Origin of the sequence: Micromonospora orduensis (assembly GCF_006228125.1) — a bacterium.
Taxonomy (GTDB): domain Bacteria; phylum Actinomycetota; class Actinomycetes; order Mycobacteriales; family Micromonosporaceae; genus Micromonospora; species Micromonospora orduensis.
Genome location: NZ_VDFY01000231.1, coordinates 1 through 55,314, shown reverse-complemented (window position 1 = coordinate 55,314; position 55,314 = coordinate 1). Strand labels below are relative to the sequence as shown.

Genomic DNA, 55,314 nt, shown 5'->3' with positions numbered 1-55,314 from the left:
GCCGGTGGCGATTGGCACCGGGAGCGGTTTGCGGGAGGCATCGGTGACGACCGGCGAGGTCCTTCGGACGTTGTGCGCCGAGTGTCCTCTTCCGGCCCGGCTCTCGCCGTACGCGGACCCGGTGCAGGAGTGGCTGCTCGGCCTGCTGCCCGAGTTGGGGCTGGCACGGGACGACGCCGCGCTGCGCCGGCTGGCCCGGGGAGGCTTCGCCCGGTACGCCGGCCGGCTCTACCCGGACGCGACCGAGGCCGACCTGCGGTCGTTGACCGCCCTGTTCACCTGGTTCTTCCTGGTCGACGACGCCTGCGACGGGCCGGGCCGGTTGGCGCCGGAGCAGATCCGGGCGCTGCGCAACGGCACCCTGGCCCTGCTGCACGACGGTCCCCGGCTGCGGCAGGCCGGGTTGACCGGTCCGCTGCGGCGGCTGCTGGTGCTGGCCTGGCGGGAGCCCCGCCGCCGGATGCCGGCCCGTTGGCGGCTGCGTTTCGCCGACGCGGTCGCCCGGCACCTGGACGGCACCTGGCAGGAGGCGGTCAACAAGGAGGCCAGCCGCCGTCCGAGCGTGACGGAGTACGTCGAGCTGCGGCGGGCGACCTCGGCGGCGGAGGTGTCGTACCCGCTTGTGGAGTTCGTCAGCGGTCGGCTGCTGCCCGACCCGGTCTACCACCACCCGCTGCTGCGCGAGGTCGCCCGCACCGGCAACGACCTGCTGTCCTGGTACAACGACCTGGCCTCACTGGACCGGGACGGTGCCACCGCCGATGGGCACAACCTGGTCCTCGCCATGCAGGCGGAGTGGGGCGTGTCGGCGGCGGTGGCGGTCGACCGGGCGGCCGAACGCTGGCGGGAGTCGATGCGCCGCTTCGTCGCGTTGCGGGCCGCGGTGCCGTCGTTCGGCCCTGCGCTGGACGAGGCGGTCGCCGACCATCTCGACGGGGTGGCGTACGCGGTCCGCGGCACCATCGACTGGACGTTGGAGAGCGCCCGCTACCCCGCCGCCGTGGGGCAGCCGGCCTCAGTGTCGTAGGCCGAGCCGGATCACCAGGTCGAGCAGGGCGAACACGAACAGCGCGATGCCCACGAAGCCGTTGGCGGTGAAGAACGCCCGGTTGACCTTGCTCAGGTCGGTCGGCGTGACCACGAGGTGCTGGTAGCCGAACGCGACGGCGGTCAACGCCAGCCCGATCCACCAGAGCCAGCCGAAGCCGACCAGCGCGCCGAACCAGATGAACAGCGCGAATGTCACCACGTGCGCGACGGTGGAGGCGTGCAGCGCGAAGCGCCGGCCGTACCGGGCGGGCACACTGTGCACGCCGATCTCCTGGTCGATCTCGGAGTCCTGGCAGGCGTAGATCAGGTCGAACCCGCCGATCCACAGTCCGACGGCCGCGCCGAGCAGCCAGGCCGGCCAGGATCCGTCCAGGGTGCCGGTGACCGCCAGCCAGGCGCCGACCGGGCCGACCGCCTGGGCGATCGCGAGGATGGCGTGCGGCCAGTTGGTGAACCGCTTGCCGTACGGGTAGACGACCAGCGGCACCACGGCGAGCGGCGCCAGCACCAGGCAGAGCGGGTTGAGCAGGGCGGCGGCGGCGAGGAACACCACAAGCGCGACGGCCGCGCCGGTCCAGGCCGTCCGCACGCTCACGGCCCCGGTGACCAGTTCCCGTCCGGCGGTACGCGGGTTCCGGGCGTCGATGCGCCGGTCGAGGATCCGGTTGGCGGCCATCGCGAACGTCCGCGCACCGACCATCGCCACGGTGATCAGCAGCAGGTCGAGCCACCGCACGTGCCCGCCGTCGACCTGCATGGCGGTCAGCGCCGAAAGGTACGCGAAGGGCAGCGCGAACACCGAGTGCTCGATGGCGACGAGCTTGAGGAAGGACTTGACCCGGCCCGGCTTCTCCACCGGTGCGTCGAGGACGGCCATCAGATCCCGTACTCCTTCCAGCGCTTGTCGACAAGGGCCGCGACTTCCGGGGCCATGGTCATCTCCTCCGGCCAACCGCGGGTGTAGCCCTCGGTGGGCAGCTTGCGGGTCGCGTCGACGCCGGCCTTGCCGCCCCAGAACTGCTGGTACGACGAGTGGTCGAGGTGGTCCACCGGCCCCTCGGTCAGCAGCAGGTCACGGGCGTAGTCGACGTTGCCGAACGCGCGGAAGGCGACCTCGTTGTAGTCGTGCACGTCGCAGTCCTCGTCGACGATCACGATCAGCTTGGTGAGCGACATGAGGTGCGCGCCCCAGATCGCGTTCATCACCTTCTGCGCGTGCTTGGGGTAGCGCTTGCGGATGGAGACGATCGCGCAGTTGTGGAAGACCCCGGCGGCCGGCAGGTCGTAGTCGACGATGTCCGGGATCAGCATCTTGAGCAGCGGTTGGAAGATCCGCTCGGTGGCCTTGCCGAGCCCGTGGTCCTCCTGCGGCGGCTTCGACGTGACGATCGAGTGGTAGACCGGGTCGCGCTGCGTGGTCATCGTCTCGATGTGCAGCACCGGGAACGGCTCGACCGGCGTGTAGTAGCCGGTGTGGTCGCCGAACGGCCCCTCGGGCAGTCGCTCGCCGGGCTCCAGGTAGCCCTCCAGGACGATCTGCGCGTGCGCCGGCACCTGCAACGGCACGGTGAGGCAGTCGACCATCTCCACCCGCTCGCCGCGCAGGAACCCGGCGAACAGGTACTCGTCGATGTCGCCGGGCAGCGGCGCGCTGGCCGCGTACGAGACGACGGGGTCGCAGCCGATCGCGATCGCGACCGGCAGGCGCTGGCCGAGCCGCTCGGCGACCGCGTGGTGCGCGGTGGAGTCCTTGTGGATCTGCCAGTGCATGCCGAGGGTGTTGCGGCCGTGCTGCTGGAGCCGGTAGAGGCCCAGGTTGCGCTTGCCGGTCTCCGGGTGCTTGGTGTGGGTCAGCCCGTAGTTGTGGAAGATCCCGCCGTCGCCGGGCCAGACCTGCAATCCCGGCAGCCGGCCCAGGTCGACGTCGTCGCCCCGGTAGACCACCTCCTGGCAGGGCGCGGTCTTGACCTTGCGTGGGGGCAGCGACTTGAGCTGCATGACCTTGCCCAGGCCCTCGCGGATGCCGGACCAGCCGACCGGCAGCTCCGGCTTGATCATCGCGCCGATCCGCTCGCCGATCTCGTCCAGCGAGTCGACGCCGAGGGCCATCGCCATCCGCTTCTCGGTGCCGAACAGGTTGATCGCCACCGGCATCTCGCCCCGGGTGGGGTGCTCGAAGAGCAGCGCCGGCCCACCGGCGCGCACCGTGCGGGTGACCACCTCGCTGATCTCCAGGGTCGGGTCGACGGGGACGTCGACCCGACGCAGCTCCCCCGCGCGCTCCAGCGCCGCGAGGAAGTCCTTCAGATCGGTGTACGGGAAGCCACGAGCCGCCATACCCGCCAGTCTCCCGCACCGGGTCCGAGGCGGCCCACCGCGGGTGCTGTGACACCCGCGACGGCCCGGGTCGACGGCCGTCCGCGGGGCCGCCGGGCGCGGCGCGGCCACCGGCCAGGTCGGCACGGGCCGTCGCCCAGCGACGGCCCGTGGACCGGCGGCGCGGTCAGCCGGCGCGGTCAGTCGGTGCGGGCCAGCTCGACGAAGGCGCGCCACGCGGCCGGGCTGAAGGTCAGCACGCCACCGTCGCGGTCCTTGGAATCGCGGACGTGCACCCGGCCGGGCAGGTTGTCGGCGACCTCGACGCAGGCGCCGGCGTCGTTGCCGCTCCGGGTGGACTTGTGCCAGCGGGCTCCGGTCAGATCCATGGCTTCACGATCTCCTCGAGCAGGTCGATGGACTGCTGCCGGGGCAGCGCGTCACTGCGCAGACTCTCCCACCTTCCGAGCAGGGTCGCCACCTCGTTGTTCTCGTCGACGGCGGTGCCGCCGGTCTGGTTGTCGAGGAAGCCGAGCCAACTACCGTCGGCGGTGCGACCGAGGATGAACGGCCCGAACAGGCCGGCGTGCAGCCCGACCGCCTGCGGCAGCACGTGCACCCGGATGTGCGGCCGACGGGCGCACGCCACCAGGTGCCGGAGCTGACCGGCCAACACCCCGGCGCAGCCCTCCGCGAAGCGCTGCAACGCGGCCTCGTCGATCACGGCGGTGAGCTGCGGCGGATGCTCCCGGTCGAGGATCACCTGCCGCTCCAGCCGGGCGGCCACCAACTCCTCCACCCGCTCGGCGGTGAGCCCCAGGTCGAGCCGGAACACCGCGCGGGCGTAGTCGGCGGTCTGCAACAGGCCGGGGATCATCGTCGCGCCGAAGCAGCGCAACTGGGTGGCGACCCGCTCGACCTCCAACCAGGGCCGGAACCAGACCGGCTCACCGTCCCGCCGGCCCAGCTCGCGCAGCGAGACCAGCAGCCCACCGGTGTCGAGCACCTCGTCGGCCCGGGTCAGGTACGCCAGGTTGGGCACGGTCTGGCCCAACTCGACCGCCGACACCATGGAGGGCGAGTAGTGCGCCCGCTTGCCGTACTCCTCCTGACTCATGCCGGCCGCGAGCCGCGACCGGCGGAGCTGGTCCCGGATCATCGCCACCGTCGACACCACTGGGGCCATTCGCCGCCTCCCGCCAATGAAGGACCACATCGATCCGCCTGCCGCAAGGTAGCGAACTCACGACCCTGAGTCAGCATCCAACGGCCATATCGGGGTATCGCGAGTCTCAAAGCGGGCGGACGGAGGCAGCGATGGGGGCGGAGCGGATGCCGGCGGGGTTCACCGAGCAACGGGCGCGGATCGGCGAGATAACCCTGAACTACGTCCGGGGCGGCAGCGGCCCGCCACTGGTGCTGCTGCACGGCTATCCGCAGTGTTGGCACATGTGGCGGCACCTGCTACCCGAGCTGGGACGCTCCTACGACGTGGTCGCGCCCGACCTGCGCGGCTTCGGGGACAGCGACGCCCCCGCTGGCGGGTACGACAAGAAGACGGTCGCCGCCGACCTGCACGCACTGCTCGACCAGCTCGGCCTGACCGCCGACCTGCGAGTGGTCGGGCACGACCTGGGGACGATGGTGGCGTACGCGTACGCCGCCGCCCATCCGCAGCGGGTGAGCCGGCTGGCGCTCACCGAGGCGCCGATTCCCGACGAGAGCATCTACACGTTCCCCGCGCTCACCGCGGCCGGGCCGGGGGTGTGGAACTTCGGCTTCTTCTCGATTGACAATGGGCTTGCGGAGGAGCTGGTCCGCGGGCGGGAGTCGCTCTGGGTGGACCGGTTCACCGACGCCCTGATGGTGCGCAAGGGCAGCATCGCCGCGCCCGACATCGAGGAGTTCGCCCGCCACCTGCGCGACCCGGCGCACCTGACGGCCAGCTTCGCCTACTTCCGCGCGTTCGATCAGGACATCGTCGACAACGCGGCGTACCGGGCTACGAAGCTGACGATGCCGGTGCTGGCCGTGGGCGCGTCGGCCAGCCTCGGTGGGCAGGTCGCCGAGCAGGTCCGCCGGTACGCCGACACGGTCCGTGGCGAAGTGATCGACGACTGCGGGCACTGGCTGTACGAGGAACGCCCGGACGAGATGCTCACCCTGCTGCGCGACTTCCTCGGCGCGGGCTGACCAGTCAGGCGGCGGGCGCCCAGGCGTGGGCGGCCAGCGGCGGGTCGAGCGGCGCGCGGGTGAGCCGATTGGCGAAGGTCGACATGGTGTACGCCCCGACGCCCAGCACCACGTCCAGCGCCTGCCGGGGTTGGTAGCCGGAGGCCAGGAAGGCTTCCAGCTCGTCGTCGGGCACCGCGCCCTGGTGCCTGAGCACGGCCAGCGTGAACTGGCGCAGCGCCTCCAGTCGCGGCTCGGGAAGCTCCGTGCCGGCGCGCAGCGCGGTGATCAGCGCGGCGCTCGCGCCCATCTCGGTGATCTTGCCGGTGTGCATGGCCACGCAGACGTGGCATTCGTGGGAGGTGGAGACGGTCAGGATGACCACCTCCCGCTCCACCGGCGCGAGGCTGGCCTGTTCGAAGCCCGCGCTGGCGGTGAGGAAGCCGCTGAGCAGCTGTGGCGACTCGGCCATCAGCGCCACCGGGGTGGGCAGCCAGCCGAACCGGCCGCGTACGCCCTCGACGGTCCGGCGGGCGGCGGTGGGTGCGGTCTCGGCGGTGTGGGCGGTGAAGACGGACATGGTTACCTGCTTCCACGGCGTGCGCCGTAAGATGGTCAACGTGGTTGACGAAATAGTAAACGTGGTTGTCGAACATGGCAACCGCTGATCCCGCCCGGCCCGGCTTCCAGCTCCCGCTGTTGCTGCTGGCCGGCTTCCGCACCCTGATCGACGACCTGCACGCCGAACTGGCCAGGCAGGGGCATCCCGAGCTGCGCCCGTTGCACGGCTTCGTGTTGCAGGCCGTCGGGGTGCACGGCACCACCGCCACCGAGCTGGGCCAACGGCTGGGCATCTCCAAGCAGGCGGCCGGCAAGACGGTCGACCGGCTGGTCGCCGTCGGCTACCTGGAACGGGTCGACGATCCGTCCGACGCCCGCCGCCGGCTGGTCCGGGTGACGGAACACGGCGCCGACGGGCTACGCCGCTCGGCGGAGACCTTCGACCGGCTGCGCGAGCAGTGGGCCGAGGCCCTGGGCGAGGAGCGCGTCGCCGCCCTGGAGGACGACCTGCGCACGATGGCCTCGGCCAACTGGTTCCGCCTCGACGTGCCGGGCTGGTTCGGCGGCTGACCCCACACCAGATCGCCGACGTGGTGCGCAGGACGCCACCACATCGGAGTGGGTCAAGCCCTGCGGACACATCTCACCGGTCCTGGCGCAACGGCCGTGCCTCGGCGCAGGCTGGGGGCATGTCGGACGCGTACGTCGTCGGCGACCCGGACGGGTTGTCGCCCCTGCTGGTCGAGCTGCGCGACACCATCGCCCGGGAGCTGCACGCGCAGGTGGCGCTGCGGGGCGAGCGGATCGAGCTGGCCGACCTGCCCGAGGTGTCCTATCAGGTCACCATCCAGGTCGAGCGGGCTCTACGCGCCTGGCGGCCGGCGCGGCGGCCGCCGGCCGAGGCCCGTTTCGCAGGGGATCGCGGCCCGGTCGACCGATCGAGAACTGTCACAGGCGATCTCTAAGATCATGGATGCCGGTCGGGTCGGGTGATGCGGTCCCGGCTTCTCCCGATCGGCTCATCCCTTCCCAAGGAGATCGATGAGATCTGTGCACGTTACGCGTGGCCGGCTCCTGCGCGGGCTCACCGCGCTGGTCGTGACCGCCGCGGGGGTCGGTGCGACGGCAGCGCCAGCCGTCGCGGTCGACGACCCCGGCTGGGTCAGCGGCTGGCTGGGGGACCTGACGGTCGGCGGCCCCGCTGCTCCCGCCCGGACGGTGCCGCTCACCCTGACCAGCACCGGGGCCACCCAGCCCCGGGTGAGCATCGACCTGGCCGGCCTGGCCGGCGTGGCCACCGCCAGCTTCCCCGACTGGTGCGTCACCGAGGCCACCTCGGTGACCTGCCCGATGCCGGCCGACGCCGTCGACGACTTCGGCACGCTCACCGGCACCGTGCCTGTGGTGTTCCGGGCCGCGCCGGGCGCGGTCGACGGCGCGACCGGCACGCTCGACTACACGGCGCTCGGCGAACAGACCGAGGCGTACGCCCAGCAGGCGACGGTCACCGTGCGGTCCGGGCCCGACCTGCTCGACATGGTCGACACGTACGTGACAGGCGTCGAGGTGGGCGACACGCTTGCCGTACCGGTGGCCGTGGTCAACGCCGGCGACCAGCCGGCCGTCGACCTGCGGCTCACCATGCGCTTCCCGGTCGGCCTCGTGCCAATCAGCTACCGCAACTGCCGTTACGGCACCGACCAGGTGCTCGCCACGGTGGCCGTCTGCACCGTGCGGGGCACCTTCGCGCCCGGCCAGCGGCACGAACTGCGGGGCGGGCTCGCCACCACGGTCGGCCCGGCCACCCTCGGCAGCAAGCGGATCACCCAGTTCGTGGAGCCGCTGGCCAGCGCCGGTCCGCTCCCGAGCGGTGTGAAGCTCAAGAGCCGTGACGCGGACCAGGCGCTGCGCCTGCGGGCGGTCGGGGCACCGCTCGGCGTGATCCCGGTCGAGGCGAGCGGCGCCGGCGGCCAGACCTACCTGCGCGAGGTGCAGGGGGCGTTCGACATCGCCGCCCAGGGCGCGACCGTGGCCGGAGCGGTCGGTGACACCGTGCGGGTCACGGTGGGCCTGCGCAACGAGGGTCCCGGCGTGCCGGACGCCACCAACTCCGGAGGCGGCGTCGGCGCTCTGCTCTTCACCCTGCCCGCCGGGGTCACCGTGCTGAGCAGCCCGTCGGGCTGCTGGCCGGCCGGCAGCGAGGATGAGGGCGGCGACGCCCCGGCGACCTGGTACTGCAACGGGCCGGGGCCGGTCTTCCCCGCCGGCACCAGCTACACGGCCGCGTTCGACCTGCGGATCGACAGCCTGCCGGGCACCCCCGGCGAGATCCAGCCAGCCGAGCGGTACCCGCGGGTGGACGACAACCCGGGCAACGACGTCGCCCCGGTCACGGTGAGCTGACCGAGCCCGGCAGAACGGCGCGGGCCGGTCACGGACGTATCCGTGGCCGGCCCGCGCGCCGTCGAAGGGTCAGTCCAGCCCGCCGTACGAGTGCAGGCCGGTGAAGAAGATGTTCACGCCGAACAGGTTCATCAGCATGGTGAGGAAGCCGAGCACCGCGATCCAGGTGGCCACGTTGCGCTTGACGCTGGGCGTGGCCCGTGCGTGCAGGTAACCGGCGTACACGACCCAGGAGATGAACGCCCAGGTCTCCTTCGGGTCCCAGCCCCACGGCCGACCCCAGGCCGCCTCGGCCCAGATCGCGCCGGCGATCACCGCGAACGTGAAGATCGGGAACGCGAAGGCGTGCAGCGTGAAGGTCAGCCGCTCCAGGCCGGCCGCGCCGGGCAGCCGCTTCGCGAGGGTGTACGGGAAGCTCCGCTTGCCCTGCTCGTACCCGCCGCGCATCAGGAAGCCGACCGCCGGCACCACGCCGAGCAGGAAGATGCCCGACGCGAAGACGATCGTCGACACGTGGATGACGAACCAGTACGAGTTCAGGGCCGGCACCAGCGGCACGATCGGCACGTACAGCACCAGCTCGGCGGTGGCCACCAGCAGCACCATCACCAGGGTGAGGAACAGCCCGAGCTTGCGCAGCGACGGCCGCTTCCAGAGCACCACCAGCCAGGCCGCGACCCCGATGAACGTCACCGTGAGCACGAACTCGTACATGTTGCCCCAGGGCATCCGGTCGGCGGCCAGACCCCGCGTGACAAGCGCCGCGAGGTGCAGCACGGCGGCCACCGCGGTGGCCCCCACCGCGACCAGGCCGGCGATCCGGGCCCGACGCGCCGCGCCGTCGACCGTCGGCGGGACCGGCGCGGGCGGCGCCGGGATGACGCCACCGCCACCGCCGACCCCCGCCCCCACCAGCTCGCGGGCGGGCGACGCCACGGCGACCCGGGTACGCGCGTTGCCCAGCGCGTACTCGACGGCGTGACTGATCATCGCGATCAGGTACGTCAGGATCGCGAAGGTCACCAGATTGTCGGAGAGCGCGGACATCACTCGGTCCCTTCTCGCACACCGGCCCGGTCGCTGGAGTCAGCGTCGGTGTCGGCCCGCTCGGCAGTCCCGTCGGCACCGTTCACGGCGGTGACGAGCTGGGCGAACTCGTCGGCGAACCCTGGATAGTCGGTGCGCGGCAACCCACCGGCCTCCATCAAGCTACTACCGCCCGTCGGAGATCCATCCGCCGGGTCGGCGGGCACCACCCGGAAGAAGACCCGGCGGCGCTTACCGAACAGCGAGCCCATCAACCCGACCAGCAGGGCGCCGCAGCTCACCAGCAGCGGCGTCGAGCCGGGATCGTGCCGGACGGAGAGCGTGACGTACCGCTCGGTGCCCACAAACTCGACAGTGGTGCCGTCGTCGAGCGTCCAGCTCTCCCCCTTGCGGAGCAGCCTGGTGCCGACCTCCTTGACCTTGCCGGCGCGTACCTGCCGCTGGTCGAGTTGGTAGACCGAGCCGGGGATGCCGGCGTCCAGGCCGAGGTTGCCCCGGTAGGCGACCAGGTTCAGCGTCGGGTTGCGCTCGGTCGGGTACTCGGAGCGGACGAAGGGTGCCTGCTGCGGCGCGGTCGGCAGGTAGATGCCGGTGAACGCCATCTGCTGGTCCGGTGCGCGCTGGCCGGTCTTCGGATCGACGTTCGCGTCCGGGAAGGCGGCCAGGCCCTCGCTGGTGAGGCCCATGTCGCCGGTGGTCAGGAAGGGCGTGGTGCTGGTCTGGCTGCGACCGAACCGGTCGGTGTAGCGGATCACCGGGGCGTACCCGTGGCCGAGCAGGTAGACGCTCGCGTCGTTCAGGCGCAGCGGCGAGTTCACCGAGAAGTCCGCCCGACGGGTCGGCTCGTCGGGGCCGTCCACGGTCACCGTGGCGTTGAAGAACTCGGGCTGACCGCTGTCCAGGAACCGGGCCTGGAAGTCGTCCAGCCGCAGGCAGAAGCGGGGCAGGTCGGCGCTGTCCACCCGGGGGCCGAGCTTCGCCTCGGCGTACTGCTGACGGGTGTTGCAGAACGCGTTGTCCGCGCCCGCCACCAGCAGGCGGTTGCCGCTCCAGCCGTACCAGGAGCCGAGCGCCACGCCGATCAGCACCGCGATGAGCGAGGTGTGGAACAGCAGGTTGCCTGTCTCCTTGAGGTAGCCCTTCTCGGCGGAGACCTCGTCGCCGCGGACCTCGACGCGCCAGCGCCGCTTGCGCAGCACCTCGGCGACGGCCGTCGCGCCGCCGGCCGGGGCGGGCAGCACGGTGTGCTGCGGCAGCCGCGCCAGCCGCTTCGGCGCGACCGGCGGCCGGGACCGCAGCGCCCGGACGTGATCGCGCAGCCGGGGCGTGATGCAGCCGATCAGCGAGGTGAACAGCAGCAGGTAGATGGCGGAGAACCAGACCGAGCCGAAGACCTCGAACGCGCCGATCCGGTCCAGTCGGGGCGCCCAGTCCGGATGGTCGACGAAGTACTCGTTGACCTTTTCCGGGCTGATCCCGCGCTGCGGCAGCACCGAGCCGGGGATGGCGGCGACCGCGAGCAGGAAGAGCAGGATCAGCGCCGTACGCATGCTGGTGAGCTGCCGCCACGAGTTGCGCAGCAGGGCCAGCAACCGGTTGGGCCGGCGCCGGGGCGCCGGGGCCTCGGCCTCCGGCCGGTCGTCGACGACCGTCATCAGATGCTCACCTCGCCCACCCCGACGGTGGTCTGCAACCAGATCACGAAGCTCTGCCATCCGCCGGTGACCAGCGCCAAGCCGATCAGGATGAGCAGGGCGCCGCCGACCCGGGTGACCCAGCGGCTGTTGCGCCGGATGGCGCGGAAGACGCCGAGCAGGCGCTGGAAGCCCAGCCCGAACACGACGAACGGTAGCCCCAGCCCGAGGCAGTACGCCACGGCGAGCACCACGGCACGGTCGCTCTGGCCGCTGGTGGCCGCCATTCCCATCACCGCGCCGAGCGTCGGGCCGGTGCAGGGCACCCAGCTCAGCGCGAAGACCGCGCCGAAGACCGGCGCGCCGAGCAGCCCGGCCGACGGCAGCCGGGAGATCCGGAACTCCCGTTGCAGGGCGGGGATCATCCCGAGGTAGCCCAGCCCGAGCACGATGATCAGCGCGCCGACGACGATCTCCAGCTGCCGCTCGTACTCGAAGAAGACCCGGCCGATGCCGGCGAACAGGATCGCGGTGGCGACGAAGACGACGGTGAACCCGGCGATGAAGAGCAACGTGCCCGCGAGCACCCGGCCCTTGACGGCCGCCGCCGCGGTCCGCTCCCGGACCGCGACGCCGCCGGCGCCGCCGGGCGCCGGATCCGCCGGAGGTCGGCGGCCATCGAGGTCCGCGCCGGCCAGACCCGTGACGTACGACAGGTAGCCGGGGACCAGCGGGAGCACGCACGGGGACAGGAAGCTGACCAGGCCGGCGAGCGCCGCCGCGCCGATGGCGAGCAGCAGCGGCCCGCTCAGGGCCAACTCCCGGAACGTCTCGCCCATCAGTTCGGGGCCGGCTTCTCGGCGGCGATCCGCTCGACGATCGGTTGCAGGCCCTCCTGCTTGACCGCTGCCCGGATCACGGCGGCGGTCCGACCCTCCCGGTCGAGCACCACCGTCGCCGGGACCGTGTTCGGTGGGATGTCCAGGTCGAGCGCCAACCGGCTGGACGGGTCGAAGAGGCTCGGATAGGTGACCCGGCCCTCCTCGAACGCCTTGGCCTTGTCCCGCTGGTCCTGGACGTTGATGCCGAGGAACATCACCCCGGAGGCCTTCGTGGCCTGGTAGGTGGCCTCCAGGTCGTCGGCCTCGGCCCGGCACGGCGCGCACCAGGAGCCCCAGAAGTTGACCACCACGACCTGTCCACGGGCCTGGTTGACGTCGTAGGTGCCGCCGGTGAGCAGCTCACCGGCGAGCTTCGGAGGGGCGGAGCGCTGGTCCGGGGCGCACTCGATGATGCCGTCGGTGGTGGTCGTGCAGGCCTTCTCCTGCCCCTTCGACGTGCAGCCGGCCAGCGCAACCGCCGCGACGGCGGCGAGCAGACCGGCGGTCCACCTCCGGGCGTTCATCAGGCCCCCTTGGCCGTCCGGGCTGTCGCGGAGAGAGCGATCAGGTGCGCGGCCGGCTCGCGGTAGCCGATGCCCACCACCTTCGCGCCGTCGAAGTGGAACGACGTGAGGCTGGCCAGCCCGCACTGCCGCTTACGCGGGTCGTGCCAGAGCCGCTTGCGCTCGACGTAACGGCGCAGCGTCCAGATCGGGAGCTGGTGCGACACCAGTACCGCCTCGCGCCCCTCGGCGGCCACCCGGGCGGCGTGCACGGCCGCGAACATCCGCTCGGCGATCACCCGGTACGCCTCACCCCAGGACGGCGTCACCGGGTCGCGCAGCACCCACCAGTTGCGCGGGTCGCGGAACGACCCGTCACCCGGGGAGACCTTCTTGCCCTCGAACCAGTTGGCGCTCTCGATCAGCCGCTCGTCCACCCCGACCGGCAGCCCGAACTGGGCGGCGATCGGCTCGGCGGTCTGCTGGGCGCGTTCCAGCGGGCTGGCCACCACGTGCACGATCTCCCGCTCGGCGAGGCCCTCCGCGGCGGCCTTGGCCATCTGCACGCCCAGCTCGGACAGGCGGAAACCGGGCAGCCGCCCGTACAGGATCTGGTTGGGATTGTGCACCTCACCGTGCCGGAGCACGTGGACCACCGTCTTGCTCACCGTTGACTACCCCCCGTGACCAGCCGCCGCCGCCGCGTTCGCCGCCGTCGGCAGCGCTGCCGCGATGTGCTCCAGAGCGGCGTCGTCGAGCGCCGCCGACACGAACCACGACTCGAACGCGCTCGGCGGCAGGTAGACGCCAGCGGCGAGCATCGCGTGGAAGAACGCCTTGAACGCCGGCACCTGCTGGGTGCGGGCGCTGTCGTAGTCCACGACGTCGGCGTCGGTGAAGAAGATCGAGAACATGCTGCCCGCGTACGACAGCCGGTGCGGGACCCCGGCGGCGGCCAGCGCGTCGGACGCGAGCTTGCCCACGACGGCGGCCGTGTCGTCGAGGCGTCGGTAGAGCGCGTCGTCGGCGAGCCGCAGCGTGGCCAGGCCGGCGGCGCAGGCGAGCGGGTTACCGGAGAGCGTGCCGGCCTGGTACACCGGGCCGGCCGGCGCGAGACGCGCCATGATCTCCGCGCGCCCCCCGAACGCGGCGGCGGGCAGGCCACCACCCATGACCTTGCCGTACGTCCACAGGTCGGCGTCGGAGGCGTCGAGGCCGTGCCACCCGGCGCGGGAGACCCGGAACCCGGTCATCACCTCGTCCACCACGAGCAGCGCGCCGTGCGCGTGGGCGATCCGGGCGAGCTGCTGGTTGAAGCCGTCGCGGGGGGCCACCACGCCCATGTTGCCGGCGGCCGCCTCGGTGATCACCGCGGCGATGTGCGGGCCCTCGGCGGCGAACGCCTCCTCGACGGCGCGGATGTCGTTGTACGGCAGGACGATCGTCTCGCTGGCCGCCGCGCCGGTCACGCCGGGCGAGTCGGGCAGGCCGAGGGTGGCCACGCCGGACCCGGCGGACGCGAGCAGCGCGTCCACGTGCCCGTGGTAGCAGCCCGCGAACTTGACGATCTTGGAGCGGCCGGTGAAGCCGCGAGCCAGCCGGATCGCCGACATGGTCGCCTCGGTGCCGGAGTTGACCAGGCGTACCTGCTCCATCGGCGTCCGGTCGACGAGCTCGGCGGCCAACTCCACCTCGCCGGGGGTGGGGGTGCCGAAGCTGGTGCCCCGGGCGGCGGCGGCCTGCACGGCGTCCACCACCTCCGGGTGGGCGTGCCCGAGGATCAGCGGACCCCACGAACAGACCAGGTCGACGTAGCGGCGGTCGTCGGCGTCGTACAGCCACGCGCCCTCGCCGCGGACCATGAAGCGTGGGGTGCCGCCGACCGCCTGGAAGGCACGCACGGGAGAGTTCACCCCGCCCGGCACGATGGCGCGGGCGCGGTCGAACAGGGCCTCGGAGGCCGGCGCGTCGGCCGGGTAACGGCCAGATCCGGCGGAAACGATGTCGGTCACGATGCCGCCATTGTGTCAGCGCCGAACGGCCAACCAGCAGCCACCCCGGGCCGGGGTTACCGGGCTCACCCACCATCGGCGCTCGTCGGAGCCCGTCCACACGAGGGTCGGGCGCGGCTAGCGGCCTCGACAGGCCGGGTCGCGTGGATCGCGCTAGGCTGACCGGGTGGATCGTGCCGAACTGTCCATCACGCTACACCGGACGGGCGACGAAGCAGTGCTGCGCCTGGCCGGTGAGATCGACATGCTCACGGCCGCCCAGCTCTCCACAGTCGTCAACGAGGTGCTGGCCGACCCACCGCCGCGCATCGTGCTCGACCTCGGTGGCGTCACGTTCTGCGACTCGCAGGGTCTGGGCACACTCGTCGTCCTCAGCCGCAAGGCCAGCCACGCGCAGAGCCTGCTGATGCTCACCCACGTGGGCGACTTCCTGATCCGCGTCCTGGACATCACCGGCCTGCGCAGCGCCCTGATGATCCGCAACGACCAACCCACCGGCTGACCCCGCCCCCGGCCTGTGTCCCGGCTGAGGGCGGGGCCGTTACAGGGTGGGGATGTCTCGGGTCTGGAAGGTTTTCAGGGCCAGGGTCAAGAGGGCTGCCGCGATCACCGTCAGCGCTGCCAGCGGGGTTGCCGTCCAGGTGCCGCCCAGGACCTGCGGGGTGTGCGTGAACGGGGAGACGTCCAGCGCCCACTGGTCCAGTTTCAGCACCGCGCCCAGCTGACCGAGCAGCAGGCAACCCGCGAGCACCGCCCAGGCGGCCCCGGAGAACCGGGGCAGCCAGCCCACCAGCAACGCCGCCAACCCGGACAGCACCCAGACCGCCGGCACCTGGGCCAGCCCGGCACCGAGCATCCGGGGCAACTCACGGCCGACGTCACCCACACTGAGGCCGTACGCCAGCCCGGTGGCGAGCCCCGCCACGGCCAGCACCACCGCCGGGCCGAGCAGGGCGAAGAGCAGATGCGACCCCAGCCAGCGGGTCCGGCTCACAGCGGTGGCGAGCAGCGGCTCGGCCCGCCCGACGGTCTCCTCGGCCCGCGCCCGCAGCGCGGCCTGGATGCCGTACCCGGCGGCGGCCAGCGCGGTCAGGCTCAACGTCCCACCGAGGTACGCCTCGGCGAGCGCCGACGTGCCGCCGAGGCGGGCCAGGATCTCAGCGATCTGCCGGTTGCCCTGCACAGCGTCGCCCGCCGCGTCAGCCGCGCCGCCCAGCACGAGGCCGAGCAGCCCGAAGCCGACGGTCCAGCCGAGCAACTGACCCCGGTGCAGTCGCCAGGCCAGGCCGAACGGGCCGGCCAGCCCTCGACCCGCGCTCGCCGGGCCGAGCCGGGGCGGGAACACTCCGGCGCCGAGGTCACGACGCACCGAGACGGGGTACGCGACGAGCGCCACAGCCGCGCTGAACAGCAGCGGCAGCAGCAGCACCCACCACCGCTCGTCGGCGAAGGCCCGCCCCCGAGCCGCCCAACCCAGCGGTGAGAGCCAGCTCAGCCACTCCGCGCTCCCGCCGGTGCCGCCCGAACCGCCGGCGTCGCCGGCCAGCCGCAGCACGAACGCCAACCCGAGCACCCCCAGGCCGATCCCGCGCGCGCCCCCGGCGCTCTCGGTGAGCTGCGCGGCCAGGCCGCCGACGCTGGCGAAGGCGATCCCGGTGAGCGCCACCCCGGCGCCGAAGAGCAGCGAACCGGCGCCGGGCAGGCCCGCCGCGGCCAGGCCGGCGGCGGTGAGCAGACCCAGCAGCACATTCGCGGCGTACGTGACAAGCAGCGCGGCGGTCAGCCCGGCGTACCGGCCCAGCACCGTCGCGCCGAGCAGCTCCCGGCGGCCCGCCTCCTCCTCGGTACGGGTGTGCCGCACCACGGTGAGCACGCTGACCAGGGCGACGATCAGGGCGAGCAGACCGGCCCGCTGGACGGTGAGCGCGCCGACGCTGTCGCCGTACACCGGGCCGAGCAGGGCGACGATCGACGGGTTGCTCGCCGTGCCGGCCAGGTACGCGGCCCGCTCGGCGGCGGTCGGGTACAGCTCGGCGTACGTGCCTGCGTAGCTGGCGGGCAGCACCGCCAGCAGCAGGATCCAGATGGGCAGCAGTACCCGGTCCCGGCGCAGGATCAGTCGCACCAGCTGCCGGGTGCCGGTCAGCGCGGTCACGACCGCACCTGCTCGGCCTGGTAGTGCCGCAGGAACAGCTCCTCCAACGTCGGTGGCTGGCTGACCAGGCTCCGTACGCCGATGTCGGTGAGCCGGCGCAGCGCGGCGTCCAGCGCGGCGTTCTCCACGTCGAACCGCACCCGGTGCCCGTCCACCCGCAGGTCGTGTACGCCGGTGAGGTGGCCCAGCCCGTCCACCGGGCCGGTCAGCTCGGCCTCGATCGAGGTGCGTCGCAGGTGGCGCAGCTCGGTCAGGGTGCCGGTCTCCACGTCCCGCCCATTGCGGATGATCGTCACCCGGTCGCAGAGCGCCTCCACCTCGGCCAGGATGTGGCTGGAGAGCAGCACCGTGCGGCCGTCGACCTTCGCCCGGCGGACCCAGTGCTGGAAGACCTCCTCCATGAGGGGGTCCAGGCCGGAGGTGGGCTCGTCCAGGATGAGCAGTTCGGCGTCGGAGGCGAGGGCCGCCACCAGGCCGACCTTCTGCCGGTTGCCCTTGGAGTAGGCCCGGCCCTTCTTGCGGGGGTCCAGTTCGAAGGTGTCGAGCAGCTCGGCCCGGCGGGCCGGGTCGAGACCGCCGCGCATCCGGCCGAGCAGGTCGATGACCTCGCCGCCGGAGAGGTTGGGCCAGAGCGTGACGTCGCCCGGCACGTACGCCAGCCGGCGGTGCAGGGCCACCGCGTCGCGCCACGGGTCGCCACCGAGGAGGCGGAGGGTCCCGGCGTCGGTTCGCAGCAGGCCGAGCAGCGCCCGGATGGCTGTCGACTTGCCGGCGCCGTTGGGGCCGAGGAAGCCGTGCACCTCGCCGGCGCGGACGGTCAGGTTCAGACCGTCGAGCGCCCGGGTCCGGCCGAAGGTCTTGACCAGGCCGGACACCGAAATGGGAGTTTCCATGTATCGGAAGCTACACTCGTTTCACAAAGTTGTGAAGACTGTGAGACCTCGGCACCATCGAGGGCCACACCACACGCGGAAGGGGACCACCATGGCAGCCGGCGACAGTCACGACCCGGTGCACCTCTTCGTCGAGCGGATGGCGTTGACCTTCGCCGAGGTCGGCTTCCCACGGATGGCCGCCCGGGTGCTGTTCACAGTGATGAGCGCCGACGATCCGCTGACCGCCGCCGAGATCGGCGAGCGGCTCGGGGTGAGCGCGGCGGCGGTCAGCGGTGCCGTCCGCTACCTCACCCAGTTCGGCATGCTGATCCGCGAGCCGGTCCCCCGCTCCCGCCGGGACCGCTACCGGATGCCCGACAACCCCTGGTACGAGGCCACCATCACCAAGACCGGGCTCTACAAGACCTTCATCGACGTCGCCGAGGGCGGAGTGGCGGCCCTCAACGGCCCCGACACGCCAGCCGGCGAACGAGTGGCCGAGATGCGCGACTTCTTCGTCTTCGTCCAGGAAGAGATCGACTCGCTCGGTGAACGCTGGCGGGTCCGTCGGGCCGCCACCGGCCACGTCCGGCCCGGCGAGGCCTGACCGGCTCCGGTCAGTCGGTGTTGCCCCAGCGGGCCTGCTCCAACAGGCGTACGGCCCGGTCGCGGACCTCCACGTCGTCCGAGCGGAGCAGCGTCGTCGCCTCGTCGACCGCGTCGGTGAGCCGCCGCCACTGCGTGTCGCGCTCCCGGACCAGGTCCGACTGCGCGGCCAACTGCCGGGTCTTCACCCACAACTCGACGAAGACCGACACCTTGGCCCGCAGCACCCACGGGTCGAACGGCTTGGTCAGGTAGTCCACCGCGCCCACCTGGTAGCCCCGGAGCGCGAGCTGCGCGTCCCGGTCGGCGGCGGTGAGGAAGATGATCGGCACGTGCCGGGTCCGCTCCCGACGCTTGATGTGGCTGGCCGTCTCGAAGCCGTCCATGTCCGGCATCTGCGCGTCCAGCAGGATCACCGCGAAGTCGTCCACCAGCAACTGCTTGAGAGCCGCCTCGCCGCTCTCCACCGCCACCGACTGGACCGGCAGGCCCTGGAGGATCGCCTCCAGAGCCATCAGGTTCTCCCGCCGGTCGTCCACCAGCAGTGCCTTGGCCATCTGGGTCACGAGGTCTCCTCAGTCCGGCTGCCGCTGATCCAGGACGACATCAACTCGATCAGGTCGTCCAGGTCGACCGGCTTGGTGATGTAGTCGCTGCCACCGGCCGCGAGCGCCGACTCGCGGTCACCAGGCATCGCCTTCGCGGTCAGGAAGACGACCGGTAGATCCGCGAACCGGTGGTTGCGGCGGATCTGGCGGGTGGTCTCGTACCCGTCCTGGTCCGGCATCATGGCGTCCATCAGCACGATGTCCACCTCCGGATGCTCGGCAAGCAGGCGGACGCCGTCCGCCCCGTTGTCCGAGTACAGCACGGTCATCCCGTGCAGCTCCAATGCGCTGGTCAGGGCGAAGACATTCCGCACGTCGTCGTCCACGATCAGCACCGTGGCGCCGTCCAACTGCCGGGTGGCCGGCGCCTCCGGCCGATCCGGCAACAGATCCAGCGGCGGCATCAGCAACGACGACGGCAGACCGGCGCGCTGCGGCGACGGCGGCGACGGCGCGACCACCGCGTCCGGGGCCAGCACCTGGGGTACGAACAGCGTGAACGTCGAACCCTGACCGGGCGCCGACGACACCGTGATGGTGCCGCCGATCAGCCGGGCCAGGTCGCGGCTGATCGACAGACCGAGGCCGGTGCCACCGTAACGGCGGCTGGTGGTGCCGTCCGCCTGCTGGAACGCCTCGAAGATGATCGACAGCTTGTCGTCGGAGATCCCGATCCCGGTGTCGATCACCGTGAACGCGATCACCTGCTGGGCGTTCGTCAGCGCCGGCACGTCGAAGACCGCGTTCTCCGCCGCCGGGGCGATCCGCAGCGTCACCGCGCCGTTGTCGGTGAACTTCACGGCGTTGGACAGCAGGTTGCGCAGGATCTGCTGCAACCGCTGCGCGTCGGTGACCAGCGCGGGCGGCAGATCCTTGCTCACGCGTACCTGGAAGTCGAGGTTCTTCTCCTCGGCCTGCGGCGCGAACGCCTGCTCGACGTAGCCGCGGATCTCCGCGAAGCGGATCTCGGTCGGCTCGACGTCCATCCGACCCGCCTCGATCTTGGACAGGTCGAGGATGTCGTCGATGAGGCGCAGCAGGTCCGAGCCGGAACCGTGGATGGTCCTGGCGAACTCGATCTGCTTCGGGCTGAGGTTCTGCTCCGAGTTCTCCGCCAGCAGACGGGCCAGCAGCAGCAACGAGTTCAGCGGCGTACGCAGCTCGTGGCTCATGTTCGCCAGGAACTCCGACTTGTACGCCGACGCCCGGGTGAGCTGCTGCGCCTTCTCCTCCAGGCCGAGCCGGGCCAGCTCGATCTCCCGGTTCTTCGTCTCGATGTTGCCCTTCTGCTCAGACAGCAGAGTGGCCTTCTCCTCCAGCTCGGCGTTGGTGCGCTGCAACTCCGCCGACTGCTCCTGGAGCTCGTGGGCGAGCCGCTGCGACTGGGCCAGCAGCTCCTCCGTACGCCTGTTGGCCTGGATGGTGTTGACCGCGATGCCGATGGTCAGCACCAGCCGCTCCAGGAACGACAGGTGCAGCTCGGAGAAGGCGGCCACGCTTGCGAACTCGATCACCCCGAGCAACTCCCCCTCGAACAGCACGGGGAGCACCACCAGGTCGGACGGGGGTGTCTCGGCCAGGCCGGAGCGCAGGGTGAGCCGGCTGTTCGGCGAGGCGCTGACCCGGATCGTCCGGCGGGACAGGGCGGTCTGCCCGACCAGCCCTTCGCCCGGGCCGAAGGTGACGTCGTGCCCCCGCGCCACGTACCCGTACGACGAGGTCAGCCGCAGCCGCATGCTGCCGTCGGTGTCGTCGGCGAGGAAGAAGGCGCCGAGCTGGGCGTCGACAAGCGGGGTCACCTCCGTCATGATCATGCGGCAGACCTCGCCCAGGTCCCGCTGACCCTGCAACAGGCCGCCGATGCGGGCCAGGTTGGAGTCCAGCCAGCCCTGCTCGGCGTTCTTCTTTGTCGTCTCCCGGAGGGTGACGATCATCTGGTTGATGTTGTCCTTCAGCTCGGCGACCTCGCCCTGCGCCTTGACCGCGATCCGCTGGGTCAGGTCGCCCCGGGTCACCGACGTGGACACCTGGGCGATGGCGCGCAGCTGGGTGGTAAGCGTGGAGGCGAGCTGGTTGACGTTCTCGGTGAGGTCCCGCCAGGTGCCGGAGACGCCCTTGACCTGGGCCTGACCGCCGAGCTTGCCCTCGATGCCCACCTCGCGGGCCACCCGGGTCACCTCGTCGGCGAACGACGACAACTGGTCGACCATCGTGTTGACTGTCGACTTCAACTCCAGGATCTCGCCCTGCGCGTCCACCGTGATCTTCTGGCTCAGGTCGCCCTTGGCCACGGCCGTGGTCACCGAGGCGATGTTGCGGACCTGGCTGGTCAGGTTCGACGCCATCGAGTTCACGTTGTCGGTCAGGTCCCGCCACGTACCGCTGACGCCCTTGACCTGGGCCTGCCCCCCGAGCTTGCCCTCGGTGCCCACCTCGCGGGCCACCCGGGTCACCTCGTCCGCGAACGACGACAACTGGTCCACCATCGTGTTGACAGTCGACTTCAACTCCAGGATCTCGCCCCGGGCGTCCACCGTGATCTTCTGCGACAGGTCACCCTTCGCCACCGCCGTGGAGACCTGGGCGATGTTCCGCACCTGGGCGGTCAGGTTGGACGCCATCGAGTTCACGTTGTCCGTCAGGTCGCGCCAGGTGCCGGCGACCCCGCGTACCTGGGCCTGACCGCCGAGCTTGCCCTCGGTGCCCACCTCACGCGCGACCCGGGTCACCTCATCGGCGAACGACGACAACTGGTCGACCATCGTGTTGACTGTCGACTTCAACTCCAGGATCTCGCCCCGGGCATCCACCGTGATCTTCTGCGACAGGTCGCCCTTCGCCACCGCCGTTGTCACCGAGGCGATGTTGCGGACCTGGCTGGTCAGGTTCGACGCCATCGAGTTCACGTTGTCCGTCAGGTCCCGCCAGGTGCCGGAGACGCCCTTGACCTGCGCCTGACCGCCCAGGTTGCCCTCGGTGCCCACCTCACGGGCCACCCGGGTCACCTCATCGGCGAACGACGACAGCTGGTCCACCATCGTGTTGACGGTGTTCTTCAGCTCCAGGATCTCGCCCTGCGCGTCCACCGTGATCTTCTGCGACAGGTCGCCCTTCGCCACCGCCGTGGAGACCTGGGAGATGTTGCGGACCTGGCTCGTCAGGTTGCCGGCGAGCTGGTTGACGTTCTCGGTGAGGTCCCGCCAGGTGCCGGAGACGCCCCGCACCTGCGCCTGACCGCCCAGCTTGCCCTCGATGCCCACCTCACGCGCGACCCGGGTCACCTCGTCCGCGAACGACGACAACTGGTCCACCATCGTGTTGACGGTGTCCTTCAGCTCCAGAATCTCGCCCTGCGCCGCAACGGTGATCTTCTGCGACAGGTCACCGCGCGCCACCGCCGTGGAGACCTGCGCGATGTTGCGGACCTGGGCGGTCAGGTTCGACGCCATCGAGTTGACGCTGTCGGTCAGGTCCTTCCAGGTGCCGGCCACGTTCGGCACCTCGGCCTGGCCGCCCAGCTTGCCCTCGGTGCCCACCTCGCGGGCCACCCGGGTCACCTGCTCGGCGAAGAGCCGCAGCGTGTCGGTGAGGTAGTTGATTGTGTGCGCCAGCTCGGCGACCTCACCCTTGGCCGACACGGTGATCTTCTGGGACAGGTCGCCCTTGGCCACCGCCGTCGACACCTGGGAGATCGACCGCACCTGGTAGGTGAGGTTCGACGCCATGGTGTTGACCGAGTCGGTGAGGTCCTTCCACGTGCCGGCGACACCGCGAACGTCGGCCTGACCGCCCAGCTTGCCCTCGGTGCCCACCTCACGGGCGACCCGGGTCACCTCGTTGGAGAACGACGACAACTGGTCGACCATCGTGTTGACCGTGCGACCGATGCGCAGGTACTCACCGCGCAGCGGCCGGCCGTCGATCTCCAGCGCCATGTGCTGCGACAGGTCGCCGTCCGCGACCGCCACGATGACCCGGGCGATCTCCGTGGTCGGCCGGCCCAGGTCGTCGATAAGAGAGTTGATCGCCCGCTGCCCCTCCGCCCAGGACCCGTCCAACCCCTCGTCGTCCAGACGCTCGGTGAGCCGACCGTCCCGGCCGACGATCCGGCTGATCCGCCGCAGGTCCAGGTACTGGCGCTCCTGGAGCGACACCACCTCGTTGAAGGCGTCAGCCACCTCACCGGCCTTGCCAGCACGGCGGGGAAGCCGGACCTTCAGGTCGCCGCGGCCGATCCGTCGCAGCGCCTCGGTCAACTCACCGAGGAGCGCCTCGTGGTCGGACGCGGACGGATCCGCCACCGACTGCTTCGCCGTGGTCATCATTCCTCGCTCAACTCGGGGGCGCCGGTCCGTGCGGACACACCGACACCCCATATTGTGCCCGCGCGCGCCGCGGTGCCAGGGTGCACGACCCGCCGGACCGCCCTGAGCACCGCGCCGATCCACCCATGGGCAACCGATCCGGTACGGTGCGTCGCAGACCTCGTCCGGGTGACGGAACAGCCGCGACAGCCCGGGGGCCACGAACCTCCGCCGCGACGGTGATCGGCTTGGCAGCCGGCGGGAGGACGATGGAGGATACGAAGGTGTCAGCCGAGGCGGGGCCCGCGGCGGCCGGGGCCCGGAACGGGGCGGTCCGGCATGTCAGACTGCCCGCCGACAGGCGTACCCCCGCCGCCGCCCGCGCGGTCGTCCGCTCGGTGCTGACCGAGGCTCACCTCGACGAGCTGGCCAACGAGGCTCTGCTGCTCACCACGGAGCTGACCACAAACGCCGTCGAACACGCCCGCACCGAGTTGGACATCGACGTCGTCGCCGACGAGGTGGGGCTCACCGTGACCGTCTCCGACTTCGCAGCCGGGCCCGGTGACGAGCTGACCGTCGGCGCCCGGAACGACGCCACCGAGATCAACGAGGTGTCCGAGCGGGGCCGTGGCCTGCTGCTTGTCGACCACTTCGCCAGCCGGTGGGGCACCACGTACCTGCCCACCGGCAAGGGCGTCTGGTTCCGGCTGGACCGTCCCGACGCCGACCCGCCCGACGCCGCCGGCAACGCGACACCGACCGGGACGGCCGCGGACAGCTCCGGCCCGAGCGCCAGCGCCATGAGCGAACTCATGCAGACCGCCCCCGACATGTACGCGGACGACCCGCTGCCCGACTTCGCCGCCGGCCTGCTCAGCCGGCTCGCCGAAATGGTGGGAGCGGCCGGCGGCGCGATCCGCCTGGACCGGGGCGACGGGCAGGGCCGGCAGGTGCTGGCCCGCATCGGCCGTCAGCCCCGCCTCGACAGCGAACTGCTCCAGGTGCCGCTGACCGTGCACCGCCCGTACGGCGGGGAGCTGGAGTTGGACGCCGCACCGTCCGCGTACGCCCGGCCCCTGGCGGTGCTGACCGCCGAGCGGCTGTCGCTGCACCTGGAGAACGACCGGCTGCGCCGGGCCGACGTCCGCCGGCAGGCGTGGCTGACGTTCCTGGCCGAGGCGAGCGAACTGCTGGCCCAGTCGTTGGACGTCGAGCTGACCATGGCGTTGATCCCGCAGCTGGTGGTGCCGCGGCTCGGCCAGTGGTGCGCGGTGCACACCACCGACGAGTGGGGTCGGCTGCGGTTGGCGGCGGCGACCCACGCCGACGAGTCGGTGCTGCCGCAGCTGCACAAGGTGCTGGCGGAGACCGGACCGGACTCGATCCAGGCACGGCTGCGCGAGGCGTCGCGCAGCGCGGCGCAGATCCCGCTCGGCGGGCCGATGGAGGGGTTCGCGGTTCCGCTGATCGCGCGCGGGCAGCGGCTCGGCACCCTCGCCGTGGGGCGGCACCAGCGGCACCGGCACGACCCGGACGAGGTGGCAGTCCTGGAGGACGTGGCCCGCCGGGCCGCGCTGGCAATCGAGAACGCCCGCATCCACGCCGAGCGCCGGCGGGTGGCGCAGACCCTCCAACAATCCCTGCTGCCCCCGGTGCTGCCGGTGGTGGACGGGATCGGCTTCGCCGCCGAGTACGTCCCGACCGGCGACGACGCGGAGGTCGGCGGCGACTTCTACGACGTGGTGCCGCTGCCCGACGGGCGTTCGCTTGTGGTGATCGGCGACGTCTCGGGCAAGGGCGTGCAGGCCGCCGCGGTGACCGGGCTGGTCCGGGACGTGATCCGGGTGCTGGTCGGCGACGGCAAGCCGCTGTCGGAGGTGCTGTCCCGACTCAACGAGACGCTTGTCGAGCGGGGCGGCGGCAGGTACTGCACGTTGGCCCTGGCTGCGGTCGGCCCGGGCGGTGGCAACCAGCTGGACGTCGCGCTGCACCTGGCGGGGCACGACCGACCGGTGCTGCTGGCCGGGAAGGGCGGCGCCGGGTTCGTGGGCACCGGCGGCACGGCGCTCGGCCTGCTCGACACGATCACGTCGCCGACGGCGCAGATCAGGCTCGGGCCCGGCGACTCGCTCATCTTCTACACCGACGGCGTCACCGAGCGGCGACGCGGCCGGGAGCTGTTCGGTACCGACCGGCTGCGGGACGCGGCCGCGCCGCTGGCCGGCTACTCGGCCGACGTGGTGGCCGCCCGACTGCGCGCCGCCGCGATCAACTTCTCGGTCGAACCGCCCCGCGACGACATCGCCATCCTGGTGCTGCGCAACGACGCCGCCTGACCGGACGGGTCACAGGCCACCGGGCAGTCGACCGGGGGCGAGCCGGTGATCCGGGTCGAGGTGCTCCTTCGCGGCCCGCAACTGGGCCAGACCGGCGATCTCACCCCAGAGGTCGACGGCCCGCCGGACCGGCGCTGGAGCGGAGACCACGACGCAGCGGCCCTCCCGGGCCATCAACACCCCGCGGACGGCGGCCAGGATGGACGCCACCCGGTCGGGCGCCAGCGCACCGGGCAACGCCGCGTGCACCACGCCCAGCCCGGCCGAACCCCGCACCGGCACCGGGGCGCCGGCCGCGTCGCGCAGCGCGTACACGGCCGCGTGCAGGTCACTGATCGGCACCTCCAGCCGCAGCGCCGTGTCGCCCGGCGCGAACGGGTAACGCCGCCACCACGTCGGGGCGGAGTGCGCGACTGTCGCCTCCCCGTGCAGCAGGCCCACCAGGCGTTCGGCGCGTTCGGTGGCGTCGGCCGGGCCGCCCTCCAACAGCACCACCAGGCTGCCCGCGCGGGACGGCGCACCGGGTCGACCCGACATCGACGGGTGGCGTTCCCGGGCGGTGGCGGACGGATGACCGGGCGGGTACGGCGTACGCGGCCGGGGCGTACCGGCGGGTAGGTCCAGCTCGACGGCCGCCGGGTCCAGTCGGGCGGCGAGGATCATGCGGACCAGGTCGTGCACCTCCAGCGGCGTCCACACCGGACGGGACACCCACAGCCGGCTCGCCGGCGCCGGCTGCACCCGCAGGCTCGCCGAGACCAGCACGCCTAGCGCGCCCTGCGAGCCGCAGAGCAGCCGGGCCAGGTCGAGACCGGGCGCGCCGCCACCGGCGCTGACCAGCTCACCGTCGGCGCCCAGATAGCGGACGCCGAGGAGCTGGTCGCAGGGGCTGCCGTGGCGGTGCCGCAGCGGACCGGCCTCACCGGCGGCGAGCACCCCGCCCAGGGTCGCCCCGGGCGACGGGGCGTCCAAGGCCAGCCGTTGCCCGGTGCGCTCCAGCGTCGCCTGCACCGCCCGCAACGGTGTGCCGGCGCCCACCTCGGCGACCGGCGCACCGACCGGCTCGTGACCGATGCCGGCCAACCGGCCCGTGTCGAGCATGATGTCGACCTGCACCGGCGCGGCACCCCAGTCGATCTTCGTGCCGGCGCCCCGGGGCACCACCGTCAGATCATGTGCGGCGGCCAGCCGCAGCACCTCGGCGGCGGCGTGCGGCCCACCCGGCACCGCCACCCAGCGCGCCCGTCGCCCCGCCACCTCGTCGGCCGCCCCACCCAGCCGGGAGAACGGCGGACCGCAGATCGCCGCCAACCGCCGGGTGATCTCAAGGGCTCCGGACCGGCCGAGGGAACTCGCTGCTGCCGCCATGCCGGCCATCGTACATGTGTTCGAAAGACGTGGTGAGGGATATCGGGATGCCGCTGGTCCGGCGCGTGGCACGGGCCGGCCGGTAACGTGGCCGCCGTGACCACCGAGACTGCCCCGCCCGCGGCGAAGCGGGTGCCCACCGAGCGCACCCACCACGGCGACACCGTCGTCGACGAGTACGCCTGGCTCGCCGTCAAGGACGACCCCGAGACGATCGCCTACCTGACCGCCGAGAACGAGTACACCGACGCGCGCACGGCGCACCTGGCCGAGCTGCGCACCGCCCTGTTCGAGGAGACCCGGCGGCGCACCCTCGAGACCGACCTGTCGGTGCCGACCCGCAAGGGCGGGCACTGGTACTACACCCGGACGATCGAGGGTCAGCAGTACGGGGTGCACTGCCGCCGCGCCGTCCGGGACGGCGAGACCGATCCGCCGGTCAGCGCGGACGGCGCCCCGCTCGACGGCGAGGAGGTGCTGCTCGACGGCAACCTGCTGGCCGAGGGGCACGACTTCTTCTCCCTGGGTGCGTTCGACGTCAGCCCGGACGGTCGCTGGCTGGCCTACTCCACCGACTTCTCCGGCGACGAGCGGTTCACCCTGCGCGTCAAGGACCTGACCACCGGCGAGCTGCTGCCCGACGAGGTGCCGGACACGTTCTACGGCACCGCCTGGTCGGCCGACGCGTCGGTGCTGTTCTACGTCACGGTCGACGACGCCTGGCGGCCGAACCGGGTCTGGCGGCACACCGTCGGCTCGGCCTCCGCCGACGACGTGGTGGTCCACCAGGAGGACGACGAGCGGTTCTGGGTCGGCGTGGAGCTGACCCGCTCGGAGAAGTTCATCCTCGTCGACATCCACAGCAAGGTCACCAGCGAGGTGCTGGTGATCCCCGCCGGCAACCCGACCGGCGCCCCGGCCGTGATCGCGCCACGCCGGCAGGGCATCGAGTACGCGGTGGAGCACCACGGCCACCGCTTCCTCATCCTGCACAACGACGGCGCGGAGGACTTCGCGCTGGCGTTCACCTCGGCGGACGCGCCGGGCGACTGGGTGCCGCTGATCGAGCACACCCCCGGCACCCGGCTGGAGGCGGTAGACGCGTTCGCGAACCACCTGGTGGTGTCACTGCGCACCGACGGGCTCACCGGCCTGCGGGTGCTGCCGGTGGGCAGCGACGACTCGTACGACATCGACTTCCCCGAGCCGCTCTACAGCGTCGGGCTGGACGCCAACCCGGAGTACCGCACCGGGCAGATCCGCCTGCGCTACGCGTCGCTGGTCACCCCGGACTCCGTGTACGACTACGACCTGGTCACCCGGCAGATGGTGCTGCGCAAGCAGAAGCCGGTGCTGCCCGGGCCGGACGGACGGCCGTACGACCCGGCGGAGTACGAGCAGCACCGCGACTGGGCGCTCGCCGACGACGGCACCCGGGTGCCGATCTCGCTGGTCTGCCGGGTCGGCACCCCCCGGGACGGCTCGGCGCCCTGCGAGCTGTACGGCTACGGCTCGTACGAGGCCAGCATGGACCCGTGGTTCTCGGTGGCCCGACTGTCCCTGCTGGACCGGGGCGTGGTCTTCGCGGTGGCGCACACCCGGGGCGGCGGTGAGCTGGGCCGCCGCTGGTACGACCAGGGCAAGATGCTTGCCAAGAAGAACACGTTCACCGACTTCGTCGCCTGCGCCCGACACCTGGTCAAGGCCGGCTGGACGGCAAGCGACCGGCTGGTCGCCCGGGGCGCCTCGGCCGGTGGCCTGCTGATGGGCGCGGTGGCCAACCTCGCCCCGGACGCGTTCGCGGGGATCGTCGCGCAGGTGCCGTTCGTGGACGCGCTCACCTCGATCCTCGACCCGTCGCTGCCGCTGACCGTCACCGAGTGGGAGGAGTGGGGCAACCCGCTCGAGGACCCCGAGGTGTACGCGTACATGAAGTCGTACACGCCGTACGAGAACGTGGCCGCCGTGGACTATCCGGCGATCCTCGCGGTGACCAGCCTCAACGACACGCGGGTGCTCTACTCGGAGCCGGCGAAGTGGATCGCCCGGCTGCGGGCGACCGCACCGCAGGGCGACTACCTGCTCAAGACCGAGATGGGCGCCGGGCACGGCGGGCCGAGCGGCCGTTACGACGCCTGGCGTGAGGAGGCGTTCATCAACGCCTGGATCCTGGACCGCCTGGGCCGGGCCTGACGACGGGCGGCGGCGGCGATGACCGATGAGGACGAGCCGGGGTCGGCGCCCCGGCGCGCGTCCGCCTGGATGATCCTCGCGGTGGTCGCCGCCGCCCTGCTCGTGTGCTGCTGCTCCGCCGCCGTCGGCCTGCTGATCTCCTGGTCGGCCGGCCTCTTCCACGCCCCGACCTGACCGGCCGACGGCTGGCGCCGGGCCGAGGGAGCGTCAGCCGCGGCCGGCGCCGACCAACACCGCCGCCTCGCCGGTCCGCACCATCCGCTGCCAGCGCAGCCGGTTGCCGACCAACGCGGTGACCACCGACTGCACCACCACCAGGTACATGAGCTGCCGGTAGACCAGTTGCTGGAACGGCAGCGACCAGAGCGGGCCGTACCGCTCCCGGTCCAGTCGCAGCGCGTACGCGGCGGTGGCCGCCTGCAGCAGCAGCAGCCCCGCCCAGGCCAGGGCGAGGGTCGACCAGGGCAGGAAGAGCAGGCCGTACACGGCGAACACGTCGACCGCGGGCGCGGTGAGCGGCAACACGATCTGGAACACCGTGAGGTACGGCAGGCCGCGTCGGCCCAACTTGCCTCCGGCGCCCGACTCGCGCAGCGCGTGCCGGTGCTTCCACATCGCCTGCATCGTGCCGTAGCACCAGCGGTAGCGCTGCCGCCAGAGCTGGCGCAACGACGACGGGGCTTCGGTCCAGGCGATGGCCGACTCCTCGTAGACGACCCGCCAGCCGGCCCGCAGCACCTTCATGGTCAGGTCGGTGTCCTCGGCCAGCGTGTCCGACGGCACCCCTCCCACCCGCAGCAGCACCTCGCGGCGGAACGCGCCGATCGCGCCGGGGATGGTCGGCATGCACTCCAGCACGTCGTACATCCGTCGGTCGAGGTTGAAGCCGATCACGTACTCCAGGTGCTGCCACCGGCCGAGCAGCCGACGCCGGTTGGCGACCTTGGTGTTGCCGCTGATCGCGCCCACCGACGGATCCGCGAAGCCCTGGACCAGCCGGTGCACGGTGTCCGGCTGGAAGACGGTGTCCCCGTCGACAAGCACCAGCAGGTTCGCCCGGGCCGCCCGGATACCGGTGTTCAGCGCCGCCGGCTTGCCCGCGTTGGCCTGCCGGATCACCCGTACCCCGCGCAGTCGCATCCGCTCGACGATGTCGGCGGTGCCGTCGTCCGACCCGTCGTCCACCACGATCACCTCCAACGCCGGGTACGCGCTGGCCAGCAGGGAACGAACCGTGGCGGCGATGTTCGCGGCCTCGTTGTACGCGGGCACGATCACCGACACCGGTTCCCGCACCTCGGGACGGTCCCGGCGGGGCCGGCGGACCCGGCGCACGTGCCGCTGGGCGCAGAACACCTGCACCGCCAGACGCGCGACCCCGAGCACCAGTGCGGTGGCGAGCAGGACGTTCATCACCCCGGCGGACCAGCGGGCAGCGGTCTGGGTCCAGCGCAGCGCGGTGCCGCTCAGCCGGGTACCGACGCCCGCCGGAACCATCGACGGCGAGGCGTCGATGCCGGCGGAGACGGTGGTGAACCGGTAGCCCTGTTCGGTCAGCGCGGGCAGCAACCGGTCCAGCGCGGCGATGGTCTGCGCCCGGTCGCCGCCGCCGTCGTGCATCAGCACCACCGCTCCCCGTCCCCGCTTCGGGGTGGCCGCCCGGACGATCTGGTCGGCGCCGGGACGCTGCCAGTCCCTGGTGTCCAGGTCGGCGAGCACCGCGACGTGCCCGGCACCGGCGGCGGCGCGCAGCGCGGCGTACTCGGACCCGGTCAGCGCCGCCGGCACCGAGGAGAACGGCGGCCGGAGCAGGGTCAGTTCCCGGCCGGTGGCCGACGCGACCGCCTTGCGGGTCAGCGACAGTTCGATGTCACGCCGCCACGACGGCACGTCGGCGAGGTCGGCGTGGGTGAACGTGTGCGACCCGATCTCGTGCCCCTCGGCGAGGATCCGCCGGACCAGTTCGGGGTGCTCGTTGACCCGGCCACCCACCACGAAGAAGGTGGCGTGCGCGCCGTGCCGGCGCAGCACGTCGAGGATCTGTGGCGTCCAGCGCGGGTCCGGCCCGTCGTCGAAGGTCAGCGCGATGGTGCGGTCCGGCAGCGCCCGGCTGACCGGTTCAGCGCGGTCCAGCCGGAGCACCGGGCCACCCGAGCTGACGGCGGCCGGCACGTCCGGCGAGGGCCGGGCGGTGGCGTTTCCCGAGCCGCCCGCGAGACCGCTCACCAGGCCGTTGACGGTGAGCGCCGCCAGCAGCAGGAGCAGCCCGAGCAGGAGCAGCAGCCAGTGCGCCCGAGGGTCACGCCGGGCCACGTGTTTCGCCATCGTCACTGCGGCTTACCGGGCGATTTGCTCGGCTTGGCGGTGGGGCGGTGCTCGTCGCCACGACCCGGTTGGTCGGTGGCGGATGGCGCCCCGGTGGGCGTGGCGGCCGTGGTCCGGGACCGGTCGCCGGTGGTCGGGGTGGCGCGCGGCAGCGGCGCCGACGTGCGGGCCACCGGCGACGGCGACGGCGACTCGGCCACCCGGGGCGGCGTGATCCCGTCCACGCCGGCCTCCACCGGGCGCGTCCCCCGGGAGTCGTCCGACCAGCCGGGCAGCGGCACCGAGGTGTCCAGGAAGAGCCCCGCGGCGATCAGGGCGAGGCTGGTGAGCAGGCCAAGGCCCATGGCGGTGCCCGCGATGACGGTCAGTCGGCGGCGACGCCCGGTGCCGTCGACGAACACCGGCGGGGCTGAGCCCGGTTGGTTGTGCATCTGGCGAACTCCCACCGTCACCACGCCGGGACCGTCCGGCCCGACGCCGGAGACCCGATCGTCCGGGCCTCCGCTGCACACAGCGGCACCGCCACCAGCGGTGTTACATCGACTCAGGCCGTCCGCAGCTCGTCGAGGGCGATGCTGACGCGCAGGAAGAGCAGGCCGACGCCGACCGTCACCAGCACCGCGACCGTCGCGCCGGCCCCGAGCCAGGCCAGGTGTTCCAGGGGTACGTCCGGCACCCGCTCGGCCCCGGGGGTCTCGACGATCCGCGTGTACCGCTCGCGGGTGGCCGGGTCGTCGCAGAGCGCGGCCGTGGCGTTGCAGACCTGCGCCGACGACCCTCCCGTCGCCGCTCTCGGGAAGAGCCCTCGGCCGAGCAGTTCGCCCACGGCGAGCGCGAGCAGGATCGCCGGCACCGCCGGGGTCAGCGCCTGCCAGGCCACCGAACGGCTCAGCGTGCCGCGCGGCACTCCCGTGGCGACCAGGGCGGCGTAGGCGCGTCGACGGGCGACGATCCCCTCGACGAGCGCGACCATCAGTCCACCCGCCGCGATCAGGATGGCCACCGCGACGGCGGCGTCGACCAGGTCCATGGTGGACAGGTAGAACGGGTCGGCGCCCCCGTCCGCCCCGGCGAGCTGGCTCTGGGCCCGTTGGAGCTGGTCCTGGGTGACGAAGTAGGCGCGCAGGGCGGCCGCCCCGGCACCGAAGATCACCGCGGCCAGCAGCGCGGCAAAGGTCCGGCTGCCCGCCCACGGGTCGGCCATCAGCCGGCCCGCCGCGAGCAGGGCCGGCGGCCGGCGGGCGTACCGCCGCAACAACCGACCGCAGGTGTACGAGATCCAGCCGGTGCCGATCACCACCCCGATCATCGCGGCGAGCGCACCGGCCACGAACAACAGTGGCACCAGCCAGCCCAGCACCTCGTCGTTGCCGTCGAACCGGTACGCAACCGGGCGGACCGCCGCGAACGAGGCCACGCCGACCCCGATCAGGATGCCGGCCCACGGCCGCGGGCCACGCTCGCGAGGGGCCCTACGGCTCACCCCGAGCGGACTCGCGGTGACCGTCCGCAGCATCAGGGCGGTGGCCAACGCGGCGAGCACCGGCAGGCCCAGCACCACCGCCGCGATCGCACCTGTCGACGGCAGCACGTCGGTGGGCAGCGCCAGCCGACCCTGCGCGTCCGGCCGGTGCAGGATCTCCCGACCGCCCAGGTGGAGGCCCAGCCCGGCGAGCGTGCCCAGCAGGGCGGCCACCCCGGTCTCCAGCACCGCCAGCCGGGTGACCTGACCGGGGGTGGCACCGGCCAGCCGCAGCGCCGCCAGCCGGCGGTCCCGGGCCGGAGCGCCGAGCCGGGCGCACTGACCGGCCAACGCCAGCACCGGGATGGTCAGCATCAGCAACGCGAACGCCGTCCCGCCGCGCAACCCGGGCTCGCGCAGCAGCGCGTTGCGGTACTGCTCCGACTCCGTCCAGGCGTCGCCGGGCGGCTTGTCGATGGCCAGCACGGTGAGGGCCGCCAGCCCGGCCAGGGTCGCCAGCAGGGCGCTGAGCGCCGTGAGCACCACCCGGGCGGTGTCGGTGCGGGTGCCGGCGAGAGCGAGCCGGACCAGCGTCCCCGGTCTCACCGCGCGCCGCCGGCCAGCGGCACGTCGAGCCCCAGGCCGGTGTGGTCCACCAGGCCGTCGCGCAGCATGATCTCCCGATCGGCGTACGCGGCGATCCGCGGCTCGTGGGTGATAAGCACGACGGAGGTGTGCTGCTCACGGGCGAGCCGGACCAGTTGGGTGAGGACCTGCTCGCCGGTGAGCGTGTCCAGCGCGCCGGTCGGCTCGTCGGCGAAGAGCACCCGCGGCTCGGTGACCAGCGCCCGTGCCGTGGCGCAGCGCTGCTGCTGACCGCCGGACAACTCACCCGGCCGGACGTCGGCCAGCTCGGCCACCCCGAACCGTTCCAGCCAGGTGAGCGCCGCCGTCCGCGCCTCTCGCCGCCCCGTGCCGGCGAGAAGCAGCGGCAGGGAGACGTTCTCCGCCGCGGTCAGCTCGGCCACCAGCTGGCCGAACTGGAACAGCACCCCGAACTCGGTGCGCCGCAACCGGGACCGGGCCGCCTCCGACCAGGTGTCGATCCGGTGACCGCGCCAGGTGACCTCACCGGCGTCCGGGCGGAGGATCCCCGCCAGGCAGTGCAGCAGGGTCGACTTGCCGCAGCCACTGGGACCGGTGACGGCGACGATCTCGCCCTCGGCCACGTCGAGCGTCACGCCACGCAGGGCGGGCGTCGGGCCGTACGCCCGAACCACGCCGCGAGCCTGGAGTTGCGTCACGGATGCACCTCCCGGTGCCAGTCGGCGACCCGGTCCAGGGTGGCGCGCAGCCACCGCAGGTCGGCGTCGAGGTGGTCGATCGCGAAGTCGGCCGCGATCACATCGCTGAGGGTGGCGGCCGGGTCGGCCTTGGCCGCGGTCAACTCGCGCAGCCGTGCGCTGTGCGCGCCGCGCTGGGCGATCAGGTAGGACCGGGCCCGGTCGACGTCGGCGACAAGCAGCGCCACCACGACCTTGGTGAAGAGCGTGCTGGCCACGTACGGCATGGGTGGCTCGACGGTGGACAACCACTCGTCGAGCGCGGCCCGGCCCGGGTCGGTCAGCGCGTACGTCGTGCGGTCCGGGCCGGCCGCCCGGTCCTGACCGGCGGCGGCCACCAGGCCGTCGCGTTGCAGGCGACCGAGGGTGGCGTAGACCTGCCCGAAGGCCAACGGCCGGGCCCGGGGCAGCCGCTCGTCGTGCGCGCGCTTGAGGTCGTACCCGTGCCGGCTGCCAGCAGCGAGCAACCCGAGCAGGACGTGCGACGTGGACACCCCACCCACTATTCACCAAGCGAATACCCCGAGTCAACGACTCCAGGTGGGGGCGCGGCCGGTCCGCGACAGGAGGTGGGCCAGGTCGGGCGCTCCGGGGGCACCGGCTGCTGGTGGGTCTTCAGGAACGAGCGCTTCCATGACGAGGCACCGAAGACGGCACCACCCGCTCAGCGGCGGCGCAGCACGACCACTGCCACGTCGTCCTGGATCTCCGGTGGGGCCAGCTCCATCAGCAGCCGCTCGCAGAACCGGTCCAGGTCCTCGTCGACGGTGCCGGTCAGCGCGGCGAGCGCGGCCAACCCCTCGTCGATGGTGGCGTCCCGCCGCTCGATCAGGCCGTCGGTGTAGAACACCAGCGTCGCCCCGGCCGGCAGCACGAACTCCAGATCGGCCGGGCGGGGGGCGCGGACGCCGAGCAGCGGTGCCGAGTGCTGCACGAACTCGACCTTGCCGTCCAGGCTGAGCACCGGTGGCAGGTGACCGGCGCTGGCCAACCGGACCCGCCCGGTCGGCGGGTGCAGCAGCAGCACGCAGAGCGTGGCCAGCTCGTTCGGCAGGAGCGTGCGCATCAGCTCGTTGACCCGGTGCAGGATCTCGCCGGGCTGGTGCCCCTCGACCGCGTACGCCCGCACGGCGTGCCGCAGCTCGGCCATCACGGTCGCCGCGTGCAGCGAGTGACCGGCCACGTCGCCGATCGCCAGGAGCAGGTGCCCGTCGAGCATCACCAGCTCGTAGAAGTCGCCACCCACCTCGGTCTGCGCGCTGGCCGGCTCGTAGCGCACCGCGAGATCCAGTCCGGCCACCTGGGGCAGCCCGCGCGGCAGGAGGCTGCGCTGGAGGGTGACGGCGATCCGGTGCTCCTCGTCGAACGAGCGCTGCGCCTCAACGGCCGCCGCGACCGCCTGCGCGAGCTGCACGAGCACCGGCGTCCGCGCGGTCTGGGTGGCGGTGGGGACCACCACGTACAGCGGGGCCCGGTCCTCGCGGAGCCGGGCGGCGGCCACCGTCACCGAATCGCCCGCCGGCCAGCTGAGCAGCCCCCACTGCGCCGGCTCCTGGACCCGCACGGTCGCCCCGGTCGGCACCCCCGTGTCGTCGACGACCCACGGCACCACGTCCGCCTTCAGGCCCGGGCCGGCGCAGATCCCCGCGAGACAGTCACCGTCGAACGTCTCGGCGACCACCGCCGCCGGGCTCTTGAAGATCTGCGCGGCGCCCTCGGCGGCGGCCTCCAGCAGCCGGGCGAAGTTCAGCGCGGCGTGCACCGCCACCGTCGTGTCGGCCAGCACGAGCAGCCGCTCGGCGAGCAGTTCCGCGCGCTTGCGGGCCTGGTAGTAGCGCAGCACCGCCCGCGTGGTGGCGATCAGCTCCTCCGGCTCGATGGGCTCGGTCAGGTAGGCGTCCGCACCTCGGGTGAGGCCCTGGGCCCGGTCGGCCACGTCGACGGCGTGCGCCGACACGTGGATCACCGGCGTCGCCGGGTGCCGCTCCTTGATCCGTTCGCAGACCTCGTACCCGCTGAGGTCGGGCAGCCGGACGTCGAGCACGACCAGGTCGATCCGCTCCACCTCGACCCGGGCCAGCGCCTCGGCGCCGTTCTCGGCCTCCAGCACGGTGAACCCGGCCCGAGTCAGCCAACTGACCAGCAGGTAACGCTTTGTGCGACTGTCATCGACCACCAGGACGGTCGCCGGCATGGCGTCCACCGTCACGCTCCGCCGGTGGGCAGGGAGACGGTGAACGTGCTGCCCCGGCCCGGTTCGCTGGCCAGCTCCAGTGTCCCGCCGAGCAGCGTCACCAACCGCCGGGCGTACGGCAGGCCCAGGCCGGTGCCGCCGACACGGGTGGCGCCCGGCACCTGGTAGAACTCCTCGAAGATCCGATCGTGCAGTTCCGGGGCGATGCCCGGGCCGGTGTCGCTGACCTCGAAGCTCCACCGGTCGCCGTGCCGCTGGGCACGCAGCCGCACCTGGCCGCGTTCGGTGAACTTCAGGCCGTTGTGCAGGAGGTTGCGCAGCACCTGACCGAGCAGCACCTCGTCGGTGCGCAGCAGGGCGGGCGCCGGCGGCTCATCCACCACCAGCTCGACCCCGGGGCGGGTGGCGAGCGCGCGCAACGTGCCGCGCAGCTGGCCGAAGAGCGGACGCAGGTCGACGTCCGCCCAGTCCGGCTCGATCCGGCCGGACTCGGCCTTGGCCAGGTCCAGAAGTTCGTTGACCAGCCCGAGCAGATCCTCCGCCGAGGAGCGGATCAGACCGACCTGGCGGGCCTGCTCGGCGGTGAGCGGGTCGGAGGACGAGTCGGAGAGCAGCCGACCCAACCCGATGATCGCGGTGACCGGGGCGCGCAGCTCGTGGCTCACGTTGGCCAGGAACCGGCTCTTCGACTCGCTGGCCGCGCGCAACTGGGCCGATTTCTCGTCCAGCTCGGCGTAGAGGGCGACCACACCCCGGTTGGTCTCCTCCAGCTCCTCGGTGAGCTGGTTGTAGAGCGCCAGCACACCGCGGTTGGTCTCGGCCAGCTCGTCGTTCAGCACGGCAAGCTCGTCGCGCTGGCTGCGTACCTCGTCGAGTGCCGCGATGAGCTGCCCGTTCTGGACGGTCAACTCGTCCAGCGCGCTGGCCGGCGCGGTGCGGCCGAGTTCGGTACGGAACTCGGCGAGCCGCTCCGGGGTCGGCATCGGCGCGCTGGCCGGGACTCGTCGGGACATCCTCACGACCGTAACCCCCTCGACGGTCGACACGCTCAGTGTGTCGACCAGTCGGGACACCGCGCCGGACTGCGGCTCGTACCGGCCGTCGGGCAGTGGGGTCACCGGTGCCAGGTCGGCGCGGAGGTAAAACCGCCCGTCGACCCCCGCGTCGATGTGGAACGAGACGTCCGCGCCGCCGGTCGTCCACAGCAGGTCCCGGGCGACCTCACTGAGCGCGGTCGCGATCCGTACCTGGTCCTGATGTTCGAGCCCGACCACGGCGGCCACCTCGCGACCCCGCTGGCGGATCACGAAGATGTCCTGCTCTACCCGCAGCGCCATCTGCAACAGCGGTGGCGCGGCCGGCTCCGCGGTCATGTCCAGGACCTCGCGACCAGTACGCAGGCGTCGTCGCGTCGTACCCCGGCGTCGCGCAGCAGGGTGGCCGCCATGACGAGCGGTGACTGCTCGACGAGACCCGGGTAGTCGGTCAACCGCCACCGGTCGACCACCCCGTCGCTGTGCATCACCAGCCGGGCGCCCGGGCCGAACGGGTAGTCGTACTCCCGGACCGTCGGCCGCTGGTGCCCGGCGATGCCGGGCAGCGACACCAGTCCCCGCCGCTGCCCGTCGCCATCGACGATCACACCCGAGATGTTGCCCAGCCCGGCGTAGCGCAGCATGCCGGCCTCCGGCGCCAGCTCGGCGACCGCGAGCGCGGCGCCCCGGGTGTGCGACATGCTCCGGTGCAGGTGCCCGACGACGGTCGCCGGCGGGCCGGCCGGGGCGTTGCGGAACGCGGCCAGGGCCGCCTCGGTGGCGCCGGCGGCCAGTGGGCCGTGCCCCAGGCCGTCGCTGACCAGCACCTGATGGCGCCCGTCGGTGACCCGGACGGCGTACCCGTCACCGCTTACCGTCTCACCGGTGATCGGCCGGGTGAGGGCACCGGCCCAGGACGGTCGGGGTGGCGCGGCGGGCCAGATCTGTACGGCGAGGACGGTGCCCCGGCCGGGCAGCGAGTACCCGTCGAACCAGCTGGCCTGTCGGACGATCGCGCCGAGGCCGATGCCGAGGGTGCCGCTGGTGGAGTGCCCGTCCCGGGACGAGACGGTCAGGTCGGCCATGCCGGGTCCGGAGTCGATGGCTACCAGTTCCACGCCGGCCTCCCCGGCGCGGCGGACCGGCCGGAGCAGCAGGACGCCTTCGTCGGCGTGCTTGACCAGGTTGCTGGTCAGTTCGGCAGCGACGATGGCGAGGTCGGCGATGCGCGTCGCGTCCATCTCCACCTGTGAGCCGAGGCGTTCGGCGGCGCGTCGGACGGCGCTGGCGGCGCTGCCGGCCTCCACCCGGAACCAGATGCCGCTGTCGGTGACCGCGTCCCCGTTCACCGTGACCACTTGGTCACCGTGATGCGCGTGCCGGTCTCCGCCGACGTCTCGATCTCGAACTCGTCGACCAGCCGACGGGCGCCGCTGAGGCCGAGGCCGAGGCCACCGCCTGTGGTGTAGCCGTCGGTGAGGGCCAGATCCAGGTCGGGGATGCCCGGCCCGGAGTCGGCGAAGACGATCTGTACGCCCTTGCGTCGGCCGTTGTCGACGATCACCACCTCGACCGATCCGCCGCCGCCGTACACCAGGGTGTTGCGGGCCAGCTCGCTCGCCGCCGTGACCACCTTGGTCTGGTCGACAAGTGACAGCTTGACGGCCACCGCCACGGAACGGACCAACTGCCGGACGCGGACCACGTCCTCGTCGCTCCGGATCGCCTGCGCCTGTGGCTGGCCCAGGTCGACGCCCGTGGTCACGGCGTGGCCGTCTCGGCGTCCGGATCGTCGTCGAGCTGGTAGTCGAGCTCGTCGGCGCGGGCCGCCGCGATCAGCTCCATGCCGCGCTCGACGTTCAGCGCGGTACGGATGCCGTTCAGGGACAGCCCCAGTTCGACAAGGGTGATGGCGACGGCGGGACGCATTCCGACCACCACCGTCTCCGCGTCGAGCACCTTGGAGATCGACGCGATGGTGGAGAGCATCCGCCCGACGAAGGAGTCGACGATGTCCAGGGCGGTGATGTCGATGATCACGCCGTGGCAGCCGGTGTCGACGATCCGCTCGGCGAGGTCCTCCTGGAGCTGGACCGCGGTCTGGTCGGACATGTCGAGCTGGATGGAGACCAGCAGGATGTCGCCGATCTTGAGGATCGGCACGCGTTCCATCAGACGTCCCGGCGTGGCTGGCGGCGGGCGGTCTCCACCCCGGTGAGCCGCAGCACGTGACGCAGCGCGTCGGCGAGGCTCGCCTTGGTGGCGATGTCGCCGAACTCGATGCCGAGCGCGACGATGGTCTGGGCGATCTGCGGCCGGATGCCGGAGATGATGCAGTCCGCGCCCATCAGCCGGGCGGCCACCACGGTCTTCAGGATGTGCTGGGCGACCTGGGTGTCGACCGCCGGTACGCCGGTGATGTCGATGATCGCGTACGGCGAGCCGGTGTCGACCAGGGTCTGCAGCAGCCGCTCCATGACCACCTGGGCGCGTGCCGAGTCCAGGGTGCCGACCAGCGGGACGGCGACCACGCCCTCCCAGAGCTTGACCACCGGCGTGGAGAGTTCGAGCAGCTGCTCGGCCTGGTCGGCGATCAGGCTCTCGCGGGTGCGGACGAAGCTCTCGAAGGTGAACAGGCCCAGCTCGTCGACCAGCTTGGAGAAGGCGATGTAGTCGTGCAGCGCGTTGGTGCCGCCGTCCTTCTGCACCAGCTCGGCGAGCACGTCCTTGAGCGCGAAGATGCTGATCGTGGTCTCGCTGGCGGAGAAGCCCTGCCGGGCCCGACCGCGGGACAGTTCGGTGAGCGCGGCGCGCAGCTCGCCGGAGCTTTCGGCGGACAGGTCGACGACGCCCTGCCCGGCGGTGGTGGCGATGGCGCTGTGCAGGTCCTGGACCTGCCGGCGCAACTCGGCCTGGCTGAGCCGGCCACGCAACGAACCGGTGACGATCTCGGTCCACCGAGCCGTGACCTGTTCGGCGTGCCCGCCGAGCAGTGCGGCTAGCCGACCACTTTCCTCGGCGTTCAACGCCATTGCGAAACCCCCCTCGACCTGGACCGGCCGGACTCTATCACCGGGAACTGGCGAACTACTTGCCCCGTGGCAACGGAAATGACGAGGGCCACCGATGGCGGCTCCCGTTCTGCGTACGACCCCGGTCGTGGGATACCGTTCCCCCGATAACAGGAGGTCTGCCAAATGTCCCTGACGGTGCACACGGAACAGCGCGGCGACGTGGTCGTCGTGTCGGTCGCGGGCGAGCTGGACATGGCGACCGCACCGCAGTTGCAGGACCAGATCACCGACCTGCTCGACAAGGGCCGTAACCGGCTGGTGTTCGACCTGGCGGACGTGTCGTTCTGTGACTCGACCGGTCTGTCGGTCTTCGTCCGCTCCAAGAACAGCTGCGACGAGGCCGGCGGTGTGGTGCGGCTGGCCGCCCCGCAGCGCGGTGTGCTGCGCATCCTCGAGGTCAGCGGGCTGGTCGAGGTGCTGCACACCTACCCGACTGTGGATGAGGCCGTCGCCGGCGAACCGTCGCCGGCGTCCTCCTGACCGCTGTCGTTGATCACTCGTCCTCGACGTAGCGGGGACGGGCGATCGCCATGCCCGCCGCCGTCTGCACGGCGAGCGCGGCCAGCAGGAATCCGATGGGCGCGGTCCAGCCGCCGGTGATCTCGTAGAGGATGCCGACCATCAGCGGGCCGAGGGCCGCGATCACGTACCCGGTGCTCTGCGCGAACGCGGAGAGCGCGACGGTCCCCTCGGCGGTACGCGCGCGCAGGCCGATGGCGGTCAGGATCATCGGGAACGCGCCCTGGCCGATCGCCAGCAGGGCCACCCAGAGCAGCGCCGCTCCGCGCGGGGCGAGCGCCAGCCCCAGGTAGGCCAGCGTCGACGCGGTGGTCAGCCCGAGCACCAGCGGCCGCAGGCTGGTCATCCGGCCGGCCACGGTGGGCATCAGCAGCGCGATCGGCACGCCGAGCGCGGTCACCCCGGCGAGCAGCAGCCCGGCGGCCTCCGGCTGGTAACCGGCGTCGCGGAACAGCTGGGCCAGCCAACCCATGATCGCGTACCCGCTGAGTGACTGCGCCCCGAAGTAGAGGGCCATGGCCCAGCCCAGGCGGGTCCGCGCCGGCCGGACCCGGGTGGGCGCGGTGCCGGCCGCCGTCGGGGTCGCGCGCCGTGCGCGCGCCCGGGCGCGCAGCGCCAGCGGCACCCACGGGAGTACGGCCACCGCAGCCATCGCGGCCCAGACGCCCAGCCCGGCCCGCCAGGAGCCGAAGGCGTGTGCGATCGGCACGGCGGAGGCCGCGGCCACCGTGGTCCCCAGGGTCAACGCCATCGTGTACGCCCCGGTGACCAGCCCGGTGCGGTGCGGAAAGTGCTGCTTGACGAGCATCGGCAGCAGGATGTTGGCGACCGCGATGCCGGCCAGCGCCAGCGCGCTGGTGAACACGAAGATCCAGGCCGAGTCGGTGGTGGCCCGCAGCACCTGCCCCGCGGTGAGGGCGAGCATGGCGACCACCAGCACCCGGGCCGGCGCCACCCGGCGGACCAGCCACGGGGTGAGCGCACCGAGGCCGGCGAACGCGATGGTGGGCAGGGTGGTGACCAGACCAGCCATGGCGCCGGAGAGCCCCAGCCCGTCGCGGACCTCGTCGAGCAGGGCGCCGAGGCTCGTCACCACGGCGCGCAGGTTGAGCGCGACCAGCAGCATCCCGACCAGCACGAGCGCCCCACCGGTCGCCGGGTGCGTCCGACGCCCCGCCGGGTCGCGCGCCGGGCGGGTGTCGACGGCGACGGGAGCGGGAGGGGCCGGAGCGGCGATGGGTGGCGGAGTCATGACCTCTAACCTACAATCATGGGATGAATTTGGGACCGGTGATGTAACCAGTGCCACCGTCGGTCGATTCCCCCTCCGCGCCACCGGTGCCGCCTCGCGGCCACCGCGTCCGGCAGACCATCGAGCAGCTCCGGGCCCGGATCCTCGGCGGTGAGTGGCCGGTCGGTGGGCGCATCCCCACCGAGCCGCAGCTCGTCGCCGCGCTGGGCGTGGGGCGCAACACGGTCCGCGAGGCCGTCCGCGCCCTGGTGCACGCCGGGGTGCTGGAGTGCCGGCAGGGCTCCGGCACGTACGTGGTGTCCACCGACGAGCTGGCCCCCGTGGTGGCCCGCCGGCTCGGCGACGACCGGATGACCGAGGTCATCGAGGTGCGGCGCGCCTTCGAGGTGGAGGCCGCCCGGCTCGCCGCGCTGCGTCGTACACCCCAGGACCTGGCGGCGCTCGACGGCGCGCTCGCCGACCGCGAGGCCGCCTGGCACGCGGGCCGGGTCGACGCCTTCGTCGAGGCCGACGCGGCACTGCACACGGCGGTGGTCGCCGCCGCGCACAACGCGATGCTCGCCGAGCTGTACGCCTCGGTCGGCGCCGCCCTGCGCAGCACCGTCGCCCAGGCGATGGGTGACGCGCTCACCCCCGAGCGTTACGTCGACCACGCCCGGCTGGTCGAGGCGATCCGGGCCGGCGAGCCCGGCCGGGCGGCGATCGAAGCCGGCGCGTTTCTGGAGCCAGCTCCCGAGGCATAGGTTGTGCCGGACGGAAAACCGGACACCTCGGGAGTACGGATGCTCAAGGGCTTCAAAGACTTCATCATGCGCGGGAACGTCGTCGACCTGGCGGTCGGTGTCGTCATCGGCGCCGCGTTCACGGGCGTGGTCACCCAGCTCACCAAATCGTTCCTCGAACCGCTGATCCGCGTCTTCGTGCTGCTCATCACGGGCAGCGACAAGGGCCTGGCCGGCACGGCGCCCGAGTTCCGCGGCATCCCGTTCGACTGGATCGCCTTTGTCAACGCGGTGATCACCTTCCTGCTCACTGCGGCGGCGCTCTACTTCCTGGTCGTCTTCCCGATGAACCGGCTGGCGGAGCGGCGCAAGCGGGGCGAGGAGCCGCCGCCCTCGGCGCCGAGCGAGGAGGTCAAGCTGCTCACCGAGATCCGGGACGCCCTGGTCTCGGCCGGGCACACCACCCCGGGCCAGCAGCGCGGGGCACTTGACGACGTACTGGGTCGGCGGAACGAGCCGCCGGCGCCGCGCTGACCCGAACGGATGCACATCGGCCCCTGTGGGAATCCCGCAGGGGCCGCACGTTCTCGTACGTGTGTTCGATAGAGTCCCGCCATGGAGCAGCGAAAGCACTGGTGGAACGGGAAGTGGGGGCGGCTGGCCCGGCGGGACGTCTTCCTGCGGGTGGACGCCGACCGGTGGCACGTCGAGCAGCGGGCCGGCGGCGCCGAGGGCATCTCCCGCTTCTACGAGTACGGCAGTGCGGACGAGGCCGAGGAGACGGTCCGGGCCCTCCTCGACGGCACGGACACCTGGCGGGAGCTGTCTCCCCGCCCGCCGGGCAGCTGGACTCTCCCGAACAGCTGAGCGCATCGTCGGCATCCCGGCGTGTCGCTCGCCATCGTTGCGCAGCGCCTGGAGGCGGTACCGCCCTCGACCGTTATGACTCTGCGGCATATTTATGCCACCGAGTCATACCGCTCTCCAGCCATCGCGCGCCGGCTGACCAGCAGGTCGGGTGAGCGGCGCATCGCTGCCGCCCCGGCGACCCACCCCCGGCGTTTAGTGGCGCGCCACCCCGGGAACCGCTGAGGGATGGACCAGCAGGACGAGCAGCAGGCGACCATCTCGCGGATCACCACCGGGATGCCGGTGATCGACTCCGCCGGCACCGAGGTCGGCACCGTGGACCTCGTCCAGCGGGGCGACCCGAACGCGGTGACCGTGCAGACGCCGACCGCCGACCCGGGCAGCAGCCTGGACGAGCTGATCGAGGCGACGGCTGTCGAGGAGCCGGACGTGCCGGCCGACTTGGCGGCTCGGCTGCTGCACACCGGCTACCTGAAGGTCACCACCGAGCTGACGCGCACCGGCGCGGTCTACGTACCGGCTGACCAGATCGGAGCGGTGGCCGACGGTCGGGTGCGTCTCGCCGTGGGCGTGGCCGACCTGCCTCCCGAGGAGTAGTCCACCGGCCTCAGGACGACGCCCGGATGGCACCACTTCGCTGATCCGGTGTGGCTCTTTCCGGAGTGTCGGGCGGAGCCGGAGGAGCCTCGGGGGCGGAATGGCGGGGGAAGAGCAGCAGCATCAGGCAGCCGGCGACCAGTCCCCAGAACGCGCCGCCCACGCCGATCAGCGTCACCCCGGAGGCGGTCACCACGAAGGTGACCACGGCGGCCTCGCGGGTCGCCGGGTCGGTCACCGCCGCCGCGAGCGCCGTGGCGAGCGCGCCCAGCAGGGCCAGGCCGGCGACCGCCTCGATGAGGACCGGCGGGGCGACGGCGACAAGCGCGGTGGCGACGCCGGCACCCAGCCCGAGCAGGGCCAGTCCGACGCCGGCGGTGACCGAGGCGACCCATCGGCGCTCCGGGTCCGGGTGGGCGTCGGGGCCGGCGGCCAGCGCGGCGGTGATCGCCGCGAGGTTCACCGCGTGCCCGCCGGCCGGGGCGGCGAGCAGGCTGGCCAGACCGGTGGCCCGCAGCGCCGCCCCGAACGGCGGCCGGTAGCCGTAGCCGACAAGCACCGCCATGCCGGGCACGTTCTGCGCGGCCATGGTGACCAGGAACAGCGGCAGGGCGAGTCCGACCAGCGCGGACGCGTTCCAGGCCGGGGTGGTCAGGGTGACCGACGGGATCAGCGCGGCACCGCCCAGTCCGGTCGACGGCGAGGTCAGCGCGATCGCCACCACCGCCACGAGCAGCGCGCCGGGCACTGCCCAGCGGCGGGCGAACCGGTGCAGCAGCAGCCAGCCGACCAGCACCGGGCCGGCCACCGTGGGCACCTCGACGAGCGCGCGGACCGGTGCGGTGCACAGCGGCAGCAGCACCCCGGCGAGCATCGCGCCGGCCACCGGCTTCGGGATGGCGGCCACCACCCTGCCGAGCGGCGGGAACAGTCCGGCCGCGACGATCAGCAGACCGGAGACGAGGAACGCGCCCACCGCCACCGGCCAACCGCCGGTCGGCGGCCCGGTCGCCACCAGCAGCGCCGCGCCCGGCGTCGACCAGGCCACGCTCATCGGGATCCGGTGCCGCCAGCCCAGCCAGGCGGCGGCGAGCCCGCACGCCACGCAGAGGGCGAGCAGGCCCGAGGCCGCCTGCGCGTCCGACGCGCCGGCGGCCCGGAGGCCGGCCAGCACGACGGTGAACGAACTGGCGAAGCCGACAAGCGCGGTCACCACACCGGCCAGCACCGGTTGCGCGCGTCCCACCATCCCACCCTCCCAGCGTTCCGTTTACGGAACGACAGCGTGTAGCACGATAGCCGGGTGCCGCAGCACCCACCACCAGCCCGCCGGCCGGGCCTTGACGTGGATCCCGCAGTCGTCGGACGCCGGGTCCGCGCCCTGCGCGAGGAGCGGGGGATCTCGCTGTCCACACTGGCCCGGCTCGCAGGTGTCGGAAAGGCCACCCTCTCCGGCCTGGAGAACGGCACCCGCAACCCGACCCTGGAGACGCTCTGGGCGGTCACCGCGCAACTCGGCGTACCGTTCACCGCCCTGCTGGCCGAACCGACGGCCGAGCCCACCGTGCACGGCAGCGCGGTCACCGCCACCCTGCTGGAGGTGTTCACCGACACCGACGCGACCTACGAGCTGTACCGGATGCGGGTCGCGCCCGGCGTCACGCAACTCTCCCCCGCCCATCAACCGGGCGTCACCGAACACATCACCGTCTTCGCCGGCGTGCTGCGGGCCGGCCCGGCGGACGCCCCGCTCACCGCACCGGCCGGCGGTCACCTGCGCTGGGACTCCGACGTGCCGCACACCTACGCGGCGGTGGGTGACGAGGAGGTCGCGGCCAGTCTGCTGCTGCGTTATCCGCGCCGCTGAGCCCGAATTCGCAATCATTTCTCGACCCGACGCAGGAGCCGTAGAGACGAACGCGGGGTGTTCTTGGCAAGCTTGTCCCCATGACGCTGATCCTCCGCTCGGTCATCCTCAACGACATCGGCCTGGTACGCACCAACAACGAGGACTCCGCCCTCGCCGGTGACCGCCTGATCGCCGTCGCCGACGGCATGGGCGGGCTGCCCGCGGGCGAGGTGGCGAGCGAGATCGTGATCCGGATCCTGGACGAGCTGGCCCCGCCGACCGACCCCGACGGGGCAGCGGACGCCCTGCGTGCCGTGGTCAGCACCGCCAATCAGCGCATCCACGCCGCCATCACCGTCGACCCCACCCGCGAGGGGATGGGCACGACGCTCACCGCGGCGCTGCTCGCCGGGGAGACGCTGGTGCTGGCCCAGGTCGGCGACTCCCGCTGCTACCTGCTGCGCGACGGGGAGCTGACCCAGCTCACCCGGGACGACACGTTCGTGCAGGCGCTCGTCGACCAGGGCACGCTCTCCCCCGACCAGGCCCGGCACCATCCGCAGCGGTCCCTGGTGACCCGGGCCGTGCAGGGCGCCGACACCCCGCCGGCCGTCGGTGTGCTCACCGTCGTCCCCGGCGACCGGCTGCTGCTGTGCAGCGACGGGCTCTCCGACTACGTCGAGGACGACGCCATCGCCACGGCGCTGGGCATGTACGCCGACCGCCAGCAGTGCGGCGAGCAGTTGGTGAAGTTGGCCCACCACGCCGGCGCTCCGGACAACGTCACAGTCGTCGTCTCCGACGTCACGCCTCGCTGACCTCGCCCGACCCGCCCGACGGTCCACCGGACCACCCGGACGGGTCCGGTCGACCTCACTAAGTAGTTGTGCCATCTAGGTTGCGCCGCTAGTGTCCGGCCCTGTGGATTCCGACAGGCGCGGGCAGTGGTTGCGGGGGGTGCTCGACATCTGCGTACTGGCCCTGCTGGCCGAGCGCGAGTCCTACGGCTACCAGCTCGCCCAGGCGCTCGACACGGCGGGTGTCGGGCCGATCCAGGGCGGCACGCTCTATCCCGTGCTGCTGCGCCTGCAGAAGACCGGCCTGGTCACCGCGCAGTGGCGCGAGGGCAGCGCCGGACCGGCCCGCAAGTACTACCGGCTCACCGACGACGGGCACGCGGCGCTCCACGCGGGCGGCAGCGCCTGGCTCACCTTCGTCCGGCCGGTGAACGACATCGTCACGAAGGGGGTCGCCGGGTGAACGCCGACTACTGGCTCCGCGCGCTCACGGCCGAGCTGCACCAGCGCCGGGTCGCGCCGGACGCCGCCCGACACGTGGTGGCCGAGGCCGCCACGCACCTGCGCGAGGGAGGCGGCGACCCCTGGGTCGTCTTCGGCCCACCCCAGCAGTACGCGGGCGCGATCGTGGAGAGCATCGGCACCGCGCCCCCGCCGCGACCCGGCCCGGTCCGGCTGCACGCCGACGGCATCACCAAGCGGTACGGCCGGCGGACGGTGCTGCGCGACGCCTCGCTTACCGTCCGGGCCGGACAGATCGCCGCCGTCGTCGGCGCGAACGGCTGCGGCAAGAGCACCTTCCTGCGGATCTGCGCCGGGCTGATGTCACCCGACGCCGGCGAGGTGACCGTCTCCGGGCGGCTCGGCTACTGCCCGCAGTCCGGCGGCACCGCCGACTTCCTGCTCGCCGACGAGCACTTCGTGCTCATCGGCGCCGGTCAGGGCGTGGCCCGGGGTCCGGCCCGCCGCGCCGGCCGGGTGGCCGCCCGACAACTCGGCTGGGAGGCGGGTGGGGACACCCAGGCCCGGCACCTCTCCGGCGGCACCCGGCAGAAGCTCAACCTGACCATGTCCACGCTCAGCGAGCCCGACGTGCTGCTGCTCGACGAGCCGTACCAGGGCTTCGACCAGGGCACCTACGTCAACTTCTGGGACCAGCTCGGCCGGCTGCGCGACGCGGGCACGGCGATCGTCGTGGTGACCCACCTGCTCAACCAGCTCGACCGGGTGGACATCGTGCTCGACCTGACCCCGACACAACCGTCCGGGTGGGTCGCGCCCGGCGTTCGAGGAGGCCGCCCGTGAACCGGCTCGTCACCGTCGCCGAGATGACCGTACGGGAGCTGCTGCGGCGTCGGGGCGTACTCCTGCTGTTGTTGTTGATGCCGTTGACCTTCTACCTGATCCGGCGGGACGCCTACCTCGGGCAGTCGGTCCGGTCGCTGCTGCTCGGCGTGGGTTGGGCGGTGAGCACCGCCGCGCTCTTCGCCACCAGCGCGGCCCGGGAGCTGGAGCCGAGGCTGCGGCTGGCCGGCTACCGCCCGCACCACCTCTACCTGGGTCGGATGCTCGGCCTGTGGACGGTGGGGCTGGTCATCTCCGTACCGTTCTTCCTGCTCCCCATGCTCGACGGCGCGGATCTTCGGTACGGCGGCCTGGTCGCGGCGATGCTCTGCTCCGTCGCCGTGGCGGCGCCGTTCGGGATGCTGATCGGCACGCTGCTGCCCCGCGAGCTGGAAGGCACGCTGCTGCTGCTCACCGTGGTGACCGTGCAGATGCTCATCGACCCGGCCGGGTCGGGGGCGAAGCTGACGCCGTTCTGGTCGAGCCGGGAGATCGCCACCTGGACGGTGGACCACACCGACGCGGGTTACCTCAGCCGGGGCGTGCTGCACGGGCTCGTCGTCACCGCCCTGCTGGTCCTCGCCGTGGCCACCGTCGCCGGTGTGCGGCTGCGCCGTCGCCGGCACCTGCGTCACCTGCCCGTCGGCTGACGGATCCGGCCAATCCGGTTGCCGGGGCCCTCGCGGCGGGTTGAGATGGGCGGATGACCATCCGACGGGTGACCGCCGACGACCGCCTCACCACCAGTTTCCCGCTGGCCGCGTACGCGTTCGAGTCGTCGCCGCTCGCCGCGACGCGGGTCGAGCAGTTCCGCGACTACCTGCCCTACCACCAGGGCAACACGACGCTGGCCGTCGAGGAGAACGGCGAGACGCTGGCCGCCGTCTCGGCGATTCCGATGCGGCAGAACCTGCGCGGGACGGTCCTGCCGATGGCCGGCGTCGCCGGGGTGGCCACCCATCCACTGGCCCGCCGGCAGGGGCACGTACGGACGCTGCTGCACCGGCTCCTCGACGAGATGCGCGACGAGGGGCACGCGCTCAGCGCGCTCTACCCGTTCCGGCCCAGCTTCTACGCCCGGTTCGGCTACGTGGGGCTGCCCAAGCCGCGCACGGTCACCTTCACCCCCGCCGACCTGGGGTCGCTGCTGCGCGCCGAGCTGCCCGGCGAGATGGGCTGGGAGCGGATCGCCACCGGCTACCCGGTGTGGCGCGCGTTCACCGAACGCTGCCTAGCGCAGCGGCACGGCTTCGCGGTCTTCCCGGACTACCGGGACGCCGGCCTGCGCGACCGGGACGAGCACTGGCTGCTCACCGCCCGGGTGGACGGTGTGGTGACGGGCGCGGTCACGTACCGGATCGACGAGCACGGCGGCACGTTGCACGGCAACGAGCTGCTCGCCACCGATCCGCTCGCGCGGGCGCTGCTGTTGCAGTTCTTCGCCCGGCACGTCGACCAGGTCGAGCGGGTCACCGTCCAGGTGCCGCCGGACGAGCTGCCGGAGCTGTGGCTCACCGACCTCGACGTGCACGTCGAGGCGCGGGTGGGCCGGCCGGGGTCGTCCGCGCCGATGGCCCGACTGCTGTCGCTTGACGCGCTGCGCGGGCTGCCCGCGGGTTCGGGCCGGGTACGCGTCGAGCTGACCGGGGACCGGTGGCTGGCCGGCACGCACCTGCTGGACGGCACGACAGGCGCCCTGGAGGTGGTCGACGGCGACGGCGGCCGGGCGCCGACCGCCACGCTCACCGCGGCCGGGCTCTCCGCCCTGGCGTACGGGGTGCTGGACCCGGCCGAGCTGCCGTGGCGAGGGCTCGGCGACGTCCCGGCCGACGCCGCCGCCGAGCTGCGCGGCATCTTCCCGCGCGCGGTGCCGTACCTCTTCGCCGACTTCTGAGCGCGGTTTGCCACAGGGGTCCCACCGGGTACGGTCCCGGAAACGCCGGAGTGGTTGCAGGCGGGTGGATGGGGACTGCTGGCCGGGTCGGCGCTGCTGATCGGGGCGGCGGTCGGTTGGTTCGCCCGGGTGCCACAGCGCCTCATCGCGTCAATCATGGCTTTCGGGGCGGGAGTGCTGCTCTCCGCCGTGTCGTTCGAGTTGATCGCCGAGGCGCACGAGCAGGGCGGAATGCTGCCCACCGTTCTCGGCGCTACCGGTGGTGCGGTTGTCTACACGCTGGCCAACGTGACTCTCGCCCGACATGGCGCACGGCACCGCAAGCGGTCCGGCGACCAGCAGCCCTCCGAGGGCGACAAGCCCGGCTCCGGTTCGGCGATCGCCGTGGGCGCGCTGCTGGACGGCGTACCGGAATCCGTGGTGATCGGCGCCAGCCTGCTCACTGGTGGCGCGGTCAGCCTGGTCACGGTGGTGGCGGTGTTCCTCAGCAACGTTCCGGAGGGGCTGTCCAGCGCGGCCGGCATGCGCCAGGCCGGCCGGTCCCGCCGGTACGTGTTCCTGCTGTGGACCGGGATCGCGCTGGTCAGCGGGGTCGCCGCGCTGGTGGGCAACACCCTGCTGGGCGGTACACCACCGGAGGTGCTGGCCGCCATCACGGCGTTGGCGGCCGGGGCGATCCTCGCGATGATCACCGACACGATGGTCCCGGAGGCGTTCGAGAACGCCCACCTGCTGGTCGGTCTCATCACGGTCGCCGGCTTCCTGACGGCCTTCGCGCTCTCCCACGCGTGAGCGCGAAGGGCTGCGTGAGTCGGCTGCCGGCGGTCCCGTCGAGCGGCGTTGCTTAGCGGCGCATTAAGCCGGCGCGGTGGATTCGTCGTGACGCCGTCGGGGCTCCTAGCATCACCCGGGTGCGCATGACGTCGCTTGCCGCTCTGCTCGTCCTCGGTGTCGCCACCGCGACCCTGCCCGCCTGCGGGTCCACCGATCCGGCTCCGGCCGGCGCGTCGACCACCCCGGAGGCCACGCCGGACGCCCTCTCGATGGGCGACCAGGGTGTCGCGCCGGCGGGCCGGGACGGTCTCGGTGGCCCCGGGGCCAGCGCGAGCCCGAAGCCGACCGTCCCGGCCGCCAAGGCGCTCGCGGCCGGCAACCCGAACGGCCACGCCACCGTGCCGACCGAGGCGCGCGCGGTGGACACGTCGAAGCCGACCCGCACCATCGGCACCGGCACCCCGGCGAGCTGCACCTCGGCGGCGGTGGTGAAGGCCGTCGCCGCCGGGGGCGTCATCACGTTCAACTGTGGACCGGCCCCGGTGACGATCAAGATGGCGGCCACCGCGAAGGTCCGCAACGCCAACGGGCCGAAGGTCGTGCTCGACGGCGGCGGCAGGGTCACGCTGAGCGGCCAGGGCCAGCGACGCATCCTCTACATGAACACCTGCGACGAGGCCCAGGGCTTCACCACCTCGCACTGCCAGAACCAGGACCACCCGCAGCTCACCGTGCAGAACCTGACCTTCGCCGACGGCAACTCCACAGGCGACAAGGCCGAGGGTGGCGGCGGTGGCGCGATCTTCGTCCGCGGCGGGCGGCTCAAGGTCGTCAACTCGCGCTTCGTCGGCAACCGCTGCGACCGCACCGGCCCTGACCTGGGTGGCGCTGCCGTCCGGGTGCTGAGCCAGTACGAGAACAAGCCGGTGTACGTGGTGAGCAGCACCTTCGACGGCGGCTCCTGCTCGAACGGAGGGGCGCTGAGCAGCATCGGCGTGTCGTGGGTGGTGCTGAACAGCCTGCTGAGGAACAACGAGGCGATCGGTAGCGGCGCCAACCCGGCCAAGTCGGGTACGCCCGGTGGCGGCAGCGGCGGCGCGATCTACTGCGACGGCAACGAGTTCACCGTACGGATCGCCGGCACCGTCATCGAGAACAACAAGGCCAACGAGGGCGGCGGCGCGATCTTCTTCGTGAGCAACAACCGCACCGGCACCATGAAGATCGAGAACTCGACGCTACGCCGCAATCCGAGCGGCAAGTTCGAGACCCGTGGCTACCCCGGCATCTTCTTCCTGGGCGCGCGGAACCCCACGGTGACCGGCTCCAAGCTTCAGTAGGGGTTGCCCTGGCCCGGGGGCCGGCCGGCGAGGAGACCGCTGGGGCGGCCGGGTTGGTTCGGCGCGGCGGACATGGGCGGACTGCCCGTGTGGTCACCGCCGGCCATCCCGAGGAACAGTTCCTTGAGGGCGGTGAGCGCGTCGATCTTCGGTGACCAGCCCAGCTCGGTCTCCGCCCGCTCACTGGACATCAGCGGCGCGTTCAGGCCCAGCTTCACCCAGCCCGCGTCGACCGGTTGCAGCCGCGCCCGCCAGGTCAGCGCCGCCGCCACCCGCAGCACCGGCGCCGCGACAGGCACCGTCCAGCCGTGGAAGTGCCGGGCCACCAGCTCCGGAGTCAGCACCGGGTCCGCGGCGACATTGAAGGCGCCGCGCGCATCACCCAGAACCGCCCTGGCGTACGCGTCAGCCACGTCATCGGCGTGCACCGCCTGCATCCGCAGCCGGCGGTTCGTCGGCACGAGCGGGATCCGACCGAAGCGCAGCAGCCGCACCGGCGCGAACGGGCCCAGGAAGTAGCGGGTGATCTCCACCCCGGCGTCCCGCTGGAAGATCAGCCCAGGCCGCAGCCGCACCACCCGCAGCTCGGGACGCTCCCGCTCCAGCCCGTCCAGCAGCGCCTCGACCTCCGCCTTGTGCTCGCTGTACGACGACCCCGGCACCCCGGTCGCCGGCCACCGCTCACTGATCGGGTGATCCTTCGGGCCGGGCGCGTACGCGCCGACCGACGACGCGTACACAAGCGCCGGCACCCCGGCCCGGGCCACCGCCTCGAACACCGCCCGGCTGCCGTCGACGTTGGTCCGGCGCAGCACCCGCTGATCATGGCTGGGCTGGATCTGCCAGGCCAGGTGCACCACCGCGTCCGCACCGGCGAAGATCTCGGCGAGCTGCGGTGGGGCAGTCGGCGCGCCGATGTCGCAGGAGTGCCACTCCACCTGGTCGTACGGCGTACCGGCGTCCGGGCCGGGCAACCGTCGGGCCACCCCGGCCAGCTCCACACCCCGCTTTCGGCGCAGCCGCCGCAGCACCGCCGTACCGACGTTGCCGCTCGCCCCCACCACCACGATCCGCATGCCCGACCCCGTACCCGCCCAGCACGGCCTCAACCGCCCGGCTCTGGCCTCGCTTGATCGACCCGGCGTGCTGCCTTCCCGATCAGGGGCGCGGCGAGTTCCGGACCCAGCCGTGCTTCTCCTTGCCGCGCCGGCCCGCGGTGGCCGCCAGGCAGCGTGGGCAGATCCAGCCCACCGCGTCCGCCTCGGTGAGCACATCGGTGCCCGAATAGTCGAAGCGCACATGCGGGAAGCGACGCAACCTGGTCCGGCTGAGCGCCAGCCCGCAGACGGTCTGGTTCTGGCCGGGCAGCCAGGCGTGCACCTCGCCACCCGGCTGTCGTACGCCGTCCGGCCCGATCTCCTCCCCGGACGCCGCCACGGCCGGGTTGCCGCTCACTCTCATGCCCAACCGGTTCCCCAGCCTCCCTCGACCATGCACCGTGGCTGGGTGATCGCTTGATCCACTCCACATCGCCGACCTGGCGGTATCCACCGCCCCATCGCCGCTCTGGTGATGATCAGGAGTGGTCCGGGCCGGCGCCGCCGGGCATCGACGGCCGGCCGGAAGCCGAGAGTCGGCGACGCTGACTGTCAGGTAACCTGAGCGCGCGGGCCGCTAGCTCAATGGCAGAGCTGTGGACTTTTAATCCATAGGTTCAGGGTTCGAGTCCCTGGCGGCCCACTCCATGACGTGATCTCGCTGATGACCTGCGTTTCTGCGGTTCGCATGACCGGAGGGCGCGTCCAGTAGGTAGCGGTGCGCGAACCACAGGGATGGCCGCATGCTGCGGTACGCCGCCGCTTGGTGGATACGGACCCGGCGAGGTTCCGCGCTTTGTTTGCGAGGTTGGGGCTGGGGGCCTCTGGTCGGCATCAGGCGTTGATGGAGCCGGTTCGGTTACACCTTGAGAACGTCCACGTCGTACAGCGCTATAGACGCGTCGCGGGAGGCCAGGGTCAGACTTTCAGTGATCGCTTGGGCCACCAGCATGCGGTCGAAAGGATCGCGGTGATGCGGTGGCAGGCGGCCGGCGGCGATGGCGTGCGCGTGGGTCACCGGGAGTTCGCGGAAGCCCATGTCTCTTACCCGCTCTGCGAGGTCGGGGGGTCCGGCGAGCTTCCCCGTGCTCTGTTTGATGGTGATCTCCCATAGAGTGACCGGGGAGAGGAAGATGTCCGGCTCGTGGCGTAGTCGGTCGAGGAACTCGGTGCCGAGGGTCGCGTCGCCGGTGATGGCCCAGAGCGCGACGTGGGTGTCGAGCAGCAGGGTCATGCGCCGATGCCGAAGTCGGCGGCGATCTCGGCGTTGGTCTGTGGTGAGTCCCAGTCGCCGGAGAGATCCAGTTGCCCGGCGAGGGAGCCGACTGCGGTGCGGTTGGCCCGCCGAACCAGCGGCACGACCTTCGCCACCGGCGTACCGGCCCGGTCGATGATGATCTCCTCGCCGTGTTCCACCCGTTCGATGATGCGCGACAAATGGGTCTTGGCATCATGCATGTTGTAGTGCACGGCCTCAGCCGACATGGCGCAACCTCCTCGGTTAGCTAAGGGCCTAGTTTAGCCTGCTTGGCCCCATGCGCTAGCGGTTCGGCTGCTTGGTTGGGTCACTAGACGCCGTCCGAGTCCGTGATCTGAGCACAGTCAGGGTCAGCGGATCACCGCTGATCGTGGCGGTGGGGTTCGCATGGTGGTACCTCCGGCCCACCATTCAGGGGTCTGCTGCACCGATAGGTGACATCTGAGTTGGCTTGCCCTGGTGGCGGGCTGGAAGGATGTTGCTGTGCCCAAGCCCTACCCCCGTGAGTTCCGCGATGACGTTGTGCGGGTGGCCCGTGATCG

56 protein-coding genes and 1 tRNA gene are annotated in these 55,314 nt (G+C 72.3%); 24 read left to right on the top strand and 33 right to left on the bottom strand.

Annotated elements, in window-relative coordinates; all coding sequences use genetic code 11:
- Positions 1-43: 43 nt before the first annotated feature.
- Positions 44-1,027 carry a terpene synthase family protein gene (locus FHG89_RS26445; protein WP_139587119.1) on the top strand — a complete coding sequence of 328 codons (984 nt, stop codon included), beginning with the start codon at positions 44-46 and terminating at the stop codon, positions 1,025-1,027.
- Here FHG89_RS26445 and mqnP read toward each other — a convergent pair.
- From mqnP to FHG89_RS26425, 4 genes are all read right to left on the bottom strand, one after another.
- Positions 1,016-1,927 (bottom strand): menaquinone biosynthesis prenyltransferase MqnP, encoded by a 912-nt coding sequence (gene mqnP / locus FHG89_RS26440; RefSeq protein WP_139587118.1) that lies wholly within the window; start codon positions 1,925-1,927, stop codon positions 1,016-1,018. The genes FHG89_RS26445 and mqnP overlap by 12 nt on opposite strands.
- Positions 1,927-3,387: a menaquinone biosynthesis decarboxylase gene (locus FHG89_RS26435; RefSeq protein WP_139587117.1), complete on the bottom strand. Its 1,461-nt coding sequence runs from the start codon at positions 3,385-3,387 to the stop codon at positions 1,927-1,929. Before FHG89_RS26435 ends, mqnP begins: the two co-directional genes overlap by 1 nt.
- 179 nt (positions 3,388-3,566) lie before the next feature.
- The gene (locus tag FHG89_RS26430; RefSeq protein ID WP_139587116.1) at positions 3,567-3,755 is read right to left on the bottom strand and encodes a DUF397 domain-containing protein; all 189 of its coding nucleotides are present in this window, start codon (positions 3,753-3,755) and stop codon (positions 3,567-3,569) included.
- Positions 3,746-4,552: a helix-turn-helix domain-containing protein gene (locus tag FHG89_RS26425; protein ID WP_139587115.1), complete on the bottom strand. Its 807-nt coding sequence runs from the start codon at positions 4,550-4,552 to the stop codon at positions 3,746-3,748. The genes FHG89_RS26430 and FHG89_RS26425 overlap by 10 nt, the downstream gene beginning before the upstream one ends.
- A 131-nt stretch (positions 4,553-4,683) precedes the next feature.
- Between FHG89_RS26425 and FHG89_RS26420 the strand changes: the two genes are divergently transcribed.
- Positions 4,684-5,559 carry an alpha/beta fold hydrolase gene (locus tag FHG89_RS26420; RefSeq protein ID WP_139587114.1) on the top strand — a complete coding sequence of 292 codons (876 nt, stop codon included), beginning with the start codon at positions 4,684-4,686 and terminating at the stop codon, positions 5,557-5,559.
- Positions 5,560-5,563: 4 nt separating this feature from the next.
- Here FHG89_RS26420 and FHG89_RS26415 read toward each other — a convergent pair whose 3' ends face one another.
- The gene (locus FHG89_RS26415) at positions 5,564-6,118 is read right to left on the bottom strand and encodes a carboxymuconolactone decarboxylase family protein (RefSeq protein WP_139587113.1); all 555 of its coding nucleotides are present in this window, start codon (positions 6,116-6,118) and stop codon (positions 5,564-5,566) included.
- Positions 6,119-6,192: 74 nt separating this feature from the next.
- On the opposite strand from FHG89_RS26415, the gene FHG89_RS26410 reads away from it, so the two are divergent.
- The 3 genes from FHG89_RS26410 to FHG89_RS26400 all read left to right on the top strand — a co-directional run bounded on the left by FHG89_RS26410 (position 6,193) and on the right by FHG89_RS26400 (position 8,502).
- Positions 6,193-6,669, top strand: coding sequence for a MarR family winged helix-turn-helix transcriptional regulator (locus FHG89_RS26410; protein ID WP_139587112.1), 477 nt, complete (start codon positions 6,193-6,195; stop codon positions 6,667-6,669).
- 119 nt (positions 6,670-6,788) lie between these two features.
- Positions 6,789-7,064 (top strand): hypothetical protein, encoded by a 276-nt coding sequence (locus FHG89_RS26405; protein WP_139587111.1) that lies wholly within the window; start codon positions 6,789-6,791, stop codon positions 7,062-7,064.
- A gap of 76 nt (positions 7,065-7,140) precedes the next feature.
- Entirely contained in the window at positions 7,141-8,502 is a 1,362-nt protein-coding gene (locus tag FHG89_RS26400; protein ID WP_139587110.1) for a hypothetical protein, read from the top strand.
- A 69-nt stretch (positions 8,503-8,571) separates the two neighbouring features.
- Here FHG89_RS26400 and ccsB read toward each other — a convergent pair whose 3' ends face one another.
- From ccsB to hemL, 6 genes are read right to left on the bottom strand one after another with little or no spacing between them, the layout of a single operon-like run.
- The gene (gene ccsB / locus FHG89_RS26395) at positions 8,572-9,549 is read right to left on the bottom strand and encodes a c-type cytochrome biogenesis protein CcsB (protein ID WP_139587109.1); all 978 of its coding nucleotides are present in this window, start codon (positions 9,547-9,549) and stop codon (positions 8,572-8,574) included.
- Positions 9,549-11,204, bottom strand: a complete 1,656-nt coding sequence (gene resB, locus FHG89_RS26390; protein ID WP_139587108.1) for a cytochrome c biogenesis protein ResB — start codon at positions 11,202-11,204, stop codon at positions 9,549-9,551. The genes ccsB and resB overlap by 1 nt, the downstream gene beginning before the upstream one ends.
- Complete coding sequence (locus FHG89_RS26385) at positions 11,204-12,022, bottom strand: cytochrome c biogenesis CcdA family protein (protein ID WP_139587107.1); 819 nt, start codon at positions 12,020-12,022, stop codon at positions 11,204-11,206. Before FHG89_RS26385 ends, resB begins: the two co-directional genes overlap by 1 nt.
- Positions 12,022-12,588, bottom strand: coding sequence for a TlpA family protein disulfide reductase (locus FHG89_RS26380; RefSeq protein ID WP_139587106.1), 567 nt, complete (start codon positions 12,586-12,588; stop codon positions 12,022-12,024). Before FHG89_RS26380 ends, FHG89_RS26385 begins: the two co-directional genes overlap by 1 nt.
- Positions 12,588-13,235 carry a histidine phosphatase family protein gene (locus tag FHG89_RS26375; protein WP_139587105.1) on the bottom strand — a complete coding sequence of 216 codons (648 nt, stop codon included), beginning with the start codon at positions 13,233-13,235 and terminating at the stop codon, positions 12,588-12,590. Before FHG89_RS26375 ends, FHG89_RS26380 begins: the two co-directional genes overlap by 1 nt.
- A 6-nt stretch (positions 13,236-13,241) precedes the next feature.
- Positions 13,242-14,579: a glutamate-1-semialdehyde 2,1-aminomutase gene (hemL, locus tag FHG89_RS26370; RefSeq protein ID WP_139587104.1), complete on the bottom strand. Its 1,338-nt coding sequence runs from the start codon at positions 14,577-14,579 to the stop codon at positions 13,242-13,244.
- 166 nt (positions 14,580-14,745) lie between these two features.
- On the opposite strand from hemL, the gene FHG89_RS26365 reads away from it, so the two are divergent.
- Positions 14,746-15,081, top strand: a complete 336-nt coding sequence (locus FHG89_RS26365) for an STAS domain-containing protein (protein ID WP_007454492.1) — start codon at positions 14,746-14,748, stop codon at positions 15,079-15,081.
- A gap of 39 nt (positions 15,082-15,120) precedes the next feature.
- Here FHG89_RS26365 and FHG89_RS26360 read toward each other — a convergent pair whose 3' ends face one another.
- Positions 15,121-16,734 carry an ABC transporter permease gene (locus FHG89_RS26360; protein WP_139587103.1) on the bottom strand — a complete coding sequence of 538 codons (1,614 nt, stop codon included), beginning with the start codon at positions 16,732-16,734 and terminating at the stop codon, positions 15,121-15,123.
- A complete protein-coding gene (locus FHG89_RS26355) occupies positions 16,731-17,627 on the bottom strand; it encodes an ABC transporter ATP-binding protein (protein WP_139587102.1) in 897 nt (298 codons plus the stop codon). Before FHG89_RS26355 ends, FHG89_RS26360 begins: the two co-directional genes overlap by 4 nt.
- A 91-nt stretch (positions 17,628-17,718) precedes the next feature.
- Between FHG89_RS26355 and FHG89_RS26350 the strand changes: the two genes are divergently transcribed.
- The gene (locus FHG89_RS26350; RefSeq protein WP_139587101.1) at positions 17,719-18,216 is read left to right on the top strand and encodes a GbsR/MarR family transcriptional regulator; all 498 of its coding nucleotides are present in this window, start codon (positions 17,719-17,721) and stop codon (positions 18,214-18,216) included.
- A gap of 10 nt (positions 18,217-18,226) precedes the next feature.
- On the opposite strand, the gene FHG89_RS26345 is transcribed toward FHG89_RS26350, so the two are convergent.
- Together FHG89_RS26345 and FHG89_RS26340 are read right to left on the bottom strand one after the other, a co-directional pair.
- Positions 18,227-18,781 carry a response regulator gene (locus FHG89_RS26345; RefSeq protein WP_139587100.1) on the bottom strand — a complete coding sequence of 185 codons (555 nt, stop codon included), beginning with the start codon at positions 18,779-18,781 and terminating at the stop codon, positions 18,227-18,229.
- Positions 18,778-23,145: a HAMP domain-containing protein gene (locus tag FHG89_RS26340; RefSeq protein ID WP_139587099.1), complete on the bottom strand. Its 4,368-nt coding sequence runs from the start codon at positions 23,143-23,145 to the stop codon at positions 18,778-18,780. Before FHG89_RS26340 ends, FHG89_RS26345 begins: the two co-directional genes overlap by 4 nt.
- Before the next feature lie 266 nt (positions 23,146-23,411).
- Here FHG89_RS26340 and FHG89_RS26335 point away from each other — a divergent pair, with 266 nt between their 5' ends.
- Positions 23,412-25,466 carry a SpoIIE family protein phosphatase gene (locus FHG89_RS26335; protein ID WP_139587098.1) on the top strand — a complete coding sequence of 685 codons (2,055 nt, stop codon included), beginning with the start codon at positions 23,412-23,414 and terminating at the stop codon, positions 25,464-25,466.
- A 9-nt stretch (positions 25,467-25,475) separates the two neighbouring features.
- Here FHG89_RS26335 and FHG89_RS26330 read toward each other — a convergent pair whose 3' ends face one another.
- Positions 25,476-26,834 carry an FAD-binding oxidoreductase gene (locus FHG89_RS26330; protein ID WP_139587097.1) on the bottom strand — a complete coding sequence of 453 codons (1,359 nt, stop codon included), beginning with the start codon at positions 26,832-26,834 and terminating at the stop codon, positions 25,476-25,478.
- A gap of 96 nt (positions 26,835-26,930) precedes the next feature.
- Here FHG89_RS26330 and FHG89_RS26325 point away from each other — a divergent pair, with 96 nt between their 5' ends.
- Together FHG89_RS26325 and FHG89_RS33125 are read left to right on the top strand one after the other, a co-directional pair.
- Positions 26,931-29,027: a S9 family peptidase gene (locus FHG89_RS26325; protein ID WP_139587096.1), complete on the top strand. Its 2,097-nt coding sequence runs from the start codon at positions 26,931-26,933 to the stop codon at positions 29,025-29,027.
- 18 nt (positions 29,028-29,045) lie between these two features.
- Positions 29,046-29,201 (top strand): hypothetical protein, encoded by a 156-nt coding sequence (locus FHG89_RS33125; protein ID WP_167517531.1) that lies wholly within the window; start codon positions 29,046-29,048, stop codon positions 29,199-29,201.
- Positions 29,202-29,234: 33 nt separating this feature from the next.
- On the opposite strand, the gene FHG89_RS26320 is transcribed toward FHG89_RS33125, so the two are convergent.
- From FHG89_RS26320 to FHG89_RS26270, 11 genes are all read right to left on the bottom strand, one after another.
- Positions 29,235-31,352: a bifunctional polysaccharide deacetylase/glycosyltransferase family 2 protein gene (locus FHG89_RS26320; RefSeq protein ID WP_139587095.1), complete on the bottom strand. Its 2,118-nt coding sequence runs from the start codon at positions 31,350-31,352 to the stop codon at positions 29,235-29,237.
- A 2-nt stretch (positions 31,353-31,354) separates the two neighbouring features.
- Entirely contained in the window at positions 31,355-31,783 is a 429-nt protein-coding gene (locus FHG89_RS26315) for a hypothetical protein (RefSeq protein ID WP_139587094.1), read from the bottom strand.
- Between the two features lie 113 nt (positions 31,784-31,896).
- Positions 31,897-33,420: an FtsX-like permease family protein gene (locus FHG89_RS26310; protein ID WP_139587093.1), complete on the bottom strand. Its 1,524-nt coding sequence runs from the start codon at positions 33,418-33,420 to the stop codon at positions 31,897-31,899.
- The gene (locus FHG89_RS26305) at positions 33,417-34,118 is read right to left on the bottom strand and encodes an ABC transporter ATP-binding protein (RefSeq protein WP_139587092.1); all 702 of its coding nucleotides are present in this window, start codon (positions 34,116-34,118) and stop codon (positions 33,417-33,419) included. The genes FHG89_RS26310 and FHG89_RS26305 overlap by 4 nt, the downstream gene beginning before the upstream one ends.
- Positions 34,115-34,651, bottom strand: coding sequence for a PadR family transcriptional regulator (locus FHG89_RS26300; RefSeq protein WP_139587091.1), 537 nt, complete (start codon positions 34,649-34,651; stop codon positions 34,115-34,117). The genes FHG89_RS26305 and FHG89_RS26300 overlap by 4 nt, the downstream gene beginning before the upstream one ends.
- Positions 34,652-34,821: 170 nt before the next feature.
- Positions 34,822-36,351 (bottom strand): SpoIIE family protein phosphatase, encoded by a 1,530-nt coding sequence (locus tag FHG89_RS26295; RefSeq protein ID WP_208761118.1) that lies wholly within the window; start codon positions 36,349-36,351, stop codon positions 34,822-34,824.
- 11 nt (positions 36,352-36,362) lie between these two features.
- Complete coding sequence (locus FHG89_RS26290; RefSeq protein ID WP_139587089.1) at positions 36,363-37,724, bottom strand: sensor histidine kinase; 1,362 nt, start codon at positions 37,722-37,724, stop codon at positions 36,363-36,365.
- Complete coding sequence (locus tag FHG89_RS26285) at positions 37,721-38,743, bottom strand: SpoIIE family protein phosphatase (RefSeq protein ID WP_425280221.1); 1,023 nt, start codon at positions 38,741-38,743, stop codon at positions 37,721-37,723. The genes FHG89_RS26290 and FHG89_RS26285 overlap by 4 nt, the downstream gene beginning before the upstream one ends.
- Positions 38,731-39,150, bottom strand: a complete 420-nt coding sequence (locus FHG89_RS26280) for an ATP-binding protein (RefSeq protein WP_139587088.1) — start codon at positions 39,148-39,150, stop codon at positions 38,731-38,733. The genes FHG89_RS26285 and FHG89_RS26280 overlap by 13 nt, the downstream gene beginning before the upstream one ends.
- Positions 39,147-39,557: an STAS domain-containing protein gene (locus FHG89_RS26275; RefSeq protein WP_139587087.1), complete on the bottom strand. Its 411-nt coding sequence runs from the start codon at positions 39,555-39,557 to the stop codon at positions 39,147-39,149. The genes FHG89_RS26280 and FHG89_RS26275 overlap by 4 nt, the downstream gene beginning before the upstream one ends.
- On the bottom strand, positions 39,557-40,417 hold the full coding sequence (locus FHG89_RS26270; protein ID WP_139587086.1) for an STAS domain-containing protein: 861 nt from the start codon (positions 40,415-40,417) through the stop codon (positions 39,557-39,559). Before FHG89_RS26270 ends, FHG89_RS26275 begins: the two co-directional genes overlap by 1 nt.
- Positions 40,418-40,582: 165 nt before the next feature.
- Between FHG89_RS26270 and FHG89_RS26265 the strand changes: the two genes are divergently transcribed.
- Positions 40,583-40,939: an STAS domain-containing protein gene (locus tag FHG89_RS26265; RefSeq protein ID WP_139587085.1), complete on the top strand. Its 357-nt coding sequence runs from the start codon at positions 40,583-40,585 to the stop codon at positions 40,937-40,939.
- 13 nt (positions 40,940-40,952) lie between these two features.
- Here the strand turns inward: FHG89_RS26265 and FHG89_RS26260 are convergent, their stop codons facing one another.
- A complete protein-coding gene (locus FHG89_RS26260) occupies positions 40,953-42,230 on the bottom strand; it encodes an MFS transporter (RefSeq protein WP_244295873.1) in 1,278 nt (425 codons plus the stop codon).
- A gap of 50 nt (positions 42,231-42,280) precedes the next feature.
- Between FHG89_RS26260 and FHG89_RS26255 the strand changes: the two genes are divergently transcribed.
- The 4 genes from FHG89_RS26255 to FHG89_RS26240 all read left to right on the top strand — a co-directional run bounded on the left by FHG89_RS26255 (position 42,281) and on the right by FHG89_RS26240 (position 44,419).
- A complete protein-coding gene (locus FHG89_RS26255) occupies positions 42,281-42,973 on the top strand; it encodes a FadR/GntR family transcriptional regulator (RefSeq protein ID WP_139587084.1) in 693 nt (230 codons plus the stop codon).
- Positions 42,974-43,012: 39 nt separating this feature from the next.
- A complete protein-coding gene (gene mscL / locus FHG89_RS26250; RefSeq protein ID WP_139587083.1) occupies positions 43,013-43,486 on the top strand; it encodes a large conductance mechanosensitive channel protein MscL in 474 nt (157 codons plus the stop codon).
- Between the two features lie 81 nt (positions 43,487-43,567).
- The gene (locus FHG89_RS26245) at positions 43,568-43,819 is read left to right on the top strand and encodes a hypothetical protein (RefSeq protein WP_139587082.1); all 252 of its coding nucleotides are present in this window, start codon (positions 43,568-43,570) and stop codon (positions 43,817-43,819) included.
- 228 nt (positions 43,820-44,047) lie between these two features.
- A complete protein-coding gene (locus FHG89_RS26240) occupies positions 44,048-44,419 on the top strand; it encodes a hypothetical protein (RefSeq protein WP_139587081.1) in 372 nt (123 codons plus the stop codon).
- Between the two features lie 10 nt (positions 44,420-44,429).
- Here FHG89_RS26240 and FHG89_RS26235 read toward each other — a convergent pair whose 3' ends face one another.
- Positions 44,430-45,668, bottom strand: coding sequence for a benzoate/H(+) symporter BenE family transporter (locus FHG89_RS26235; protein ID WP_139587080.1), 1,239 nt, complete (start codon positions 45,666-45,668; stop codon positions 44,430-44,432).
- Positions 45,669-45,722: 54 nt separating this feature from the next.
- On the opposite strand from FHG89_RS26235, the gene FHG89_RS26230 reads away from it, so the two are divergent.
- The 8 genes from FHG89_RS26230 (at position 45,723) to FHG89_RS26195 (ending at position 52,417) form a co-directional block, all read left to right on the top strand.
- Positions 45,723-46,286: a helix-turn-helix domain-containing protein gene (locus FHG89_RS26230; RefSeq protein ID WP_244295871.1), complete on the top strand. Its 564-nt coding sequence runs from the start codon at positions 45,723-45,725 to the stop codon at positions 46,284-46,286.
- An 80-nt stretch (positions 46,287-46,366) separates the two neighbouring features.
- Positions 46,367-47,086 carry a PP2C family protein-serine/threonine phosphatase gene (locus FHG89_RS26225; protein WP_139587079.1) on the top strand — a complete coding sequence of 240 codons (720 nt, stop codon included), beginning with the start codon at positions 46,367-46,369 and terminating at the stop codon, positions 47,084-47,086.
- Between the two features lie 103 nt (positions 47,087-47,189).
- The gene (locus FHG89_RS26220; RefSeq protein WP_139587078.1) at positions 47,190-47,528 is read left to right on the top strand and encodes a PadR family transcriptional regulator; all 339 of its coding nucleotides are present in this window, start codon (positions 47,190-47,192) and stop codon (positions 47,526-47,528) included.
- Positions 47,525-48,370 (top strand): ATP-binding cassette domain-containing protein, encoded by an 846-nt coding sequence (locus FHG89_RS26215; protein ID WP_139587077.1) that lies wholly within the window; start codon positions 47,525-47,527, stop codon positions 48,368-48,370. Before FHG89_RS26220 ends, FHG89_RS26215 begins: the two co-directional genes overlap by 4 nt.
- Positions 48,367-49,059, top strand: a complete 693-nt coding sequence (locus FHG89_RS26210; protein ID WP_139587076.1) for an ABC transporter permease — start codon at positions 48,367-48,369, stop codon at positions 49,057-49,059. Before FHG89_RS26215 ends, FHG89_RS26210 begins: the two co-directional genes overlap by 4 nt.
- Positions 49,060-49,112: 53 nt before the next feature.
- The gene (locus FHG89_RS26205) at positions 49,113-50,303 is read left to right on the top strand and encodes a GNAT family N-acetyltransferase (RefSeq protein WP_139587075.1); all 1,191 of its coding nucleotides are present in this window, start codon (positions 49,113-49,115) and stop codon (positions 50,301-50,303) included.
- Between the two features lie 54 nt (positions 50,304-50,357).
- Complete coding sequence (locus FHG89_RS26200) at positions 50,358-51,095, top strand: ZIP family metal transporter (RefSeq protein ID WP_139587074.1); 738 nt, start codon at positions 50,358-50,360, stop codon at positions 51,093-51,095.
- A gap of 125 nt (positions 51,096-51,220) precedes the next feature.
- Entirely contained in the window at positions 51,221-52,417 is a 1,197-nt protein-coding gene (locus FHG89_RS26195) for a hypothetical protein (RefSeq protein WP_139587124.1), read from the top strand.
- On the opposite strand, the gene FHG89_RS26190 is transcribed toward FHG89_RS26195, so the two are convergent.
- On the bottom strand, positions 52,411-53,493 hold the full coding sequence (locus tag FHG89_RS26190) for an NAD-dependent epimerase/dehydratase family protein (protein WP_139587073.1): 1,083 nt from the start codon (positions 53,491-53,493) through the stop codon (positions 52,411-52,413). The genes FHG89_RS26195 and FHG89_RS26190 overlap by 7 nt on opposite strands.
- Before the next feature lie 82 nt (positions 53,494-53,575).
- Entirely contained in the window at positions 53,576-53,878 is a 303-nt protein-coding gene (locus tag FHG89_RS26185) for a hypothetical protein (protein ID WP_139587072.1), read from the bottom strand.
- Between the two features lie 207 nt (positions 53,879-54,085).
- Here FHG89_RS26185 and FHG89_RS26180 point away from each other — a divergent pair.
- Positions 54,086-54,157: transfer RNA gene (locus tag FHG89_RS26180), tRNA-Lys, on the top strand.
- 216 nt (positions 54,158-54,373) lie between these two features.
- On the opposite strand, the gene FHG89_RS26175 is transcribed toward FHG89_RS26180, so the two are convergent.
- Both FHG89_RS26175 and FHG89_RS26170 read right to left on the bottom strand, forming a co-directional pair.
- A complete protein-coding gene (locus tag FHG89_RS26175) occupies positions 54,374-54,748 on the bottom strand; it encodes a type II toxin-antitoxin system VapC family toxin (protein WP_139587071.1) in 375 nt (124 codons plus the stop codon).
- On the bottom strand, positions 54,745-54,999 hold the full coding sequence (locus FHG89_RS26170) for a type II toxin-antitoxin system Phd/YefM family antitoxin (RefSeq protein ID WP_139587070.1): 255 nt from the start codon (positions 54,997-54,999) through the stop codon (positions 54,745-54,747). Before FHG89_RS26170 ends, FHG89_RS26175 begins: the two co-directional genes overlap by 4 nt.
- Positions 55,000-55,314: the final 315 nt, after the last annotated feature.

Bases quoted from the DNA above. Each gene is read 5' to 3' on its own strand.
- mqnP (WP_139587118.1), bottom strand. From the start codon at position 1,927: ATGGCCGTCCTCGACGCACCGGTGGAGAAGCCGGGCCGGGTCAAGTCC.
- FHG89_RS26435 (WP_139587117.1), bottom strand. From the start codon at position 3,387: ATGGCGGCTCGTGGCTTCCCGTACACCGATCTGAAGGACTTCCTCGCG.
- FHG89_RS26430 (WP_139587116.1), bottom strand. From the start codon at position 3,755: ATGGATCTGACCGGAGCCCGCTGGCACAAGTCCACCCGGAGCGGCAAC.
- FHG89_RS26425 (WP_139587115.1), bottom strand. From the start codon at position 4,552: ATGGCCCCAGTGGTGTCGACGGTGGCGATGATCCGGGACCAGCTCCGC.
- FHG89_RS26420 (WP_139587114.1), top strand. From the start codon at position 4,684: ATGGGGGCGGAGCGGATGCCGGCGGGGTTCACCGAGCAACGGGCGCGG.
- FHG89_RS26415 (WP_139587113.1), bottom strand. From the start codon at position 6,118: ATGTCCGTCTTCACCGCCCACACCGCCGAGACCGCACCCACCGCCGCC.
- FHG89_RS26410 (WP_139587112.1), top strand. From the start codon at position 6,193: ATGGCAACCGCTGATCCCGCCCGGCCCGGCTTCCAGCTCCCGCTGTTG.
- FHG89_RS26405 (WP_139587111.1), top strand. From the start codon at position 6,789: ATGTCGGACGCGTACGTCGTCGGCGACCCGGACGGGTTGTCGCCCCTG.
- FHG89_RS26400 (WP_139587110.1), top strand. From the start codon at position 7,141: ATGAGATCTGTGCACGTTACGCGTGGCCGGCTCCTGCGCGGGCTCACC.
- ccsB (WP_139587109.1), bottom strand. From the start codon at position 9,549: ATGTCCGCGCTCTCCGACAATCTGGTGACCTTCGCGATCCTGACGTAC.
- resB (WP_139587108.1), bottom strand. From the start codon at position 11,204: ATGACGGTCGTCGACGACCGGCCGGAGGCCGAGGCCCCGGCGCCCCGG.
- FHG89_RS26385 (WP_139587107.1), bottom strand. From the start codon at position 12,022: ATGGGCGAGACGTTCCGGGAGTTGGCCCTGAGCGGGCCGCTGCTGCTC.
- FHG89_RS26380 (WP_139587106.1), bottom strand. From the start codon at position 12,588: ATGAACGCCCGGAGGTGGACCGCCGGTCTGCTCGCCGCCGTCGCGGCG.
- FHG89_RS26355 (WP_139587102.1), bottom strand. From the start codon at position 17,627: ATGGAAACTCCCATTTCGGTGTCCGGCCTGGTCAAGACCTTCGGCCGG.
- FHG89_RS26350 (WP_139587101.1), top strand. From the start codon at position 17,719: ATGGCAGCCGGCGACAGTCACGACCCGGTGCACCTCTTCGTCGAGCGG.
- FHG89_RS26340 (WP_139587099.1), bottom strand. From the start codon at position 23,145: ATGACCACGGCGAAGCAGTCGGTGGCGGATCCGTCCGCGTCCGACCAC.
- FHG89_RS26330 (WP_139587097.1), bottom strand. From the start codon at position 26,834: ATGGCGGCAGCAGCGAGTTCCCTCGGCCGGTCCGGAGCCCTTGAGATC.
- FHG89_RS33125 (WP_167517531.1), top strand. From the start codon at position 29,046: ATGACCGATGAGGACGAGCCGGGGTCGGCGCCCCGGCGCGCGTCCGCC.
- FHG89_RS26320 (WP_139587095.1), bottom strand. From the start codon at position 31,352: ATGGCGAAACACGTGGCCCGGCGTGACCCTCGGGCGCACTGGCTGCTG.
- FHG89_RS26315 (WP_139587094.1), bottom strand. From the start codon at position 31,783: ATGCACAACCAACCGGGCTCAGCCCCGCCGGTGTTCGTCGACGGCACC.
- FHG89_RS26295 (WP_208761118.1), bottom strand. From the start codon at position 36,351: ATGCCGGCGACCGTCCTGGTGGTCGATGACAGTCGCACAAAGCGTTAC.
- FHG89_RS26290 (WP_139587089.1), bottom strand. From the start codon at position 37,724: ATGACCGCGGAGCCGGCCGCGCCACCGCTGTTGCAGATGGCGCTGCGG.
- FHG89_RS26275 (WP_139587087.1), bottom strand. From the start codon at position 39,557: ATGGAACGCGTGCCGATCCTCAAGATCGGCGACATCCTGCTGGTCTCC.
- FHG89_RS26270 (WP_139587086.1), bottom strand. From the start codon at position 40,417: ATGGCGTTGAACGCCGAGGAAAGTGGTCGGCTAGCCGCACTGCTCGGC.
- FHG89_RS26265 (WP_139587085.1), top strand. From the start codon at position 40,583: ATGTCCCTGACGGTGCACACGGAACAGCGCGGCGACGTGGTCGTCGTG.
- FHG89_RS26260 (WP_244295873.1), bottom strand. From the start codon at position 42,230: ATGACTCCGCCACCCATCGCCGCTCCGGCCCCTCCCGCTCCCGTCGCC.
- mscL (WP_139587083.1), top strand. From the start codon at position 43,013: ATGCTCAAGGGCTTCAAAGACTTCATCATGCGCGGGAACGTCGTCGAC.
- FHG89_RS26245 (WP_139587082.1), top strand. From the start codon at position 43,568: ATGGAGCAGCGAAAGCACTGGTGGAACGGGAAGTGGGGGCGGCTGGCC.
- FHG89_RS26240 (WP_139587081.1), top strand. From the start codon at position 44,048: ATGGACCAGCAGGACGAGCAGCAGGCGACCATCTCGCGGATCACCACC.
- FHG89_RS26235 (WP_139587080.1), bottom strand. From the start codon at position 45,668: ATGGTGGGACGCGCGCAACCGGTGCTGGCCGGTGTGGTGACCGCGCTT.
- FHG89_RS26225 (WP_139587079.1), top strand. From the start codon at position 46,367: ATGACGCTGATCCTCCGCTCGGTCATCCTCAACGACATCGGCCTGGTA.
- FHG89_RS26205 (WP_139587075.1), top strand. From the start codon at position 49,113: ATGACCATCCGACGGGTGACCGCCGACGACCGCCTCACCACCAGTTTC.
- FHG89_RS26195 (WP_139587124.1), top strand. From the start codon at position 51,221: ATGACGTCGCTTGCCGCTCTGCTCGTCCTCGGTGTCGCCACCGCGACC.
- FHG89_RS26190 (WP_139587073.1), bottom strand. From the start codon at position 53,493: ATGCGGATCGTGGTGGTGGGGGCGAGCGGCAACGTCGGTACGGCGGTG.
- FHG89_RS26185 (WP_139587072.1), bottom strand. From the start codon at position 53,878: ATGAGAGTGAGCGGCAACCCGGCCGTGGCGGCGTCCGGGGAGGAGATC.
- FHG89_RS26175 (WP_139587071.1), bottom strand. From the start codon at position 54,748: ATGACCCTGCTGCTCGACACCCACGTCGCGCTCTGGGCCATCACCGGC.
- FHG89_RS26170 (WP_139587070.1), bottom strand. From the start codon at position 54,999: ATGTCGGCTGAGGCCGTGCACTACAACATGCATGATGCCAAGACCCAT.